Raw genomic sequence first — 57671 nt, 5'->3', positions numbered from 1 at the left:
TGCCACCCCCATCACCGTGTAGTCCCAACGCGTATTTTGTTTCAGCGCGGCTATCACCCCTGCGCTAACGCCAACGAGGACCGCCAGAATAAAGGCCGCAGCTCCCAGCTTCGCAGAAACCGGAAAGCTCGAGGCCACAAGGTCGTTTACCGTATAGTCTTTATATTTAAAAGATGGCCCAAAATCGCCATGCGCCAGCTGCTTGAGGTAGCTGAAGTACTGCGTCGAGATAGGATCGTTAAGATGATATTTCGCTTCGATATTAGCCAGTACCTCTGGCGGTAACGCGCGTTCCCCGGTGAATGGGCTTCCCGGCGCAAGGCGCATCATAAAGAATGAAATCGTAATAAGTATAAACAGCGTCGGAATCGCTTCCAGACAGCGACGTAATATAAATTTTAACATTGCCCGTACCTTCTGGCGTGTGCCTTTACACCTCTTCTACCCCGACGTTCAGGTAAAGCGGTGTTAATAGTTCGAAGAAAAAAGACACTGTGGGGCAAAATGATTGCCCCACGTCTTGCCATTAATGCTTGATAATATACAAGTCTTTAACGTGGATATTATCCATCGGGTCTTTACCGGAGTATCCGCCAACCCATGGTTTCACCAGGCGGGCGTTAACATAGTAATAAACCGGTACAATCGCAGAATCTTTATCCAACTGCTGTTCCGCTTTCGAATACAGTTCGCTGCGCTGCGCTTCATCAGTCACTTTCAGCGTATCCGCAATCAGCTTATCAAACGCCGGGCTCTTATAGTGGACGGTGTTGTTGGAGCTGTCAGACAGCACCATATTCAGGAAGGATGTTGGTTCGTTGTAATCCGCACACCAGCCTGCACGCGAAACATCATAGTTACCCTGATGGCGCGTATCGAGGAATGTTTTCCATTCCTGGTTTTCCAGCTTCACGTTGGCGCCCAGATTTTTCTTCCAGATAGATGCCGCAGCGATGGCCAGCTTTTTATGCAGATCTGAGGTGTTATACAGCAGGTCAAAGGTCAACGGTTTTTCAGCGGTATACCCGGCTTCAGCCAGCAGTTTTTTCGCTTCTTCATTGCGTTTTTCCTGAGACCATTTGAACCACTCTGGTTCAACCAGTTTCGCGCCATCGGTGTAAGGAGGGGTAAAGCTATACGCCGGCAGGTCCCCCTGGTTTTTAACTTTGTTGACGATAATGTCACGATCCAACGCCAGTTTCAGGGCGGTACGAACACGAACATCGTTGAACGGTGCTTTCTGGTTGTTGATTTCGTAATAATAGGTGCACAGATACGGGTCAACGTGAACTTCGTTCGGGATCTCTTTTTTCAGTTTCTGGAATAACTCGATCGGCATGTTGTTATAGGTCATGTCGATTTCGCCGCTACGATAGCGGTTAACGTCAGTCACTTCAGAAGAAATTGGCAGGTAGGTAACCTGGTTAATAACCGTTTTGGCGTTGTCCCAGTAGTTGGTGTTACGCTCAAGTACAATGCGCTCGTTGACCACCCAGTCTTTCAGCTTATAGGCGCCGTTGGTGACGATGTTAGCGGGCTGGGTCCATTTCTCACCGTATTTTTCAACCGCTGCTTTAGGAACCGGAGAAACGGATGAGTGCACAAGCAATTTGTAGAAATAAGGAACCGGCTCGCTCAGGGTGACTTCAAATGTATGATCGTCGAGAGCTTTGACACCGAGATCGGTGATCGGCTTTTTGCCGGCGATAATATCGTCAATATTGACAATGTGACCGTACTGTAAATAACTGGCGTACGGTGACGCGGTATTTGGATTAGCCAGGCGTTGCCAGCTATACACGAAATCTTGCGCGGTAACAGGCGTGCCGTCAGACCATTTAGCGTCTTTACGCAGATGGAATGTCCACACCTTAAAGTCTTTATTTTCCCACTTTTCAGCCACGCCAGGCGATGGTTTGCCATCGACATCGCTGATTAATAAACCTTCAAACAGGTCACGGTTGATATTGGATTCAGGTACACCTTCGATTTTATGTGGATCGAGTGACTGAACTTCCGAACCGTTATTACGCACCAGAGTCTGCTTTTCAGCAAGCTGCACACCTGCTGGCACAACTGCCGCCGTAGCAACATTCCCAGCGATTAGCGCAGTTAGGATCCCCGCAGCTACTAAACTTTTTTTAGTGATGTTAGTCATTGTGTTTGTACTCCCTCATTATTATGGCTGGTTTTTTAACCAGACTGTTAATCCTGTCAGGATCCCTGTACGGCACCGGAGATTTTCTGCCGTCAGGTAGTTTCTTGTTTTACTGCTTGCTATCACCGACTTTATTTATTTCTGGCGATTCGTATGACCGCCTTGCGTCGATTATCTACGTGCCTCCCCTGCCGGAAACACGCTATTACCCTGTTGAGAGAAACTAATTGAAAATGATTCTCATCAACGTGAATTCTTCTGCATAATACCTGGCCGGAAAGTATCAAATGCGTTTCTTAACCGCCAATACATTTTACAAATTTGTTAACCAATTCTCTTTTATTGGAAATAAATCTCACTAAAAAAGTCTTACGAATGAAAGGTTGTGACAATAAAACGATAAAAATCAATATATTGCATCACACGCAGTGTTAACCCCCAGTCCTGTGTCAACACCACGCCAAAATGCACATAAATTTAACAATTGGTTATTAATTAGCACATTCATCTAAAAAAAACGCTGAAATAACTAATAACATTTCGATAATCCTTCAGCAAGCCCCAGAGTATGATGTTAATAAAATAACAGTGACATCGGGATCCCTCTGGTGGACCATTGAGTGTTATATCCATAAAATCAATGAATAAATTAATGAATAACCATCAGATATTTTTATATTTCTATGCTGATTTTCAACTTTAGTGAGAAGTTTTACTAATAACGAAAGGAAACGGAGCCGAAAGAGGCTCCGTTGATGCCGAAGAGGAATATCAGGCAAGTAAACCGGGGAAAATGGACTTGATTCCAGTCACAATGAATTCGATCCCTAAGGCCATTAACAACAACCCCATAATACGCGTAATGACGTTGATACCGGTTTGGCCCAGCAGCCGTACCAGCCACGGTGCCATGCGGAACAGTCCCCAACAGCACAGGGCAAACAACGCAATCGCCACAAAAAAACCAAACAGGTTAATCGCACTGTGATAGCGCGTACCCCAAACGATAGTTGAGCTTATCGCCCCCGGCCCCGCCATAAGCGGCAATGCCAGCGGCACTACGCCGATACTTTCGCGGATTGCTGTTTCTGATTTTTCCTGTTTGTTTTGCTTATCTTCGCCCAGTTTTCCGCTAATCATCGACATCGCGATAGTCACCACCAGAATGCCGCCGGCAATCCTGAACGAATCTATCGAGATACCGAAGAGCTGCAGAATACCGTCACCAAGGAACAGCGAAGTCCACAGGATGATGGCAACCGACAGGTTTGCCGTAAGGTTGGTTTTATTTCGCGCAGCAGCCGTTTGATAGCTGGTCATACTGATAAAGACAGGGATGATCCCGACCGGGTTAACCAATGCGAATAACCCAATGAAAAACTTAAAATAGACAGGAAAATCAAATAGCGTTTGGATCACGGTTAGCTCCGAAGCGTTAGCCGGATAAAATGAGTCATTAAAATTGATAAAATCCGCGCTGAAGATACGCCTTTTGTCAGCATACTTCACCTTCTATCTGTGTATATCTACGTAAATACACTTCCAATACTTAGTGTTATTAATATGTATTAAATATGCTAATGTTAATGACATTCACCCCATCAATTTATTAACACTTACCGATAAACGCTAAAAGGGCCTGCTGAAAGGTGTCAGCTTTGCGAAATTTTGATCCAGATCACGCAATTACTACTCAGAAGTGAGTAATCTTGCTTACGCCACCTTGAGGTAGCGCGTTAGAATTAAGTGGCGCTAGCGTATAAGCTCTTTTAGTAAATCAAGGTAAAGTGGACGTTAATTAACCGTTTGATTTTCAAAACGTTACACAAATTTTCGTCGATCTGTCTATACTCTCGTATCGAGCAGATGATTTACTAAAAAAGTTTAACATTATCAGGAGAGCATTATGGCTGTTACTAATGTCGCTGAACTTAACGCACTTGTAGAGCGCGTAAAAAAAGCCCAGCGTGAATATGCCAGTTTCACTCAAGAACAGGTTGACAAAATCTTCCGTGCCGCCGCTCTGGCTGCCGCAGACGCTCGAATCCCTCTCGCGAAAATGGCCGTTGCCGAATCTGGCATGGGCATCGTCGAAGATAAAGTGATTAAAAACCACTTTGCTTCCGAATACATTTATAACGCATATAAAGACGAAAAAACCTGTGGTGTGCTGGCTGAAGACCACACTTTCGGTACCATTACCATCGCTGAACCGATTGGTATCATCTGCGGTATCGTTCCAACCACTAACCCGACTTCTACTGCAATCTTCAAATCACTGATCAGCCTGAAGACGCGTAACGCCATCATCTTCTCTCCGCATCCGCGTGCTAAAGATGCCACTAACAAAGCGGCTGATATCGTTCTGCAGGCAGCAATTGCTGCTGGCGCACCGAAAGATCTGATCGGCTGGATCGATCAACCTTCCGTAGAACTGTCAAACGCGCTGATGCACCACCCGGACATCAACCTGATCCTTGCGACCGGTGGTCCAGGCATGGTTAAAGCAGCATACAGCTCCGGTAAACCGGCAATCGGTGTAGGCGCAGGTAACACCCCTGTGGTTATCGATGAAACCGCTGATATCAAGCGTGCTGTTGCATCTGTTCTGATGTCTAAAACTTTCGATAACGGCGTGATTTGTGCTTCTGAACAGTCCGTTGTCGTTGTTGACTCTGTATACGACGCAGTACGTGAGCGTTTCGCGACTCACGGCGGCTACATGCTGCAAGGCAAAGAGCTGAAAGCCGTTCAGGACGTTATCCTGAAAAATGGCGCACTGAACGCGGCTATCGTTGGTCAGCCGGCATACAAAATTGCTGAACTGGCAGGCTTCTCCGTACCAGAAACCACTAAGATTCTGATCGGTGAAGTGACAGTTGTTGACGAAAGCGAACCGTTCGCTCACGAAAAATTGTCTCCAACGCTGGCAATGTACCGTGCGAAAGACTTCGAAGACGCCGTTATTAAAGCTGAAAAACTGGTTGCGATGGGCGGTATCGGTCATACCTCTTGCCTGTACACCGACCAGGACAACCAGCCAGAACGTGTTGCTTACTTCGGTCAGATGATGAAAACCGCACGTATCCTGATTAACACCCCAGCTTCTCAGGGTGGTATCGGTGACCTGTACAACTTCAAACTCGCGCCTTCCCTGACTCTGGGTTGTGGTTCCTGGGGTGGTAACTCCATCTCTGAAAACGTTGGTCCTAAGCACCTGATCAACAAGAAAACCGTTGCTAAGCGAGCTGAAAACATGTTGTGGCACAAACTTCCGAAATCTATCTACTTCCGTCGTGGCTCTCTGCCAATCGCACTGGATGAAGTGATTACCGATGGTCACAAACGTGCGCTGATCGTGACCGACCGCTTCCTGTTTAACAATGGCTATGCTGACCAGATCACCTCCGTGCTGAAAGCTGCTGGCGTTGAAACCGAAGTGTTCTTTGAAGTGGAAGCTGACCCAACTCTGACCGTTGTACGCAAAGGTGCTGAGCTGGCTAACTCCTTTAAACCAGACGTGATCATCGCGCTGGGTGGCGGTTCCCCGATGGATGCCGCGAAAATCATGTGGGTTATGTACGAACACCCAGAAACCCACTTCGAAGAACTGGCACTGCGCTTTATGGACATCCGTAAACGTATCTACAAGTTCCCGAAAATGGGCGTAAAAGCGAAGATGGTTGCCGTCACTACCACTTCCGGTACTGGTTCTGAAGTTACTCCGTTTGCGGTTGTTACTGACGATGCAACTGGTCAGAAATACCCGCTGGCAGACTATGCGCTGACTCCGGATATGGCGATTGTTGACGCCAACTTGGTGATGGATATGCCTAAGTCCCTGTGTGCGTTCGGTGGTCTGGATGCCGTCACTCACGCCCTGGAAGCTTACGTATCCGTGCTGGCTTCTGAGTTCTCCGACGGTCAGGCTCTGCAAGCGCTGAAACTGCTGAAAGAAAACCTGCCAGCGTCCTACCACGAAGGTTCTAAGAACCCGGTAGCGCGTGAGCGTGTACACAGTGCAGCAACCATCGCCGGTATTGCGTTTGCTAACGCCTTCCTGGGTGTATGTCACTCAATGGCGCACAAGCTGGGTTCTCAGTTCCACATTCCTCACGGTCTGGCGAACGCCCTGCTGATCAGCAACGTTATTCGTTATAACGCGAACGACAACCCGACTAAACAGACTGCATTCAGCCAGTACGACCGTCCACAGGCTCGTCGTCGCTACGCTGAAATCGCAGACCATCTGGGTCTGAGCGCACCGGGCGACCGTACTGCTGCAAAAATCCAGAAACTGCTGGGCTGGCTGGAAGAAATCAAAGCTGAACTGGGTATTCCTAAGTCTATCCGTGAAGCTGGCGTTCAGGAAGCTGACTTCCTGGCACACGTGGACAAACTGTCTGAAGATGCGTTTGATGACCAGTGTACTGGTGCTAACCCGCGTTACCCGCTGATTTCTGAACTGAAACAGATCCTGATGGATACCTACTACGGTCGTGAATACAGCGAAGATCAAACCGCCGTTAAGACTGAAGCAGTAGCAGCCCCGAAAGCTGAGAAAAAAGCGAAGAAATCCGCTTAATTCAACCAGATAAGTTTTAGTCTCACCATAAACGGTCCCAATTTGGGGCCGTTTTTTTTACTTCTTACGTTATCAGAATCGATACATGACCAATTCAGCGACGTGTAAAGGATGGACCTGTAAAAGGATGCTTAGGAGGATGCGAGAATAGCGTCAGGCGAGTGTCTGACAGGGTAGCGAACATTAGCGAATGTCGCAGCCTACCCTGTGCTAATAAGCGCCCAGAAGCGCGTAGAGTTAATCGTGGTTGTGTCGTTCTTGTATCGCCGTCAAAGAGCCCTCAGACTGTGCTTGCTTATAATGCTTACGGCATACCGATACATAGCGTTCGTTCCCGCCAATCACCACCTGTTCGCCCTCGTTATAAGGTCGTCCTGCCTGATCAAGACGCAACACCATGCTGGCCTTACGCCCACAGAAACAAATGGTTTTTAATTCAACCAGTTTATCTGACCATGCCAACAGGTATTCGCTGCCGCCAAATAACTCACCACGAAAATCGGTACGCAAGCCGTAGCACAACACGGGAATGTCCAGCTGATCGACAACTTCAGATAATTCATAAACCTGCTGTCGAGTCAGAAACTGCGACTCATCAACCAGTACACAGTGAATTCTTTGCTGCTCATTCTCAGCCCGAATCTCTTCGAACAATGATGAATTTTGGTTAAACAATTTTGCAGGTGACGACAGACCTATACGTGAACTTACTTTTCCAGCACCAAAGCGGTCATCAATTTCCGCTGTATATACCACGGCACGCATCCCACGTTCCTGATAATTGTACGAAGATTGCAGCAATGCAGTCGACTTACCGGCATTCATTGCAGAATAGTAAAAATATAGCTGTGCCATTGACCGTAGGCCCTCACCCGGGGAAATAAATATGGGCAGGATTGTACCATATTTCACGAACGTGTCGGTGTAGCGTTGCCGGCATAGGCGTATAAATAGGCGTACAGACTCGCTCAGTGTCGCCTAAATAACCGATCCTCTAAGTGACATGGGAGCGTGAGTACACTCCAGCCATGGCCCAGGCAGCCTGAAACTGGACGGATATATACACACTCTTTCACAAATAGTGCTCATGAAATTTATCCATACCTCTTATCTTCTTACGGCAATAAAGAACCCCTTCCCTTATTGTTATTGAATCTACCCACTGTCGTCATGTATTAGCGAATTCATGTAAGCAAAACTAATACAAAAGGTTGAAATCACTGCAAAGAGATACTATTTGCACACCATAAAATGTGACCTGAATCTTGAATTTTTACTCTCAGCCGCTGAGAAGCCCCCTCACCAATAAGCCTTTTTTATGCCCAACGTCGCGGAGAATTTAAGACAGATGAATTAATTCTGATACTAAATAAAGCGCAATTTTGAATTCCTTACATTCCTGGCTATTGCACAACTGAATTTATCGCTCTATTATTAGCTCAACAAACCACCCCCAATATAAGTTTGAGATTACTACAATGAGCGAAGCACTTAAAATTCTGAACAACATCCGTACTCTTCGTGCGCAGGCAAGAGAATGTACTCTGGAAACGCTTGAAGAAATGCTGGAAAAATTAGAAGTTGTTGTTAGCGAGCGCCGTGAAGAAGAAAGCGCTGCAGCTGCTGAAGTTGAAGAACGTACTCGTAAACTGCAACAATATCGTGAAATGCTGATCGCTGACGGCATTGACCCGAACGAACTGCTGAATAGCATGGCTGCTGTTAAATCTGGCACCAAAGCTAAACGCGCTGCACGTCCGGCTAAATATAGCTATGTTGACGAAAACGGTGAAACTAAAACCTGGACTGGTCAGGGTCGTACACCGGCAGTGATCAAAAAAGCGATGGAAGAACAAGGTAAACAACTGGACGATTTCTTAATCAAAGAATAATTCAGAAATAGTTTGCTTAAAATCCCGCCAGTGGCGGGATTTTTTTTTACCTGTACTTCGCACAGTCCCTACCCAGTTCAGGTATAAAAAAACGGTGCTGGATTAACAGCACCGTTCAGACCTGAGAATACCAGCTGGTTACTTCTTAATACCCATCTCATCTTCCAGCCAGGCTTTAAATTCAGCGCCGAGAGTATTATGGCGAATACCATATTCAACGAACGCCTGCATATAGCCAAGCTTATTACCACAGTCATGGCTTTTGCCCTTCATGTGATAAGCTTCAACCGTTTCTTTTTCAATCAGCATATCGATAGCATCAGTCAGCTGAATTTCGTCACCGGCTCCCGGAGGCGTTTTTGCCAGCAGAGGCCAGATATCCGCGCTAAGGACGTAACGCCCCACGACGGCCAGATTAGATGGCGCCACATTCGCTTTCGGCTTTTCAACAACGCCAACCATCGGTACGCTTTCGCCCGGCGCTAATTCAACACCTTTACAATCAACAACACCATAAGCGGTAACATCTTCTACCGGCTCAACCATAATCTGGCTGCTGCCTGTTTCATCGAAACGATGAATCATTTCGGCAAGGTTGTCGCGTGATAAATCAGATTCGTATTCGTCAAGAATGACGTCCGGCAAGATAACCGCAACGGGCTCATCGCCAACCACCGGGTGCGCGCACAATACCGCGTGGCCCAGACCTTTGGCCAGTCCCTGACGCACCTGCATAATAGTGACATGTGGCGGACAAATAGATTGCACTTCTTCCAGAAGCTGGCGTTTTACACGTTTTTCCAGCATAGCTTCAAGTTCAAAGCTGGTATCGAAGTGGTTTTCAATCGAATTTTTAGACGAGTGAGTTACAAGTACAATTTCAGTGATGCCCGCAGCAATACATTCGTTTACGACGTACTGAATTAATGGCTTATCAACCAACGGTAGCATCTCTTTCGGGATTGCTTTCGTAGCCGGTAACATCCTGGTTCCTAATCCCGCAACCGGGATAACGGCCTTTTTGACTTTTGAATTAAGGGCAGCCATTTAAAACTCTCCTGGACTGTTCATGTATTGAACGTGTTCATCAATCTGTATCGCATCCAAGTATATCAGTACCGCGACAAGCTTCTGGTCTGAAAAGGACGCGCGTCGGTATAATTAAGATAAATACGAATAAATCTGGCGCTGATAGTAGCACTCACAGCATGAGTGGAGTGAGTCAATTTCATTCTCACTCCACTCGGTTGTTCATTCTGCAGACAACATCAGGCGCAGCCGACCACCGGCCCCCCAAATTTGGCATTGCCAGGATTCGCAACGTTGGCTCAGTTGATTAAGATACGCATTCCCTAAGGTTCCCAACGGAACGCCATTGCTGATTTGTACATTGTGGGAACCTGTATTTAATGTCGCATTCAGCCCTGCTGATACCAGAATCAGGTTTTTTAATCCGCTGTGGTAATAACCCACCAGCAAAGGGAATTGTCCGGGCAAATTAGCCTGGCGCAATAAATGGTTAACCTGTTTCAATAACGCACCGAGCTCCGGCAATCGTTGATTTTGATGCGCGAGCTGTTCCTGCAGCAAACCGTTAAATAGCGCCCGCAGTAACAATGCTGCCAGAACGCCATTATCCCCTGCCCGCGTCACATCCAGACAATAAAACGCAAGGTCATGGTCCGATAGCGGTGCAATATCCAGTACCAGCCCCGGCTGATCGGCAGCCACCAATTGACGATAGTTGATCCGACATCGTGAAATAACTTGCGACACAGGAGGCTGTAATTCTTGCAACAGCTTCGCTGCAGCGGCGGGATCACCAACCATCGCATCCCAGTCGCGAAACAGCCGCTCTTCTTCTTCCACGCGTGAATTAAACATATTCGGATACAGACACGCAAAGACGGTTTCGCGCAGGCGGTTCAGGTCCTTTACCGGCTTTAGCAGCACATCATCCACACCCAATCGCAGTGCTTTGGCTATATCAGACATGTTTTCCGTCGCTGATATCACCAGGATTGGGGTCTGATCGCCACGATTACGCAGATACTCTACTAGCTTAAGGCCGTTCATTCGTGGCATAGCCAGGTCGCAGATAATCAGGTCGGGGTTAAAGTGCCCGAGTAATTCAAGTGCTTCAAGTCCATCGCCAGCTACCGCCGTTGTCGCTCCCAAAGAGGAAAACCATGAGTCCATGAGTGAGCGAAATACCGGCTCATCCTCAACGATAAGAATCTGTTTTCCGACCAATGGCTGCGTCATATTCTCCCCCCTGACTGGCTTTAGTAAATAGTGGCATGCTATTGCTACTCACGCCTGTCAGAATTTGCTTAAGTGTTGATAAAAAATGCGTTAGATGTTGGTTTTCACCAGGGGTAGAAGTTCATCCATTTTCTTCTCGACCGCCAGTTGTCCAGCAGCAATTGCTGCGCTGGCGCGGTGAAAATCCAGCGTGGATATTTGCGGACAAAACGGCTGAATCAGGATGTCTGGCGGGTCACCGGCCATGCGGTTACGTTTCAGACGGTTTTCCAGAACCTGAATAGAAGTCGTCATGATCTCCATCGCCGTCGGCGCGGTTACCGCACGCCTGGCCGTTATGTTGCTCAAGCGCTCTTTCAGTCGGGCACGCCATGAAAGCGCGTCGACATCATCACCCGTTTCGGCATCACTGCTGACGTTAAAGGAGAGTAAATCTTGCTGCATAAGATGCGCATCGTGTTGCAGATCGACGGCAATAACGATGTCAGCGCCCAGCGCGCGAGTTAAGGATACAGGAACGGGATTCACCACCGCGCCATCGACCAGCCAGTAACCATTATGCGCTACAGGGGACATCAGACCAGGAATACTGCAGGAGGCCCGAACAGCCAGGTGCAAATCACCTTCCGTGAACCAGAGCTCCCGACCCGTACTCAGATTAGTAGCCACAGTTGCGAAACGGCGAGTGCATTGCTCAATTGCTTCTACCGGCATGACATTACGGTACTGATTGAATACCCGTTCACCACGCAGTAATCCGCCCCTGCGCCACGAGAGATCCATCAGACGTAAGACATCCCAATAGCTGAAAGAACAAACCCATTGTTCGAGAGCAGGTAACTTATTGCATGCGTAGGCTGCACCAACCAGCGAACCAATGGAACACCCTGCCACAATATCAACATCAATGCCCATATGCTTTAGGGCCTTAATAACGCCAATATGCGACCAACCTCGCGCCGCGCCGGAACCTAGCGCCAGCCCAATTTTTATTTTTCTCATTGTACGTACAAACTTCCCCTGGCTTGCAGACGTAGCAACATCGCTACCGCTCAGTTAACATAGTGCTACCTTGGCGTTTTTACGCCGTTTTTTTATTCCAGGGAGTACTTTGTGTCTCAGCTTTGTCCCTGTGGTAGCGCTGTCGAGTATAGCCTATGTTGCTACCGTTATGTGTCCGGCGCGCAAGTAGCACCTACGCCGTCACATCTCATGCGTTCTCGTTACTGTGCTTTTGTGATGAAAGACGCAGATTACCTTATCAAGACCTGGCATCCGGACTGTCATGCAGCCGAGTTTCGCGACGACATTATCGCAGGATTTAGCCACACCGAATGGCTCGGGCTGACCGTTTTTGAACAACAAACGGCAGACACAGAAAATATCGGCTATGTCAGCTTTGTTGCGCGATTTTCTGAACAAGGTAAAACAGGTGCAATTATCGAGCGCTCTCGTTTTTTAAAAGAAAACGGTCAGTGGTACTATATAGACGGTACACGCCCTCAAATTGGACGAAACGATACCTGCCCTTGTGGCTCCGGTAAAAAATTTAAAAAGTGCTGCGGCTAATCAACGCCCGACAGTATCAATTTTGCAAACATTCTCAACAGGATCACCGCTGCAAATGCATTCATTACAACGAAAAGTGCTGCGTACTATTTGCCCGGACCAAAAAGGTCTGATCGCGCGCATTACGAATATCTGTTACAAGCATGAACTGAACATCGTGCAGAACAATGAGTTCGTGGACCACCGTACCGGGCGCTTTTTTATGCGTACCGAACTGGAGGGTATTTTTAACGACGTCACGCTGCTTGCCGATCTGGATAGTGCCCTTCCAGATGGCTCCATTCGAGAATTAACGCCAGCAGGACGCCGCCGTATCGTCATTTTGGTCACCAAAGAAGCACATTGTCTGGGTGATCTGTTAATGAAGGCCAATTATGGCGGGCTGGATGTTGAAATCGCCGCTGTGATCGGCAACCACGAGACGCTGCGACCTTTGGTTGAACGGTTTGATATCCCGTTTGAGCTGGTCAGCCACGAAGGTTTAACGCGTGACGAACATGACCTGAAAATGGCCGACGCTATCGACGCGCACCAACCTGACTATGTCGTGCTGGCAAAATACATGCGCGTTCTGACACCAACATTTGTTTCACGCTTCCCGAATAAGATTATCAATATTCACCATTCATTCCTGCCAGCGTTTATTGGCGCTCGCCCTTACCATCAGGCTTATGAGCGCGGCGTGAAGATCATCGGTGCGACAGCCCACTACGTGAATGATAACCTCGATGAAGGCCCAATCATTATGCAGGACGTAATTCATGTGGATCACACCTACACCGCGGAAGACATGATGCGTGCGGGTCGCGACGTTGAGAAAAATGTATTAAGCCGCGCGCTGTATCAGGTTCTGGCTCAACGCGTCTTTGTTTACGGTAACCGAACGATTATTCTGTAATCGATTGATAATTGAATTGGTTACCTTTACATCTTTACGCGTAAAAATCAGGCAACCAGTTCTTTTTTATCAACGGAATACTTTACAGGGGCGCATCATTTGATATGATGCGCCCCGCTTCCAACGGAAGCAGGCCAGTAACTAGCATTACCCCGTGGTGGGGTTCCCGAGCGGCCAAAGGGAGCAGACTGTAAATCTGCCGTCATCGACTTCGAAGGTTCGAATCCTTCCCCCACCACCATTCATTCCGATTGATTCATAAAATTAGTATACCCCTGGTGGGGTTCCCGAGCGGCCAAAGGGAGCAGACTGTAAATCTGCCGTCATCGACTTCGAAGGTTCGAATCCTTCCCCCACCACCATCACTTCATAAAGCACCTGTATCAAATCCATCTGTTATGCCTCATATTCTGCCCAGACGGGAAGGATGAGAAGCTTCGACTAAGGTTCGATTCGAGCGTTAGCGAGAAAGCGTTGCCGCAGGCAACGACCCGAAGGGCGAAGCGCACCGCGCTGAGTAATCCTTCCCCCACCACCATCACTTCATAACGCACCAGCATCCAATCCATCTGTTATGTCTCATATTCTGCCCAGACGGGAAGGATGAGAAGCTTCGACTAAGGTTCGATACGAGCGTTAGCGAGAAAGCGTTGCCGCAGGCAACGACCCGAAGGGCGAAGCGCACCGCGCTGAGTAATCCTTCCCCCACCACCATCACCTCATAACGCACCAGCATCCAATCCCTCTGTAATGCCCCATACCTTGCCCTCGATCAAGCCTCAATTCGGGTCGGCAATTTGCCTGATGCGCTATGCTTATCCGGCAATTAGTCGTAAAAAAACCCCGCCGGAGCGGGGTTTTGTCTTACACAGATAACCGATTAATGACGCGCACGAACAATCTGGTATTTGCGCGTCAGATATTCGACCGGAACGCTCCAGATGTGCACCAGACGCGAGAACGGGAACAACAGGAACAGCGTCATACCCAGCACCAGGTGCATACGGAAAATGAACGCGACACCATCCAGATATTGAGACGCCCCCCCCTGGAAGGTCACCACTGTCTGCGCCCAGTTCACCAGCTTCATCATCTCGCTGCCGTCCATATGCTGGGCGGAGAACGGAATGGTCAGCAGGCCCAGCGCGCACTGGATCACCAGCAGGGAGAGGATCAGAATGTCCGCTCCGGTAGTGGTCGCCCGCACACGTGGGCTGAACAGGCGGCGTTTCAGCAGCAGGACGCCGCCAATCAAACACATCACACCACTGGCACCACCCGCGAACATCGCCATCTTTTGTTTCACTTCAAGCGGCAGCCACGCTTCATACATCCAGTGTGGTGTCAGCATGCCAAGGAAGTGCCCGGCAAAAATCCCCAGGATCCCGATGTGGAACAGGTTTGACGCCAGGTTCATCCCTTTGCGATCCAGCATCTGACTGGAAGCCGCGCGCCAGGTATACTGCCCATAGTCATAACGCAGCCAACTGCCAATCAGAAAGACAGAACCCGCGATGTACGGATAGATGTCAAAGAAGAACGTATTCAGGAAGTGCATTATTGCTGTCCTCCGGTGGTGATATTCAGATACTGCGGCGCAACGGCCCCGGCAAAACGACGCTGGTGAGCGGAAATTTCCGACTCACCGCACCCCTGATCGGCGAAGAATTTCACCTGCTCTTCTTCCCAGACCGCATCCAGCGCTTGTGGGGTATCGTCACGCGCTTCATCTGCAATTTTTTCAGCCACTTTATCGCTGTCGATAACGGTATTCGCCAGTTTTAACAGCAGATCGAACAGCACCGCATAACGGCTTTCACGCTGTTGCAAGCGAGCGCTGAGCAGCGCCAGAATCGGCGCGATATCCTGTAACCCCCCTAATGCTTCGCTTTTCGGCAACTGCGCAAGGTATTCCAGATACAGCGGCAGATGATCGGGAAGTTCGCGGCTGTCGAGCTGCAGACCGTGCTGTTCATACTGCGCCATCAGGTCAACCATAGCCTGACCACGATCGCGGGACTCGCCGTGTACATGTTCAAACAGCAACAACGAGGTGGCGCGGCCACGGTCAAACAGTTCACTATAGCTTGCCTGCACATCCAGCATGTCCTGCGCGGTGAGATCGCGCAGGAAAATGCCCAGAGTCTGGGCATCCTCTTTATCCAGGTTCTCAGATGACGCGAGTGCATCGAAAAGTTCCTGCTGATGCTGCCACAAGGCAGCATCCGGGTACTCGAGCAGACGCGAAACAATGACAAGTTCAATCATTGGTGCGGCTCCGTTTTGCTGGTCACATCGACAGCGTCGATGCGGCGGCTGTTGAACAGATTGAATTTAGTATCAGAACCGTGGCAACCGTCACCGAAGGTAAAGCCACAACCGCTTTTCTCCGGGAACGCGTCACGCGCCAGTTCACGATGGCTGCTCGGTACCACGAAACGATCTTCGTAGTTAGCAATCGCCAGATAACGATACATTTCCTGTGCCTGCGCTTCGCTTAAGCCCACCTCTTCCAGCGCACGGGTATCAACTTTACCGTCAACGGTTTCCGCACGTTTGTAGTGACGCATCGCCAGCATACGTTTCAGCGCCAACAGTACCGGCTGAGTGTCGCCTGCGGTCAGCAGGTTCGCCAGGTACTGAACCGGGATACGCAGACTGTCAACGTCCGGCAGAATACCGTTGCTGCCCAGCTCGCCCGCATCGGCGGCAGACTGGATCGGTGACAAAGGCGGCACGTACCAGACCATCGGTAGCGTGCGGTATTCCGGATGCAGCGGCAGCGCCAGCTTCCAGTCCATCGCCATTTTGTAAACCGGCGACTGCTGTGCAGCATCAATGACGCTCAACGGAATACCATCTTTCAGCGCTTGTTCAATAACAGCCGGATCGTTTGGATCGAGGAACACGTCCAGTTGACGCTGATACAGATCTTTCTCGTGCTCCGTGCTTGCCGCACTTTCAATCGCATCTGCGTCATACAGCAGTACGCCGAGGTAACGAATACGGCCTACGCAGGTTTCGGAACAAACGGTCGGCTGACCGGCTTCGATACGCGGGTAGCAGAAAATGCACTTCTCAGATTTCCCGCTCTTCCAGTTGAAGTAGATCTTCTTATACGGGCAGCCAGTGATACACATACGCCAGCCGCGGCATTTGTCCTGGTCGATCAGCACGATGCCATCTTCTTCACGCTTGTAGATAGCGCCACTTGGGCAGGTCGCCACGCACGCCGGGTTAAGGCAATGCTCACACAAACGCGGCAGATACATCATGAAGGTATTTTCGAACTGACCGTACATCGCCTTCTGCATGTTTTCGAAGTTCTGGTCTTTGGCGCGTTTTTCGAACTCGCCCCCCAGAATTTCTTCCCAGTTCGGACCGCTGGTGATTTTATCCATCCGCTGACCGGTGATCAGCGAACGCGGACGGGCAATCGGCTGCGCCTTACTGTCTGCTGGGGCGTTGTGCAACGTTTGGTAGTCAAAATCAAACGGCTCATAGTAATCATCCATGCCCGGCAGATGCGGGTTAGCAAAGATTTTACCCAGCAGCAGTGCTTTGTTACCCATGCGCGGCTGCAGCTTGCCATTGATTTTACGGATCCAACCGCCCTTCCATTTTTCCTGGTTTTCCCAGTCGTTCGGGAAGCCAACGCCAGGCTTACTTTCGACGTTATTGAACCAGGCGTACTCCATACCTTCACGGCTGGTCCAGACGTTTTTGCAGGTCACTGAACAGGTGTGGCAGCCGATGCACTTATCGAGATTCAGCACCATGCCGACTTGTGAACGAATTTTCATTTTACGCTCTCCTGTACCTGGTCATTGCCTTCGCCATCCAACCAGTTAATGTTCTTCATCTTACGTACAACTACGAACTCATCGCGGTTTGAACCGACGGTACCGTAGTAGTTAAAGCCGTATGCCAGTTGCGCATAACCACCGATCATGTGAGTTGGTTTCGGCGTAATACGGGTTACCGAGTTGTGGATCCCGCCGCGCTGCTGGGTGATTTCAGAACCCGGCAGGTTAACAATACGTTCCTGCGCGTGGTACATCATGGTCATCCCGGCCGGCACACGCTGGCTGACAACTGCACGCGCCGTCAGCGCCCCGTTGCTGTTGAAGACTTCGATCCAGTCGTTATCTTCGATACCAAGATCCTTCGCATCAACTTCACTCATCCACACAATCGGACCACCGCGAGACAGCGTCAGCATCAGCAGGTTGTCGCTGTAGGTGGAGTGGATACCCCATTTCTGGTGCGGCGTCAGGAAGTTGAGCGCTTTTTCCGGGTTACCGTTAGACTTCTCGCCGATCACCGCTTTCACCGAACGGGTGTCGATTGGCGGACGATACACCAGCAGGCTCTCACCGAAGTCACGCATCCACTGGTGATCCTGATACAACTGCTGGCGACCAGACAGCGTACGCCATGGGATCAGCTCATGAACGTTGGTATAACCGGCGTTATAAGACACATGTTCATCTTCCAGACCTGACCAGGTCGGACTGGAGATAATTTTGCGCGGCTGCGCCTGGATGTCGCGGAAACGAATTTTTTCGTCTTCTTTATTCAGCGCCAGATGCGTATGGTCACGACCGGTAAATTCACTCAGCGCCGCCCAGGCTTTAACGGCAACCTGACCGTTAGTTTCCGGAGCCAGCGTCAGAATCATCTCAGCAGCATCAATTGCGGTATCCAGCATCGGTTGGCCTTTCGCCGGACCGTCAGCCTTGGTGTAGTTGAGCTTACGCAGCAGATCCATTTCGCTCTGGGTGTTCCAGGCAATCCCTTTACCGCCGTTACCGATTTTTTCCATCAGCGGACCGATGGAGGTGAAACGCTCGTACGTTGCCGGATAATCACGCTCAACGGTCATGATGTGCGGTGCCGTAACACCTGGAATCAGGTCGCATTCCCCTTTTTTCCAGTCCTTCACGTCCAGCGGCTGCGCCAGTTCAGCGGCGGAGTCGTGCTGAATCGGCAGCGTAACGACGTCGGTTTCTTTACCGAGGTGGCCCACACAAACTTCAGAGAATTTCTTGGCGATGGCTTTATAGATTTCCCAGTCGCTCTTCGATTCCCAGGCCGGGTCAACGGCCGCAGACAGAGGATGAATAAACGGATGCATATCCGAGGTATTCATGTCGTCTTTTTCATACCAGGTAGCGGTCGGCAGCACGATATCGGAATACAGACAGGTACTCGACAGGCGGAAGTCCAGCGTAACGACCAGATCCAGTTTGCCGTCCAGTCCGTTATCCTGCCATTCCACTTCTTCTGGCTTCACGCCGCTCTGCTGGCCGAGATCTTTGCCCTGAATACCATGTTCAGTACCCAGCAGATACTTGAGCATGTACTCGTGGCCTTTACCGGAAGAACCGAGCAGGTTTGAACGCCAGATAAACAGGTTACGCGGATGGTTTCTACCGTTTTCCGGCTGCTCTGCTGCAAAACGAATAGAGCCTTCTTTCAGGGATTTAACGGTGTAGTCCACCGGCGTCATACCTGCTTTCTGCGCTTCTTTCGCGATATACAGCGGGTTAGTCCCTAACTGCGGCGCCGACGGTAACCAGCCCATACGTTCAGCGCGAACGTTAAAGTCAATCAAATGACCGCTATAGCGGGATTTGTCTGCCATTGGGGACAGCAGTTCCTGCGCAGTCACCGTCTCATAGCGCCATTGGCTGGAGTGGTTATAGAAGTAGGAGGTACTGTTCATATGACGAGGCGGACGCTGCCAGTCAAGAGCAAACGCCAGCGGCTGCCAGCCGGTTTGCGGACGCAGTTTTTCCTGCCCTACGTAGTGGGCCCAGCCGCCGCCGCTCTGGCCGATACAGCCACAGAACACCAGCATATTGATCAGGCCACGATAGTTCATATCGAGGTGGTACCAGTGGTTCAAACCGGCGCCGACGATAATCATCGAACGACCGTGCGTTTTATCTGCGTTATCCGCAAATTCACGGGCGATGCGTACAATCTGAGAACGTGATACGCCTGTAATTTTTTCTGCCCACGCTGGCGTGTACGCTTTCACGTCATCGTAACTGGTCGCGCAGTTTTCATCGTTCAGACCACGTTCCAGGCCGTAGTTGGCCATAGTCAGATCGTAAACGGTGGTCACCAGCGCCGTAGAGCCATCGGCCAGTTGCAGGCGTTTAACGGGCAATTTATGCAGCAGAATGTTTTCCAGTTCGACTTTACTGAAGTGCTCGGTGCCTTCGCCACCAAAGTATGGGAAGCCCACTTCAGCGATATCATCCTGGCTACCCAGCAGGCTGAGCTGCAGTTCGGTTTCATCACCGGACGTGCCATCGCGCTGCTCAAGATTCCATTTGCCTTTTTCGCCCCAACGGAAACCAATTGAACCGTTTGGCGCAACCATTTCGCCGTTGCTGTTGATAGCGACAGTTTTCCATTCCGGGTTATTTTCCTGGCCCAGAGAGTCAACCAGATCCGCAGCACGCAGCATACGACCAGCAGCATAGTAGCCGTCGCGCTCTTCGAGCATCACCAGCATTGGCATGTCGGTATAACGACGAACGTAGTCGGTGAAATATTGGCTCGGGTTATCGAGGTGGAACTCGCGCAGCATGACATGACCCATCGCCATTGCCATCGCCGCATCGGTTCCCTGCTTCGGAGCCAGCCACAGGTCGCACAGTTTGGCGATTTCTGCGTAGTCCGGGGTAATTGCTACTGTTTTGGTGCCTTTGTAACGAACTTCAGTAAAGAAGTGCGCATCCGGAGTACGGGTCTGCGGTACGTTAGAGCCCCATGCCAGAATGTAGCTGGAGTTATACCAGTCGGCAGATTCCGGTACGTCGGTCTGCTCGCCCCAGGTTTGCGGGGAAGCTGGCGGCAGGTCACAGTACCAGTCATAGAAGCTCAGGCAGGTCCCGCCAATCAGCGACATATAACGTGCGCCGGACGCATAAGAAACCATCGACATCGCCGGGATCGGCGAGAAGCCTGCGACGCGGTCAGGACCATAGGTTTTGATGGTGTAAACGTTAGATGCGGCAATCAGCTCATTCACTTCCTGCCAGGAAGAACGAACGAATCCACCACGACCACGCGCTTGTTTGAAGCTTTTTGCTTTATCGGCGTCTTCGATAATGGATGCCCATGCATCTACCGGATCGCTGTGCAGTCTTTTTGCTTCACGCCACATCTTCATCAGACGTTTGCGCATCAGCGGGTATTTCAGACGGTTAGCACTGTAGAGATACCATGAATAGCTTGCACCACGCGGGCAGCCGCGAGGCTCGTGGTTGGGCATATCTGGACGAGTGCGTGGGTAGTCAGTTTGCTGGGTTTCCCAGGTCACCAGACCATTTTTCACATAGATTTTCCAGCTGCATGAGCCGGTGCAGTTTACACCGTGGGTTGAACGCACGATTTTGTCATGCTGCCAACGCTGGCGGTATCCATCCTCCCAGTCCCTGTTGGTATTGAGAAGCTGGCCATGCCCATCGGCAAAGGTTTCGCCCTTCTGCTTGAAGTAGCGAAACCGGTCCAGGAATTTACTCATCGGTTTTCTCCTGTAGGAGCCTGACGGCTCTCTGATAAATCGACATTGCTTGATTGAGAGCGAAGGTAACGCTCTGAAAGGGCGTGAGAATTGATAACGATCAAGGCAGGCAGGGATGAAAATTGAGGGCCGATTTTGACATACCCCCTTAGTGGGATATCGATAAATCAATCAACATATTGAATTTTATTGATTTTTTTTAAACTCACTTATCATACAAATGTTAAATTCTTTATAAGTGGGTATTAAGGGGTATCCCCCCTGTTTAGCATATTACGAGCGCCGTTCTAACAGGCTGTTGTCGCGTCATAATATAAAAGTATGTTGTAACTAATTGTGAGCAAAAAAAAGCGCGGTCTAACACCGCGCAATGGATAATCAACAGTTACTACTTTTTTACTTTTTAGAATGACGTCCGTACACCGCCCAGGTGATAACCACACAGGCGACATAGAAGATCAGAAATACTTTCATCGCATCGACCGGAGAGCCAGTTAATGCCAGGGACGTACCGAATGCTTTCGGGATAAAGAAGCCGCCGATCGCACCAATAGCTGAGATAAAGCCCAGCGCTGCCGCGGTGTCGGTCGCCGCCTCGCGCATCGCTTTCTCTTCTGAACCGCCTTCAGCTTTCACTCTGTCCATCGTCAGCTTGCGAAAGATAACGGAAATCATCTGGAAGGTTGAACCACTCCCCAGACCAGCCGTCAGGAACAGCGCCAGGAACACCGCAAAGAAGGCGATGAAGTTGCCACCGACACCGTTTGATGGCAGCGTCAGGAACAGTAAGGCACTGAAAATAGCCATCAGCACGAAGTTCACCAGCGTTACACGGGTCCCCCCCAGTCGGTCAGAGATTGCGCCGCCTGCTGAACGAGCCAAAGCGCCAATCAACGGTCCAAAGAAGGCGTAATGCAGGATCTGTACCTCAGGAAACTGCGTTTTTGACAGCATCGCGAAACCGGCAGAGAAACCGATAAATGAACCGAAGGTTGCCAGATACAGCAGGCTCATAATCCACAGGTGCCCGCGTTTCAGCACCGGCAATTGCTCTTTCAGCGAAGCTTTTGAGGTTGCCAGTTCATTCATACCAAACCATGCGGCCAGCGTTAAAACAGCCAGGAACGGGACCCAAATCCATGCAGCGTTTGCCAGATACAGCTGCGTACCATCCGGTTGTTCAACACCCTGGCTGCCAAATGCGGCAAAGATTGACAGTGAAACCACCAGCGGAGCGACCAACTGCATCACGCTGACGCCCATGTTACCCAGACCACCGTTCAGACCCAGCGCGCCGCCCTGCTTCTGTTTTGGAAAGAAGAAGCTGATGTTTGCCATGCTGGAGGCAAAGTTCGCACCGGCAAAACCGCACAACAGGGAGATAATGATAAAGGTACTAAATGGCGTGGAGGTATCCTGCACCGCAAAACCTAACCATACGCAAGGAATGATCAGGATACCGGTGCTGAACGCCGTCCAGCGACGTCCACCAAACAGGGGGACCATAAAGGAGTACGGTACACGCAGCAGCGCGCCGGACACCGAAGGTAATGCCGTCAGCATGAACAGTTGTTCAGTGGTGAAATCAAATCCGACTTTCGGTAAGTTCACCGCCACGGCGCTAAATAACATCCACACGCAAAACGCCAGCAGCAAGCAAGGGACGGAAATCCACAGGTTACGGCTGGCGATTCGATGACCACGCTGCTGCCAGAAGGCGGGATCTTCCGGCCGCCATTCGGTAATTACAGCTCCAGATGCCCTTTCCGGGGCAGATGAGTGACTCATAGACACCTCTGATACTTGTTTCGATGCCTGCCACATTAGGGTTTACAGCTGGAGGTAAGTTGATATAAATCAAAGGAAAAGGTGTCATTATTGATGACTGAAATTTATCATCATCCTAAATGAGTACATAACTTCGGTAAAAAAGATGTGGTTTTTCACGCTTCTGTCGTCCCCTACTCCCCCTCGTTTAGGATCTCTCCCTCTGGCGGCAATTAAGGGGTAGCCCGTTTGAGGTATGGGTATACTCCAGTGTATCGCCGAGAATAACGCCACTGCCTGCAGCAGAATCGTCATTCAATAAGGTTTTCGGTTTTACGAAAACCCGAAGGAACAAGTCACCATGTTTAAACGTTGTCTTTCCCCGCTTACGCTGGTCAACCAGGTGGCGCTGATTGTTTTATTGTCTACTGCCATCGGCGTGGCGGGTATGGCAGTCTCTGGCTGGCTGGTTCAGGGCGTTCAGGGTAGCGCGCATGCAATCAACAAAGCGGGATCGCTGCGCATGCAAAGCTATCGCCTGCTGGCGGCCATACCGCTGGACGCCAACGATCAACCACTACTGGATGAAATGGAGCAAACGGCGTTTAGCCCGGAATTGACGCGTGCCGCGCAGCGTGACGGACAACAGGCGCAGTTAAAAGCCTTACAGGATTACTGGCACACCAAACTGGCACCGGGGCTTGCGCATGCGCAAACGCCTGATACGGTAGCGCAGGATGTCAGGCGCTTTGTGGGCGGACTGGATAAGCTGGTCACCGCCTTTGACCATACAACCGAATTACGCATTGAACGCGTCGTCTTGCTGCATCGCCTGATGGCCGTATTTATGGCGTTGCTGCTGGTCTTCACCATTATCTGGCTACGCGTGCGCCTGTTACAGCCGTGGAAACAACTGCTGGCGATGGCGCGAGCCGTCAGTCAACGTGATTTTACCCAACGCGCACATATCAGTGGGCGTAATGAGATGGCAGCGCTGGGCTCGGCGCTGAATAATATGTCGGAAGAACTGGCCGAAAGTTACGCGGTGCTGGAACAGCGGGTACAGGAGAAAACGGCGGGTCTGGAGCACAAAAATCAGATCCTCTCTTTCCTGTGGCAAGCCAACCGCCGCCTGCACTCTCAGGTGCCGTTGTGCGAACGCCTCTCTCCGGTACTGAACGGCCTGCAAAATTTGACCCTGCTGCATGATATTGAACTGCGGGTCTATGATCTGGAAGATGAAGATAATCATCAGGAATTTACCTGCCAGTCCAATGTTAGCTGTGATGAGAAAGGCTGCCATTTGTGTCCGCGCGGTACGCTACCCGCCATTGACGGCGGTATCACACTGAAATGGCGGCTAACCGACGCCCATACCCAGTATGGTATCCTGCTCGCGACTTTGCCGTACGGACGCCATCTCAGCCACGATCAGCAGCAACTGGTTGATACCCTGGTTGAGCAACTGACCGCAACGCTTGCACTCGACAGGCATCAGGAGCGTCAGCAGCAGTTGATCGTGATGGAAGAGCGTGCCACCATTGCGCGCGAACTTCATGATTCTATTGCACAATCGCTCTCCTGTATGAAGATGCAGGTGAGCTGTTTGCAGATGCAGGGCGATGCGCTTTCAGATAACTGCCGCGAGCTGCTCAGTCAGATTCGTAACGAGTTGAACGCCTCCTGGGCGCAACTGCGCGAGCTGTTAACGACATTCCGTTTACAGCTGACGGAACCTGGATTAAGACCGGCGCTGGAAGCCAGCTGTCAGGAATACAGCGCGCGTTTTGGTTTTACGGTTAAGCTGGATTATCAGCTGCCACCGCGTCTGGTCCCTTCGCATCAGGCGATTCACCTGCTACAAATTGCGCGCGAAGCCCTGAGCAACGCCCTCAAACACTCTCAGGCCGATGAAGTAGTCGTGACGGTGGTGCAAAATGGTAAGCAGGTCAAACTTACAGTGCAAGATAACGGCTGCGGCGTACCGGAAAACGCCGAACGCAGTAACCACTACGGCATGATAATCATGCGCGACCGTGCGCAAAGCTTGCGCGGCGATTGCCGTGTACGCCGTCGCGAGACAGGCGGTACTGAAGTTGCTGTCACTTTTATTCCCGAAACAAACTTCACAGAAGTCCAAGGAGATACCCATGAGTAATCTGGAACCGGCAACCATCCTGTTGATCGACGATCATCCGATGCTGCGAACCGGTGTAAAACAGCTTGTCAGCATGGCGCCCGATATCACCGTTGTCGGCGAAGCCAGCAATGGTGAGCAGGGTATCGAGCTGGCAGAATCCCTTGATCCCGATCTGATCCTTCTTGATCTCAACATGCCCGGCATGAACGGTCTGGAAACACTCGACAAGCTGCGTGAGAAATCACTGTCAGGCCGTATCGTCGTGTTTAGCGTATCCAATCATGAAGAAGACGTGGTTACTGCACTGAAGCGCGGTGCCGACGGTTATCTGCTGAAAGATATGGAGCCGGAAGATTTGCTGAAAGCATTGCAGCAAGCGGCTGCCGGTGAAATGGTGCTGAGCGAAGCCTTAACGCCGGTTCTGGCCGCCAGCCTACGCGCCAATCGCGCAACGTCCGACCGTGATGTTACCCAACTGACGCCGCGCGAACGCGATATTCTTAAGCTCATCGCCCAGGGCCTGCCTAACAAGATGATCGCCCGCCGCCTGGACATCACCGAAAGCACGGTAAAAGTTCACGTGAAGCATATGCTGAAGAAAATGAAGCTCAAATCACGTGTTGAAGCCGCGGTATGGGTGCACCAGGAACGTATTTTCTGATAACGCGCGCATGCGTCATTGTTAACGAGGATCATTTTCCGAAACGGTAGTAAACGGTTCGGTCAGTGATAGCGTGATCTCATTGGAAGAGACACGCTGGCCCTGCTCATCTTCTACCACCACAGACAACCGCCAGCGGTTCGTCGCACCTTCTCTGCTGTCCCACTTCGGCATAATAATCGTCCAGCCCTGCGCGCTTCGGTTATTGCTGCCAGCCGTTAAGCTCAACGCCTGAGTATCGCCCTGCCACGTCAGGTGGCGGATCCCATGCAAACTACGCACCTGCAGCTTCAACGCCACCGTCTCTCCCGGTTTGAGATCCCAGGGCGGCGTGGCCAAAAATACCGACAGCGTTTTACGCTGGCGATACTCCAGCGTCGGCAAATTGTTACGCTGCGGATCGTCATAACGACTGCCGCGCAGTGAACGGCTGTTCGCCACCTCACTGACCATCAACTGTTTTTTTAACGGCACGCCAAAACGGTAACTAAGGGTTAAGCCGAGGTTATTCTGGCTGATGCCGCTTTCCCCCTGCTTATGCTGCGCTGTCACCGTGATCAGCGGCACCGGTGTATAGCTCAGCCCGAGGTTCACCGCCACCGGATTGTGATACCCGGTTCCCGAATTAAATAGATCCACCCGGTCGCCAAAATACTGTTCCACGCTGACGCTGGTATTGAGGTGTTGATAGAACGGCATCCGCATTTGCGCGGTCAGATCGTAGCCGCGGGCCATCCGTTGTTGCTGGGTTGCAAAACGCTCCTGCCAGGAAGACAACGGTTGATAATAGTTAGCGGATAAGCGCAAATATTCGCCCCACGCCTCCGCGCCGAGGCCTCCGCGGGGCAGATTTTCATCCAGTAAGTTGTCATAAAAGGTGTTGTAACCCAGTAACCAACCGTCGCGTACCCAACGTTGCCCAATCCCCGCATTACTGACTAAGCCGTCTTCCTGTTGCGTCACTCCTAGCTGGCTCCAGGTAAGATAACGTTGATTGTCCTGCCACGGCACAAACCAGCTTCCCCGACTCCCGGTAAAACTGCCTTCGTTATCAACTTGCAACCCGATGCTGGCGTTTCCCCAGGGAGAGAGCCAGGATTCCAGTTGCTGATTCACCTGTTCGCTGACCGTATCTCGCACCTGGCCAAACGCGAACTGCTTCGCCTGTTCACCGGTATCAAGCCCGTTATCAGTCATGCTGGCTTCACCAAACGCTTTGACCATTTCGGCAAAATGCTTTTCGCCTGCCCGCGACTCCGGGGCCATACCAAGATCGGGCAAGCCATCACTATTGTTATCGAAAGGGTTTTCAGCCTGGTGCACAAAGGACGACTGCGCGTTAGCAGTACCGCCTGCCAGCGGCAAGAGTGCGAATACAGCAAGAGAAGAACAGATAATACGGCTCAAATCGTTAGTGGTTTCTTACATCAATTAGCCACAGTGGCATACTTATCTTAAACCATAACGTTTTCAGCGTTGATTTTCAGCCCCTCCCCCTTTTTTCGGCATTATCCTGGCATTGAGAAATAGGTGTAACATACGTGTCGGTTATTAACGCTCACATGCAGTAACAGGAGTAAAAATGCAAAAGATAGTGATCGTCGCGAACGGAGCGGCTTATGGAAGCGAATCGTTATTTAACAGCCTGCGTCTGGCTATCGCCCTACGCGAACAGGAAGCCGGTCTCGACCTGCGTCTGTTTTTAATGTCTGATGCCGTAACCGCAGGATTACGTGGTCAGAAACCCGCGGAGGGCTACAATATTCAGCAAATGCTGGAGATCCTGACTGCGCAAAATGTTCCGGTAAAACTGTGCAAAACCTGCACCGATGGTCGTGGGATCACGGCGCTGCCGTTAATTGACGGAGTGGCCGTCGGCACGCTGGTAGAACTGGCTCAATGGACGCTGGCTGCAGATAAAGTGTTGACCTTCTGATATACCGTTTTCAGGCAAGCGCACTGAAAGTGTCGATAATTTCCGGATTTAATATTTGATGGGCGCGGTTTCGTTGAACGTTAGCACGCCCGTTCAACCCTTTTGAGGTGTTTTGTCACTTTTGTTTAATCGTTATGCCATTTTTTGATCAAAATCAGCATCCTGTTGCTCCCCCTTTGGTGTTATGCAATGAGTGAAATGTGAACAACATCACGCAGCACTTTCGACAGAAAGTACGTTGTTTTCAAGAACGGGGTGAAAAATGGCATTAGTGAAGGCAAGTTTAAAGTTATTTGGTGGCGATACGGTGGTTGTGCGCTGTTCCGAGCGCTGTCACATCCATCTGATGAGCGAAAAAAATCACGTCAAAGACACGCAGTCCGACATCTTAAGCGTGCAGGATCGTGATAACGCATGGTTGACCGTGCCCTATACCGGCGTCTGGAACGTGCTGATCGACAGCCACAGTCAGTCGCTTGAGCATTCGATAAGTTATATTGCAGCCTAAGCGTGACATGCCCGAAAAGCACCTGGCTTTCGGGCATACAATTCCACGCCGGGTTCAGGCAAACCCTGGCCGCATAACGCCTTCCGGCAGGTTCTCTCCCAACAATCGTTTGACCGTGATCACCAGATCATTAAGACAATCATCCTGCATCCCCAGCTTGACCAGCTCTTGTTCCAGCGAGAACAGATACTGGGCATTAGTGCCTAAAGGTCCTCTGGCCGCGGCAATAAGCGGCGCGATCACCTGCGCGCGCGTGTCTGACTCAAACAACGGATGGCGCGGATCCATAATAAACACCAGCGCGTTCACCGTACGGCCGTCATCAAGCGCCAGCTGGCACCAGGTCGGCAGATAGCATCCGGTGATCATTTCTCGCTTCCACAACAGAGAAAGCTCTTGTTCCAGCGACGCGTCCGGCAAGCGGTAGGCCACACCGGTGGTACGTCCGCCCTCTTTCAGGGCCAGCATGCGGCCTGGCTGACACGCCGTTCCTCGCCCCGCCGTCAGGCGCAGACAAAATGCACGGTGCCAGCCGACTAATGTGCCGGTACAGGACTCTTCAAACTCTAAGGCCGGGTTCCACATCAACGATCCATAACCGAAGATCCACACAGGTCCATCATCTGGTCGACAAGCGAGCGTGGCGGCCAGTGAGGCTGCACGTTGTTCCGCTGACCAGAGTAGTGATTCTTCAATAGCACCAAATGCCGTCTTACAGTCGGCATTCAATAAAAAATCACGCGTTAACACCTTACACCTCCGCCACTGCTGCTTCCCTGCGACAACTTTTTTGACGCCTTCCGGGCTTTTTTACTGCTCATTTTGAAACCAATAGCTGGACAATAGGCAATTCACCGCTCGCTTGCAAGCCAGTAACCGCGCGGCGTAGCACGATTCGCTAACGCCTGATGCAAGCGAGTTTATAAAGGCATTATAATTGATACTGTTACGTCTTTTTATGCCATTTACCATCATCACCTTTTTGGTAATCATTTTTAACCGCGGCCCACGCCACCTTATGTGCAGTCTCTTCTCGGGTGGCATCGTCACGTCGGTCAGATTTGTCTTTATACTGTTCCCAGGCGCTGTTGAAAGCTTCTTTATAAATGTCCTGAGCATGGGCTGGCAGAACGTGCTGCACGCTGTCAGGCAGATCGCTTTTAGATTTATAGGGCATTGTGAACTCCTCTTTTTAGGCTAAACCTTAAGTGTGGTTAACAATGCGGCGAGACGCCAATAATGGACATTTTTAGAAATTTTCTTTACCTAACCCTCTGTTAATTAAACAGTCTATAAACAAGAAATTGGTTTTTGGCCGCTTTGAGAGGGAAAACAGGTGATGTAGTAAAATTTCGTAAAATGTCACCTACAAAACCACGTTTTCTGTTATTTTTTACATTCTTTAATACTTTTTATAATTATAAATACCTGCAGAGATGGAGAATTAATGCAATGACACAAGCACATGAGGCGGTAAAAACCCGCCACAAGGAGACCTCTCTCGTCTTCCCGATTTTGGCGCTGGTAGTACTGTTCTTCTGGGGGAGCAGTCAGTCACTACCAGTGGTCATCGGTATTAATGCGCTGGCCCTTATTGGTATATTAAGCAGCGCATTCAGCGTTGTCCGTCATGCGGACGTATTAGCCCATCGACTTGGCGAACCCTACGGGTCGCTGATCCTCAGTTTGTCCGTTGTTATTCTTGAAGTCAGCTTAATCTCCGCATTAATGGCAACCGGCGATGCCGCACCTACGCTCATGCGCGATACGCTGTATTCAATCATTATGATCGTAACCGGGGGTCTGGTCGGTTTTTCATTACTATTAGGTGGCCGTAAATTTGCCACTCAGTATATGAACCTATTTGGTATTAAGCAGTATTTAATCGCCCTGTTCCCACTGGCCATTATTGTACTGGTATTCCCGATGGCGTTGCCGGGGGCAAATTTCACTACCGCGCAGGCGCTGTTGGTGGCGTTAATTTCTGCGGCGATGTACGGCGTATTTTTGCTGATTCAAACTAAAACGCACCAAAGTCTGTTCATTTACGAGCATGAAGACGAGGGTGACGACGATGACCCGCATCACGGTAAGCCGTCAGCGCACAGCAATCTGTGGCACGCCGCCTGGCTTATCATTCATCTGATCGCTGTTATCGCCGTGACCAAGATGAACGCCAGCCCGCTTGAGACCTTGCTGACTGAACTGAATGCGCCAGTCGCATTTACGGGTTTCCTGGTCGCGTTACTGATCCTCTCGCCTGAAGGACTGGGCGCACTGAAAGCGGTTCTGAGCAATCAGGTACAGCGGGCAATGAATTTATTCTTCGGTTCGGTGTTAGCCACAATTTCGCTGACCGTACCGGTGGTGACGCTGATTGCATGGGCAACCGGGAATGATTTGATGTTTGCGCTGGGTGCGCCAGAGATGATTGTGATGGTTTCATCACTGGTTCTGTGTCAGATCTCTTTCTCCACCGGACGCACCAATGTGCTTAACGGTGCAGCGCATCTGGCACTGTTTATCGCTTATCTGATGACAATATTTGCCTGAGTATTATTTTAGACGTACCCCACGGTCCTCTTCAGGGCCGTTTTCTTTTCTGCCGATATAACACAATCGATGGCGCGTCTGGTGCCTGACGGCGACCTTTATACCCTTTTCAAATAGCAGGCCGGAGGGAAATTCCGGCCTGTCACAATCTCTTAGTTCTCGGTATCCAGCTCGTCGAAGCTTTTCACCAGGTCATCAATCGCTTTAATCTGCGTCAGGAACTGTTCCAGCTTCGCCAGTGGCAGCGCGGATGGACCATCGCATTTCGCATTGGCTGGATCCGGATGCGCTTCAATAAACAGACCTGCCAGACCAACCGCCATACCGGCACGCGCCAGTTCGGTAACCTGCGCACGACGACCGCCGCTTGCTGCGCCAAACGGATCGCGGCACTGCAGCGCATGGGTAACGTCAAAAATCACCGGTGAGTTGCCGGAGACTTTCTTCATCACGCTGAAGCCCAGCATGTCCACAACCAGGTTGTCATAACCAAAGTTCGCACCACGGTCGCACAGAATAACCTTATCGTTGCCGCCTTCATGGAATTTATCCACGATGTTGCCCATCTGAGCCGGGCTGATGAACTGCGGTTTCTTCACGTTGATAACGGCACCGGTTTTCGCCATTGCTTCCACCAGATCGGTCTGACGAGCAAGGAATGCCGGAAGCTGAATCACATCCACCACATCAGCAACAGGCTGTGCCTGGCTGGCTTCGTGAACGTCGGTGATCACTTTTACGCCAAAAGTCTGTTTCAGTTCCTGGAAGATTTTCATCCCTTCTTCAAGGCCCGGTCCACGGTAAGAGTGGATGGAAGAACGGTTGGCTTTATCAAAGGAGGCTTTAAACACGTAAGGGATACCCAGCTTTTGAGTAACGGTTACGTAGTGCTCACAAATGCGCATCGCCAGATCGCGGGATTCCAGCACGTTCATTCCGCCAAACAGCACGAACGGCAGGTCATTTGCCACGTTGATGTCGCCAATGCTAACCACTTTTTGTTTCATAGGATCGCCTTAAACGGTAGGTAAAGTGTGATTAATCAATGCAATACAATTTGTTTGTGCGAAATAGTATTAATTTGCGCACGAATCATTTCGCTGATCGGGTCTTCCGGACACTGTTCAACGAAATAACTTAAATCTGTCAGCGCAACATGTTCGCACTCGAGTTGCGCGTATATTAAACCACGATCGCGAATTTCATACGGATCTTCAGGATTAAACTGCAATAGTGCTTCACTGGCACGCAGCGCCAGCTCCATTTGCCGCTCTTCCATCAGTGATGATTTCAGCGTGTCGAGCAGTTTGCGGATCACTTCCGCGTTATCCGCCTCATCCAGGTCTTCGTTAAACAGCTCCGCGACCGGGCTGATGTTCCCCTTCAACCACACTTCCAGCGTGTGCTCATTTAACGTTTCGCCATTGAATGGATTGATTAGCCACATTTCACCATCGAGCGACTCAATACGAAGGATCAGTTGCGTCGGGAAAATCACCGGTACCAGCGGCAGCTCCAGTCTGTTGGCAATCCACAATAAGATCGCCCCCAGAGACACGGCGCTGCCCTGCCGATTTTTCAGTACCTGGTCAAGCCAGAGTGCATCAGAAAGACGATAGACGCCGTGGGTATCCGTAAATCCCCATTCGCCGTAAAAAAGTGCCAGCAGTTTTTCCAGTTGCTCATCCTGAGACAGGAGCTGGCTAATTTCTTCTTGCGCCAGACTGACCAGACGTTCCAGTTCGTCGTAGACAGTTTGTGTTGGAAAATCCAGACGGATAGACTCCGACGCCAGGATCATCCCATCACACAATGGCGCTTTATTAAATTCGAAATCAGCTAACGACCTCATGCTTACCCCAGTAACGGTATTTTTGTGGTGGCGAGTTTAATGATGATGTACAGCACCACCAGCGCCAGCGGAAATGCGACTAATCGCGCCTGCTGACTGCGCGCCCGACGATAATCGAGCGCAATAAAACCCAAAACGATGTAAATGATAACCCCAAACAGCTTTTCAGTCAGCCATGTCCCGTGCTCAGTGAATGGCAGGATGTGCGCTTTAACCATTAGCGCCACGCCGCTGAGTAATAAAACGGTATCCACGACCGGTGGCACAATGCGCGTCCAGCGTGCGCAGGCAAGACGCGAGTCGGTGTAACGCCACCAAAAACGCAGCGTCAGCAAGCCAACGGAAAGCGCAATACTGATGAGATGAATGTTGAGTAACACACTGAAGGTACTCATGATGGGATGCGTCCAAGCGTAATTCGTTCGTTGCCGCCATAATCACGGCAGGTTTCAACCGTCTGGTAACCCGCACGAGTAAAGACGTCCCGGACGGCCTGCCCCTGCTGCCAGCCATGTTCCAGCAACAGATAGCCGCCGGGCGTTAACACGCGCTGAGACTGGTCAATGATATGCACGATATCCGCCAGTCCTCGATCGCCCGCCACCAGTGCCGACAGAGGTTCAAAGCGTACATCGCCTTGCGCCAGGTGCGGATCCTGTTCGTCGATATACGGCGGATTGCTGACAATCATGTCAAACTGCTGTCCCTGCAAAGCGCTGAACCAGTTGCTTTGCAGCACGCAAACATTGTCGATGCCCAGATGCTGTTTGTTGCGAGTGGCCAGCGCAACAGCATCCGGCATGCGGTCAACCGCCGTTACTGCGCAATCCGGACGCTCGGTTGCCAGCGCCAGCGCAATGGCGCCCGTGCCAGTTCCCAAATCGAGAATGCGGCACGCTGACGCCGGCAGGCGAGCCAGCGCCTGTTCCACCAGACACTCAGTATCCGGACGAGGGATAAGCGTAGCCGGAGACACAAACAGCGGCAGCGACCAGAACTCCCGCACGCCGGTTAAATGCGCCACCGGCTCACCCCGCTGACGGCGCTCCAGTAATGTGTCGAGCTGTTGACGCTGCGCCTCGGTTAATACCGTTTCACCGAAAGCCAAAATAAAGGTGCGTCCCTTACCGGTAACAAACTCGAGCAAAATCTCGGCGTCACGGCGCGGGCTTTCACTTGCCTGTAATTGGCTTATCGCTTCACGCAGCCAGTGCTGATAATCCATTAATCCTGCTCGGACAACGCCGCCAGTTGGTCGGCCTGGTATTCCTGGACAATTGGCTCAATGAGCATATCCAGTTTGCCTTCCATCGCTTCATCCAGACGGTAGAGCGTCAGGTTAATGCGGTGATCGGTCACGCGACCCTGCGGGAAGTTATAGGTACGGTTGCGATCGCTGCGATCGCCACTGCCCAACAGATTGCGACGCTCAGAGGCTTCTGCCTGTTGACGTCTTGCCACTTCGGCGGCACGAATTCGCGCCCCCAGCACCGACATCGCTTTCGCTTTGTTTTTATGCTGCGAACGTTCGTCCTGGCATTCCACTACGATACCGGTCGGCAAGTGGGTAATACGGATTGCGGAGTCGGTGGTGTTAACGTGCTGCCCCCCTGCGCCTGATGAGCGGAAGGTATCAATACGCAGATCGGCCGGGTTGATGTCCGGCAGTTCGGCATCCGGCAGTTCCGGCATGACCGCGACCGTACAGGCAGAAGTGTGAATACGGCCCTGTGACTCCGTCGCAGGTACGCGCTGCACACGATGCCCACCGGACTCAAATTTCAGTCGACCGTACACGCCTTCGCCGCTAATTTTGGCAATGACTTCTTTAAACCCGCCATGTTCGCCTTCGCTGGCGCTCATGATCTCTACCCGCCAGCGACGCGATTCAGCGTAACGGCTGTACATGCGGAACAGATCGCCGGCAAACAGCGCGGCCTCATCACCACCGGTTCCCGCACGCACTTCGAGGAAGGCGTTACGTTCGTCATCAGGATCTTTAGGCAACAGCAGAACCTGCAGATGTTGCTCCAGCTGCTCGCATTTATCTTTTGCTTCACGCAGTTCATCCTGCGCCATTTCACGCATTTCAGGATCGTCGAGCATCATCTGAGCCGTCTCGATATCTTCCTGAACCTGTTGCCAGTCCGTAAAACAGCGAGATACATCGCTTAATTGCGAATATTCGCGCGACAGTGCACGAAAGCGTTCCTGGTCTGCGATAGTCCCCGCATCCCCGAGCAGCGCCTGAACTTCTTCATGGCGTTCATGCAGGGCTTCCAGTTTGGCAACGATAGAAGGCTTCATAGGCGTAAATGCACCCTGTAAAAAATAAGATTGGTGTGCTGCTACTCCAGCCCGAGGCTGTCGCGCAGAATATTCAGGCGTTCACTATCCCCGTCACGGGCGGCCTGTTGAAGTGATTTGGTTGGTGCATGGATCAAGCGGTTGGTCAGTTTCCAGGCCAGATCCTGCATAATGGCTTGCGCATCACCACCCTGTTGAAGAGCGGCCAACGCTTTGGCAGTCAGTTCATCACGAATCTGTTCTGACTGACTGCGATACTCGCGGATAGTTTCACTTGCGCCCTGAGCGCGTAGCCAGGCCATAAATTCGCTGGTTTCCTGCGCCACAATGGTTTCGGCTTCCACGGCCGCCGCTTTGCGCTGGGCCAGGTTATGCGAAATGATGCTTTGCAGGTCGTCAACGCTGTACAGATAGGCGTTGGACAACTTACCCACTTCCGGCTCGACATCGCGCGGTACGGCGATATCCACCAGCAGCATAGGTTGATTACGGCGATTTTTAAGCGCGCGCTCCACCATTCCTTTGCCGATAATTGGCAGCGGGCTGGCGGTAGAACTGATAATAATATCGGCATCCTGTAAACGCGCGTCGATATCACTCAGCGAAATCACTTCGGCGCCGACTTCATCCGCCAGCACTTGCGCCCGCTCGCGGGTACGGTTGGCGATGATCATCTTCTTCACTTGATGCTCACGCAGGTGTCGCGCCACCAGCTCAATGGTTTCGCCTGCGCCCACTAACAGCACGGTCACCGTGGAGAGCGATTCAAATATTTGCCGCGCCAGCGTACAGGCGGCAAAAGCCACGGACACGGCGCTGGCACCGATGTCTGTTTCTGTACGTACACGTTTAGCGACAGAGAATGATTTCTGGAACATGCGCTCCAGCGCACTGGCGTTCAGGTGACCTTTTTGCGAATCCGCAAAAGCTTTTTTCACCTGCCCCAGAATCTGCGGTTCACCAAGCACCAGCGAATCCAGACCGCTGGCAACACGCATCAAATGACTGACGGCGTCGTTGTCCTGGTGCCAGTACAGGCTATTGCGCAAGTCTTCTTCATTAAGATTATGGTAATCGCACAGCCAGCGAACCAGCGCTTCTTGCAGGTTATCCTGCTCTTCAACGCTGAGATACAGTTCCGTACGGTTACACGTCGACAGCACCACCCCGCCCTGCACCATTGGCTGCGCAAGCAGGCTGTCCAGCGCCTGATCGAGCGTATCCGGCGAAAACGTTACGCGTTCTCGCAGCGATACAGGTGCCGTTTTATGGTTAATACCAAGCGCTAAAAGGGTCATGTGTGCGGGAATAGTACCAGCGTTGATAAGGTTAGACTGGGTGCATCATACAGGATGCGTGCGGTCAATAAAAGAGACAGCCCCCTTTTGGAGTAATAGCTTAGTGCACAAATTTGAGCGATTTAAGATAACTTGAACGTAGACGATGTATGATGGCGGCGCTAGCATTAAGAGTTATAACTGCAACGTATCTCAAGGATTTGTCATCATTATGACCCTGCCTGATTTTCGCCTGATTCGCCTGCTGCCGTTGGCGGCCCTGGCTCTTACCGCCTGTACGCTCAACGCGCCGAAAGGTCCCGGCAAAAGCCCTGACTCTCCACAGTGGCGCCAGCACCAGCAGGAAGTACGCGCCCTGAACCAATATCAGACGCGCGGTGCGTTTGCGTATATTTCCGATCAACAGAAAGTCTATGCCCGCTTTTTCTGGCAACAAACCGGACAGGATCGCTACCGTCTCCTGCTGACCAATCCCCTGGGCAGCACTGAACTGGAACTCAATGCCCAGCCGGGCAACGTCGAACTTGTCGATAACAAAGGCAAGCACTACACCGCTGACGACGCCGAAGAGATGATTGGTAAGTTGACCGGCATGCCTATTCCATTGAACAGCCTGCGCCAGTGGATCCTTGGCCTGCCGGGAGACGCCAGCGATTACAAACTCGACGACCAGTATCGTCTGAGTGAAGTGAACTACAGCAAAGACGGTAAAAACTGGAAAGTGGTCTATAGCGCCTACGACAGCAAAATTAAGCCTGCGATGCCGGCAAACATGGAACTGTCCGACGGCGATCAGCGTATTAAGCTGAAAATGGATAACTGGATTGTGAAATGATGACCCACTGGCCCTCTCCGGCAAAACTGAATCTGTTTTTATACATCACCGGGCAGCGTGCGGACGGTTATCACACTTTGCAAACGCTATTCCAGTTTCTTGATTATGGCGACACGTTAGGTATTGCGCTGCGTGGCGACGGCGAAATCCGCCTGTTAACGCCGGTGGAAGGCGTTGCACATGAAGACAATCTCATTGTCCGTGCGGCGCGCTTGCTGATAAAGGCGGCGTCTGAAAGCGATCGCCTTCCCAAAGGGAGCGGCGCCGACATCAGTATCGAAAAACGCCTGCCGATGGGCGGCGGTCTTGGCGGAGGTTCGTCTAATGCAGCTACCGTCCTGGTGGCGCTGAATCACCTTTGGCAGTGCGGACTTTCGGTTGATGAACTGGCAGGACTCGGCTTAACGCTGGGGGCGGACGTTCCCGTATTCGTGCGCGGCCATGCGGCCTTTGCTGAAGGCGTAGGTGAAATTCTGACCCCGGTCGAGCCAGAGGAAAAATGGTATCTGGTCGCCCACCCGGGAGTCAGTATTCCGACGCCAGTGATTTTTAAAGATCCCGACCTCCCGCGCAACACGCCAAAAAGGTCAATAAAAACGTTACTAAAATGTGAATTCAGCAATGATTGCGAGGTTATCGCAAGAAAACGTTTTCGCGAGGTTGATGCGGCGCTTTCCTGGCTGTTAGAATACGCGCCGTCGCGCCTGACTGGTACAGGGGCTTGTGTCTTTGCTGAATTTGACACTGAGTCTCGTGCTCGCCAGGTGCTTGAGCAAGCCCCGGAATGGCTCAAAGGCTTTGTGGCGAAAGGTGTCAACCTCTCCCCATTGCACAGAGCGTTACTCTAAATCGTTCGGGTTTCAGGAAGATGGCGAAATATGCCAGCACACATGAAACGTGAAAGATGACGAGTAAGCCGGGCAAGCTGAGTTGCGGTGACAACGTCACCCTGTTCCAGACGTTGCATCGCGCTCTTTAATACACCGCATGGAGAGGATACTGCCTGGCCCGCACAGTTTTCGGCAGATTCTTTCCACCAATGGACGCATGCCTGAGGTTCTTCTCGTGCCTGATATGAAGCTTTTTGCTGGTAACGCCACCCCGGAACTAGCACAACGTATTGCCAACCGCCTGTACACTTCACTCGGCGACGCCGCTGTAGGTCGCTTTAGCGACGGCGAAGTCAGCGTACAAATTAATGAAAATGTACGCGGTGGTGATATTTTCATCATCCAGTCCACTTGTGCCCCTACTAACGACAACCTGATGGAATTGGTCGTTATGGTTGATGCGCTGCGCCGTGCTTCCGCAGGCCGTATCACCGCCGTTATTCCTTACTTCGGCTATGCACGTCAGGATCGTCGCGTACGTTCCGCTCGTGTACCGATTACTGCTAAAGTCGTCGCTGATTTCCTGTCCAGCGTTGGCGTTGACCGCGTCCTCACCGTTGACCTGCATGCTGAACAGATCCAGGGCTTCTTTGACGTACCGGTTGATAACGTATTCGGTAGCCCGATCCTGTTAGAAGACATGCTGCAGCTGAATCTGGACAATCCGATTGTGGTTTCTCCGGACATCGGTGGCGTCGTGCGTGCCCGCGCTATCGCTAAACTGCTGAACGATACCGACATGGCTATCATCGACAAACGACGCCCGCGCGCGAACGTTTCTCAGGTGATGCACATTATTGGTGACGTTGCAGGTCGTGACTGCGTGCTGGTTGATGATATGATCGATACCGGCGGTACGCTGTGTAAAGCAGCAGAAGCACTGAAAGAACGTGGTGCAAAACGCGTATTTGCTTACGCTACCCACCCGATCTTCTCAGGTAATGCGGCAAACAACCTGCGCAATTCAGTGATTGATGAAGTCGTTGTCTGTGACACTATTCCACTGACTGACGAAATCAAAGCACTGCCAAACGTGCGTACATTGACCCTGTCGGGTATGCTGGCCGAAGCGATTCGTCGTATCAGCAACGAAGAATCCATCTCTGCTATGTTCGAGCATTAATCGAGCCCGGCTCAAAAACCCGCTGCGGCGGGTTTTTTTATCTGCGACATCTATTTGTATGACTTATGCCTCCTTCACCTGCCATTTAGTTGACAGATGATGCGCTCATGGATGAAACATTATTGTGAACAGATTATTTTCCTCACATGTGATGCCTTTCCGCGCCCTCATCGACGCTTGTTGGAAAGAAAAATATACCGCTTCTCGCTTTACCCGCGACCTGATCGCCGGGATAACCGTTGGGATCATTGCCATTCCGCTGGCGATGGCCCTGGCAATAGGCAGTGGCGTGGCACCGCAGTACGGCTTGTATACCTCAGCCGTGGCTGGGATTGTTATCGCCCTTACCGGGGGGTCACGTTTTAGCGTATCTGGCCCAACCGCCGCCTTCGTGGTGATTCTGTATCCGGTGTCGCAACAGTTTGGGCTGGCAGGCCTGCTGGTCGCAACGCTAATGTCCGGGATATTCCTGATCCTTTTCGGCCTCGCCCGTTTTGGTCGCCTGATCGAATATATCCCGGTATCCGTTACGTTAGGTTTTACATCGGGTATTGGTATCACCATCGGTACCATGCAGATTAAAGATTTTCTCGGTCTGCAAATGGCCCATGTCCCGGAGCACTACCTGCAAAAGGTCGGCGCGCTGTTTATGGCCCTGCCAACCCTCAACGTTGGCGATGCCGCAATTGGCGTGGTGACGCTGGGGATCCTGATTTTCTGGCCGCGTCTGGGGATCCGACTGCCGGGCCACCTTCCTGCGCTGCTGGCAGGCTGTGCGGTAATGGGGATTGTGAACCTGACCGGCGGCCATGTCGCCACCATCGGTTCTCAGTTCCACTACATTCTGGCTGATGGCTCGCAGGGTAACGGTATCCCGCAGTTGCTGCCGCAACTGGTATTACCGTGGGACATGCCGGAGTCAAACTTTACCCTGAGCTGGAGTTCGTTACAGGCGCTGTTACCGGCCGCCTTCTCCATGGCGATGCTCGGGGCGATTGAATCTCTACTGTGCGCCGTCGTGCTCGATGGGATGACCGGCACCAAGCATAAAGCCAACAGTGAGCTGATTGGCCAGGGCCTGGGTAACATCGTGGCACCGTTCTTCGGTGGTATCACCGCCACGGCGGCAATTGCCCGTTCTGCGGCAAACGTCCGCGCCGGGGCGACCTCACCAATTTCAGCGGTCATCCACGCGATTCTGGTGATCCTTGCCCTGCTGGTGCTTGCGCCGCTGCTTTCCTGGTTACCGCTTTCCGCCATGGCCGCCCTGCTGCTGATGGTGGCATGGAACATGAGTGAAGCGCATAAAGTGGTGGATCTGCTGCGTCATGCGCCAAAAGACGACATCATCGTCATGCTTATGTGTATGTCGCTGACGGTGCTATTCGACATGGTGATCGCCATCAGTGTCGGTATCGTTCTCGCCTCCCTGCTGTTTATGCGTCGTATCGCGCGCATGACGCGTCTGGCGCCGGTCAACGTAGATGTACCTGACGATGTGCTGGTGCTGCGCGTTATTGGCCCACTTTTCTTTGCCGCTGCGGAGGGATTATTTACCGATCTCGAATCGCGTATTGCAGGTAAACGTATTGTGGTCTTAAAGTGGGACGCGGTCCCGGTACTGGATGCCGGTGGTCTGGACGCTTTCCAGCGTTTTGTAAAACGCCTCCCGGAAGGGTGTGAACTGCGGATCAGTAATCTGGAATTCCAGCCGTTACGAACCATGGCGCGCGCGGGCATTCAGCCGATTGCCGGACGCCTGACGTTCTTCCCGAATAAAGACGCCGCGCTGGCAGATATCAGCTGACGTGTAGCCCAGCCAGGCGAAGCGCCGCCGGACTACAAATGACAGGCAAAAAAATGGCTCCCGTGTGTGGGAGCCATTTTTATAATCAGCTTATTGCTTACGCGTTCAGCAGTTGCTCAGCTGTCGCTTTCACGCTTGCCAGCAGGACTTTGACATCCTCCAGACACACCGTGGGGTTCAGCAGCGTCAGCTTCAGGCAGGTTACGCCATCTGCTTCGGTCACGCCAACGTTGGCGCTACCAGAAGCCAGCAGAACGTCGCCAATACGCTGGTTCAACAGCGCAACGAACGCCATGTCGTCACTGTGCGGACGGAAACGGAACAGCACGCTTGCCAGCTGCGGCTCCATCACCAGTTCCAGGTGTGGCTGAGTTTTCACAAACGCAGCCACATCACGCGCCAGCGTTACGCCGTTATCAATGATTTCGGCATACTGCTTTTTGCCCAGCGCTTCGAGACCCATCCACAGCTTCAGCGCGTCAAAACGGCGCGTGGTCTGCAGCGATTTCGACACCAGATTCGGTACGCCCGCCTCTTCATCAAAATCAGAGTTCAGGTACGCCGCCTGGTAACGCATCAGCTCGTAATGACGCGCGTCTTTCAGCAGGAACGCGCCGCAGCTGATGGTCTGGAAGAACTGTTTGTGGAAGTCCAGCGTCACAGAATCCGCCAGTTCAAGGCCGTTCAGGAAGTGACGATACTGCTCAGAAAGCAGTAACGCCCCGCCCCATGCTGCATCCACATGCATCCAGATCTGGTGTTCTGCCGCCAGCGCCGCAATGTCCGCTAACGGGTCGATCGCACCCGCATCGGTAGTACCCGCAGTGGCGACAATCGCCATCACCTGTTCGCCGTTGGCTTTCGCCTGGGCCAGCTTGTCTTTCAGGTCAGCCAGATCCATGCGTGAGAACGCATCAGTCTTCACCTGGGTGACGGAACGGTAACCCAGCCCCATCAGCGCCATGTTCTTCTGCACAGAGAAGTGCGCGCTTTCAGAGCAAAATACTTTGATTTTGCTCAGGTCGCCGGTCAGACCATTCTGCTGAATGGAATGCCCCTGGCGGGCAAAGAAGGCGTCGCGCGCCAGCATCAGGCCCATCAGGTTGCTTTGGGTGCCGCCGCTAGTGAACACGCCCGCGTCGCCTGCCGCATAGCCCACCTGCTCACGCAACCATTCGATCAGTTTGATCTCAATGATGGTCGCCGACGGGCTCTGATCCCAGGAGTCCATACTCTGGTTGGTGGCGTTGATCAACACTTCTGCCGCCTGGCTAATCACCAGGCTCGGGCAGTGCAGGTGCGCCACGCACTGCGCATGGTGAACCAACAAGCTGTCTTTCAGAAAGTATTCAACCGCACGCTCAATAGCGGCCTGGTTGCCCAGGCCCTGAGACGTAAAATTCAGGTTGATACGTTCGCGCAGTTGCTCAACGGTTTTGCCCTGATACATCTCAGGTTGCTTCAACCATTCAACGACCGCTTGCGTACTCTGCTCGATAGCGTCCTGGTAGGCAGCAATGCTTTGTGCCGAGCCGGACAGAATCGGATTTACGTCTGACATTCGATCCAACTCCGTTTAAACCGGCTTCACGCCAGCGCCCAGTAGGGCATTTTCGAATTTATCGAGGAAAATCTCCAGCTCTGCGTTGGTGATCAACAGAGACGGCAGCAGACGCAGTACGCAACCGTTACGGCCGCCACGCTCAAGAATCAGGCCGTTTTCGAAACATTTTTTCTGCAGCAGCGCGGAAAGCTCGCCATCGGCCGGGTAGCAGCCCATGTGATCCTGCGCTTCGTTCGGCTTAACGATTTCCAGACCAATCATCAGGCCCAGACCACGTACCTGGCCGATAACCGGGTAACGTTTCTGCAGGTCAGTCAGTTTGCCTTTCAGCCACTCGCCCTGCGCAGCAACTTTATCGGCAATCTTGTCGTCTTTGAGGATTTTCAGCGTTGTCAGACCGGTCGCCATCGCCAGTTGGTTGCCGCGGAAGGTGCCAGTGTGATGGCCCGGAGCCCACGCATCGAACTGCTTTTTAATGCCCAGTACCGCCAGTGGCAGACCGCCGCCAACCGCTTTGGACATCACGATGATATCCGGCTCAATACCGGCGTGTTCGAAGGCGAACAGTTTACCCGTGCGCGCGAAGCCAGCCTGAACTTCATCGATAATCAGCAGAATGCCGTGTTCCTGGGTCACTTTACGAATACGCTGCAGCCACTCGATCGGAGCCGGGTTTACCCCGCCTTCGCCCTGCACCGCTTCGAGGATCACGGCAGCCGGTTTACGCACGCCGCTCTCAACGTCGTTGATCAGGTTTTCGAAGTAGTAGGTCAATGCTTTGACGCCAGCGTCGCCGCCGATACCCAGCGGGCAACGGTACTGATGCGGATACGGCATAAACTGCACTTCCGCCATCATGTTGCTGACGGCTTCTTTCGGCGACAGGTTGCCGGTCACGGACAGCGCGCCGTGGGTCATCCCGTGGTAGCCACCGGAGAAGCTGATGATGCTGGAACGGCCGGTAACTTTCTTCGCCAGCTTCAGCGCCGCTTCAACGGCATCGGCACCGGACGGCCCGGTGAACTGCAGGCAATACTCTTTGCCCTGGCCCGGTAATAAAGAAAGTAAATACGATGAGAATTCATCTTTTAACGGTGTGGTAAGGTCAAGCGTATGTAACGGTAAGCCGCTTGTGATGACACTTTGAATGCTCTGCAGCACTTCAGGATGATTATGACCAAGCGCCAGGGTTCCGGCACCTGCCAGGCAATCAAGATATTGATTATTTTCTACGTCAGTAATCCAGACGCCCTGCGCTTTAGCAATCGCTAATGGCAGTTTACGTGGATAGCTGCGGACATTAGATTCAAACTCAGCCTGTCTTGCTAAAAAGGTATCATTGCTCTGTGGTAATGAATTAGCACTTAAAGTATCAATACGGACTTTATCCGTCATCATATCACTCCTACAACCAGGTGTAGATTAACGCCTGATTGAATAAATGGTTATAAGGGTTACCTGTAAAAAAGCGCGGCTAATATATGTTGTTTTAGCCCTGGACTCAATCATTTATTTTTCAACACATTTAGCGGGTGTTTTTTCTTTATAATTCAAAGTGTAACAGCCACCCTTCATTACGAAATCCTAAAGAAATATATCTATTTAATTAACAATTACCGTAGCCAATTGCAACGCATACGATGTTATAAAAACCATGTAATTTTCATGTTTTTATTATTTTTTTACACGTTTTTACCATTAATAATGTACGCGTTTTCTTGTTACGACATGATTTTTCACTTATTTGTCGATAAATCGAATAAAAAAGTCGATCCCTAAATATAAATCACTTAGTATGGCGCGCTTATTTGCAGGCTATGTAAATAAAATTAATGCGCAGCACCCGGTAACGCGTACAGGCGACACGCGTTTTCGACAACAGGAATTCCCTGGGTTGTCAGCAGAAATGTTCGCGGGCGGACATTTCGTAAGGCGAACACCGTTTCCCCTTATGCCGAGAATGAAAATTTTCTAGCCATACTTTTATGGCGCCCTGATATGAGATTGTTATGACTCGCATTTATCCACCATCCGTCGTTGCCAAATTTGGCGGCACCAGCGTCGCTGATTTTGATGCGATGAACCGAAGCGCCAGCATTGTCCTTGCTGATCAAGATGTCCGTTTAGTCGTACTGTCTGCTTCAGCAGGCGTTACAAACTTACTGGTCGAGCTTTCTGAAGGTCTGGAAACGCATCAACAATTAGATAAGCTTGAGACCTTACGCGCCATCCAATACAACATTATTTCCCGCCTGAAGCAGCCGTCCGTTATCAGCACGGAAATCGATAATCTTCTCAACAACATCCGCCATCTTGCACAAACGGCGACCGTTTCACCGTCTGATGCGCTAAGCGATGAATTGGTCAGTCACGGCGAGCTGATGTCCTCTTTACTGTTTACTGAAGTCTTACGTGAACGGCATGCCGAGGCCGGGTGGTTTGACGCCCGCAGCGTGATGCGTACCAACTCCAGTTTCGGCTGCGCCGAACCCGAACTCGGTACCTTGCACCACCTGGTGGAGACTCACCTGCGCCCTCGTCTTGAGCAAGCGATTATGGTGACCCAGGGGTTTATCGGCCGGGATGCCGCAGGGCATACCACTACGCTGGGACGCGGTGGTAGTGATTACACGGCGACGCTTCTCGGTGAGGCGCTTCACGCCGCACGCGTGGACATCTGGACCGATGTCGCAGGGATCTACACCACCGATCCGCGTATTGCGCCGCGGGCCAAACGGATTGACCACATCTCATTTTCCGAGGCCAGCGATATGGCCGCCTTTGGTGCGAAGGTCCTCCACCCGGCTACGCTGCTTCCGGCAATGCGTAAAAGCATTCCGGTCTTTGTTGGCTCAAGTAAGGATACGGCTGCCGGTGGTACGCTGGTGCATAACACCACCGACAACCCACCTCGCTATCGTGCGCTTGCCGTGCGCCGTAAACAGACGCTGTTGCGATTACATAGTCTGGAGACACAACCGTCCGGTTCTTTCCTGGCGCAGTCCTTCGCCATTTTAGCTCGCCACGCGGTCACGGTGGATTTGGTTACAACCTCAGAAAACAGTATTGCGCTGGCGCTGGACGCGACTCACGCAACCTCAGGTGAAAATCATATACTGACCAGCGCATTGTTTACCGCATTATCCTCCCACTGTAGTGTGGAAGTGGAAACCGGACTGGCATTGGTGACTTTGGTGGGGAATCGACTGACTCAGGCGGCGGGTGTTTGCAAAGACGTTTTTGCCTGGCTTGAAGAGCATACGGTGCGAATGATTTGCCACGGCGCGTCAAATGACAACCTGTGTTTCCTGTTGCCCGCTGAAGACGCGGATAGCGCGGTTAAAACGTTACATTATCGGTTATTCGAATAACGTTTCTTATATTCCGTAGCGAATATAAAAGTGCGTTCTATGCAAGGATAATGAACAAGCAGAGTCCTGGTTTTTCAACCAGGACTTTGTATTCAAACCGCAGCCCTCTCTACCGGGAAACGATTTAGTTATGACGATGAGTGGTATCACCGCGACGACAGCGTTTGTCATAATGGCGTACCCACCAGTAACGGTCACTGATTTGCTCGTGCCCGCCCACTCTGGCTCCCGCCAACCACAGAACACCACCTACAAAAATACTGAGCACGGCACCATGTGCGAAAAACTGTGGCAGATTAAATTGCGGCAATTGGTTTAAAATAGAGTAACCAACCCCCCCCACCATCACCACCAACCCTAAAGCCATGAGCACGTTACCGAGTAACGAAGCGTTTTTGCGTTTCATGTGTCACCTCCGGAACTTTGGGTTGCTACAGGGAATACCCCTAATCCTTATGTGTAAAGTATAGACAACACTGCCGTTCGCAAGTGCGGGAGCGATCACAATTACAAACACTCGCGCAACAAAACTTTACAAATAAGCTACTGAACATACTCAATTTCTAATAGTCCATTTGTGCAATTATTCAGTTTTTGGCGATTAGAACGCAGTTTTTTGTCAAGAGCAGCGTCAGACAGTAAACTACACGTCGTTTATGGAAACACTCAGGACAAAACACGTGACGATTAAATTGATTGTCGGCCTGGCGAACCCCGGCGCAGAGTATGCGGCAACGCGACATAACGCAGGCGCATGGTATGTCGATTTACTGGCAGAGAGATTACGCGCGCCCCTGCGTGATGAGCCGAAATTCTTCGGCTACACCTCCAGAGTAACGCTCGAAGGGGAAGATGTCCGTTTGCTGGTACCGACCACATTTATGAATCTCAGCGGCAAGGCAGTGAGTGCGATGGCCAGTTTTTATCGTATCAACCCCGATGAAATTTTGGTCGCGCACGACGAATTAGACCTGCCGCCTGGCGTGGCAAAATTTAAGCTCGGTGGCGGTCATGGCGGACATAATGGCCTGAAAGACATCATCAGCAAGTTGGGCAATAACCCCAACTTTCATCGTTTACGCGTGGGAATTGGTCATCCGGGTGATAAAAACAAAGTTGTCGGATTTGTTTTAGGCAAACCGCCTGTTTCAGAACAGAAGTTAATTGATGAAGCAATTGACGAAGCGGCACGTTGTACCGAGATTTTATTCAAAGATGGCCTGACCAAGGCAACGAGCCGGTTACACACCTTTAAAGCGCAATAAGCAGCGATGTGCGGCATTTTTCTCGCGTGCTGTGTATAATAGGCAGAGTTATTTACTTTTCTACAATCTGTTTTCCATAACAGGTTGAATATCAAAAGATTAAGGTGATTTAAACATGGGATTCAAATGCGGTATCGTCGGTTTGCCAAACGTAGGCAAATCCACCCTGTTCAACGCGCTCACAAAAGCGGGTATTGAAGCGGCAAACTTCCCGTTCTGTACTATCGAGCCGAACACAGGTGTTGTCCCGATGCCCGATCCGCGTCTGGATCAGTTGGCCGAAATCGTCAAACCGCAGCGTATCCTGCCAACAACGATGGAATTCGTCGACATTGCCGGTCTGGTAAAAGGCGCGTCCAAAGGCGAAGGTCTGGGTAACCAGTTCCTGACTAACATCCGTGAAACCGAAGCTATCGGCCACGTGGTTCGCTGCTTTGAAAACGACAACATCATCCACGTTAATAACAAAGTGGATCCGGCTGACGACATTGAGGTTATCAATACCGAACTGGCGCTGTCTGACCTGGATACCTGTGAGCGCGCTATCCATCGCGTACAGAAGAAGGCTAAAGGCGGCGATAAAGACGCTAAAGCGGAACTGGCTGCACTGGAAAAATGCCTGCCACAGCTGGAAAACGCTGGCATGCTGCGTGCGTTGAAAACGCTGACCGATGAAGACAAAGCGGCTATCAAATACCTGAGCTTCCTGACGTTGAAGCCAACGATGTATATCGCCAACGTCAACGAAGACGGTTTTGAAAACAACCCATACCTCGATAAAGTGCGTGAAATCGCCGCAGCTGAAGGCTCCGTGGTTGTTGCAGTTTGCGCTGCCGTTGAAGCTGACATCGCAGAACTCGATGATGCTGACCGTGAAGAATTCATGGCTGAAATGGGTCTGGAAGAACCTGGTCTGAACCGCGTTATCCGCGCTGGTTACGAACTGCTGAACCTGCAGACCTACTTCACCGCTGGCGTGAAAGAAGTTCGTGCATGGACCATTCCTGTTGGCGCAACGGCTCCGCAGGCGGCGGGTAAAATTCATACTGACTTCGAGAAAGGCTTTATCCGCGCACAAACCATCGCGTTTGAAGATTTCATCACCTATAAAGGTGAACAAGGCGCGAAAGAAGCCGGTAAGATGCGTGCAGAAGGTAAAGATTACATCGTTAAAGATGGTGATGTGATGAACTTCCTGTTCAACGTCTAAATAAAACTTCTCGTCTCATGAGGTTTCATCAAATCTCATGAATATCGAAAAAGTCTATAAAATCCACGCAATTGCGTGGATTTTCTCATTTCATAGAGTGTAAATCCATCTCGTAACGACACAGTCAAAAATGAGTACGTGGATGAGCACAACATTCTGCCATCTTCATTTTTAGTGGGTACGATAACGGTATAATTAATAAACAAGGCTCGTTAGGTTCACTGATACGCACTGCCAAGCCGAAAGAAAAACTCTATCGTCTCAATGACTTCAACGGTCTCTACCTCGAAGTGAAACCCAATGGCAAAAAGGCATGGTGCTATCGGTTTAGACTCAACGGTAAATCCAGCATGTTTGCGCTGGGTGAGAACCCGACAGTCAAACTTGCCGAAGCCCACGAGAAATGCGAGCAAGCGCGAAAGCAGGTCGCGGATGGAGTTAGCCCAACACAGGCTCGTCAGTTAGATAAGATTCGCAAGGTCAACGACGCATCCAACACCTTTGAGCTAATCGCAAAAGAGTGGTTGCAGATGAAAGACTGGGCCGAAATCACCAAAACGCGCCGACTTGATATGCTTAAACGAGTAGTTTTTCCCGCAACCGGTAAGCTCCCAGTCAGAGAGATCACTCCACACCACATCCTTAAAATTCTTCAGGAAACGGCTAAGCGCGGCGCTCCGACCGTTGCCGCTGAAGCTCGTCGAACCATTTCATCAGTTTTCGAGTTAGCAGTCGCGACACTTAGAGCTGATAGTGATCCTGTCTGGCCTGTGCGCAAGGCCCTCCCCGCCAATAAGACACAGCACAAACAGGCACTGAATCCGCAGCAAATCGGGAAGCTATTAAGCTGTTTTGACAACAGTCGTGGCTCATATCAGGTTAACTATTGCATGTGGCTTATGTGGTGGACGCTGGCGCGACCAGCCGAAGTAACTGAGGCAGAATGGACAGAATTCGATCTCGATAACGCACTGTGGACTATTCCGTCAACGCGAATGAAAGCCCGCAGAGAACACGTTATTCCCCTTCCCTCCCAGGCTGTCAACATGCTCAGAACGCTACAGGGATTAACCGGGCATCGACAGCACCTTTTTCTGGGCAGGGATAATCCGAAAGGTCCAATGACATCACACTCCCTTCGCCAGCTACTTAAAAGCCTAGGCTGGAGTGGCATTTATAGCCCCCATGCTACCAGAACTACAGGAAGTACGCGTTTAAACGAAATGGGCTATCGACCTGATGCTATTGAAGCTCAACTTGCTCATGCTGACATCAACAATGTTCGTCGCACATACAACCATGCAACTTATCTTGATGAGCGTAAAGTGATGATGCAGGAATGGGCTGATATGTTGGACAAATGGGTAGCAGGATTCGAGTAGAGCTTGCTGTACTTAGTGAACCACGAGGATAGAACTCATTCCTCAGGGTCCACTTTGTGCCCGGAGCGGACCTTGTTGTTGAGTGAGTATGGATTTTAAAGAGTTCAGGTATCCGACTACTTGCCCCGTAAACGGAGCTAAAGCGGCGCAACATTCTCCATAAAATGCTGGAAAACGTAGAGATCGGAAAGTAGTTCAAATTTTTCGACATTCGTGTAAGCCATCGCTGCCAGTCACATATCTTTCATTCAGCGTATGAGTGACAGCGTCATCACTGATGGACAGAATCACCTGAACTTCCAACACAGATCATTGTTATCCACTATCTACTTTGCTACGTTCATCTATAACAGAAAGCCGTATGCAAACGCTAGCGGCCAACACAACAAGAGGTAGATAAAAATGGCAAAGGGTGTTCGTATTTTACCCGAAACACAGGGTTCTCGCTTCAGGAAAGAGATGCGTGCTTTAAACAAAGCGGAGAAAAAAGGTATTACCGAGAAAGAACTTGCAAACGAAATGACCAAGGATATGGCTAACCCAGACTCAGCGGAAACACTGATTCAAGCAGCAACGGTGATCCGCTATATGAAAGGGGTTAAACAAGGTGAAACTCCTCTGGCTAATGCTATGGACAGACTTACTAACCCTGGAACTAACCCAGGCGGCGCAGGTGAACCAGAACCTGCATAATTTTGTTTCGGAGGGGCTTTAATGCCCCTTCTTTTAGACAGAATCACCTGACTGACTTGGTTGACCCTGACCCAAGATCCTATTCCATTCAGAAACAGAGTTCCGGCATGATGACTACTCCCATGAGCGGAGGTCGTGCCGATGAAAAAGTCACGATTTACCGAAGAGCAGATTGCCTTTGCCCTGAAACAGGCCGAACTGGGTACGAGCGTGCCCGAAGTCTGCTGTAAGCTGGATATCTCTGATGCCACATTTTACACTTGGCGCAAAAAATACGGCGGGATTTCCCCTTCTGAGCTGAAGCACATACGGCAGCTTGAGGAAGAGAATCTCAGGCTGAAGAAGCTGGTTGCCGACCTCCGCCTCGACAAAGCCATGCTGCAGAAAGTACTGGCAAAAAAGAACTGGCGCTGGCGCGCCTGCGCGAATGGATCCGTGACCTGCAGACACATTACGGGGCCAGCAAGAGGCAGGTCTGTTTGCACTACAGGTCAGCCGCAGCTCTTTCCGCTACCGCTCTGTTGCGGTAGACGACAGTGCACTCCGCTTACGAATCAGGGGTATAACCGAAATCCGGATCCATTATGGCTACCGCAGAGTTCACGCCATGCTCAGGCGGGAGACTGGCGGGATAATCACAAACGCATTTACCAGCTCTATCGCGAACAGGCTCTGTCTCTGCGTCTGAAACGCCCACGGCGGAACAAATCGGCGCAGCGGCGACAACCGCAGCCTCAGGGGCTGTATTCGAATCATGTCTGGGCATGGGTTTTGTCTCTGACGCCTTATTTTACGTGTGTCGGTTACGTCTGCTGACAGTCATTGGTCTCTACACGCGTGAATGTCCGGGGATTTGCGTGGGTCAGAATCAGTGCTCAACGGAGGTTGCAGAGATGCTGAACGCCATTGCGCTCAGACGTCCCTTACCACAATTGCTGAAAACTGATAACGGACTACCGTTTGAATCAACAGTTTTTGCGCACAAGGATCCTGCCATCTAATACAAAGGCGATGGTTCATTTTTGTATCCGATATCGCTCATCTCCTTTCGGCTTATAAATATGCTTACCATGACATACAAGGGTCCGAATGGCCCGACAGGACTTAACACAGCATTTTGGGAAACCATGGGCGTTGAGCATTATCTAATGGTCGCGATGCGCCTTACGGCCCGTTGAATCACGTCCCATGGCTTATTTCATAATACCCTTTGTAATCAATATCCTGCTTTACTATTGCATGCGCCACTCTGGCGACTTTTGTTGCTACAGCCGTCATGGCTTTTCTTTTCTGATCTGGCTTATCTCCATTTTCCCGAATATAACGTTCATATTTGTAGCGGAAGCTGTTTTCTCTCGTTCTTACGGCTACGGTGGCGGCAAGCCAGAAGGCATATCTTAATCGCGCATTTCCACGTTTCGACAATCTGTAACCACTGTGCTTTTGCCCGCTCTGGCTGGCGGAAAGATTAAAACCGCAAAAGTTGAGGTACTGCCGGTAATGAGCGAAACGTGTTAGATCACCGCTTTCAGCAATTATCATAAGGGCAATGATAGCGCCAATACCGGGGATCGTACGTAAGTGTCTGTAGTCACTCCGTTCCTGTAAATAATTTTCTGCCTGCTTTTCAAGCTGCAATCGCTGTGCCGAAAGCCCGACATAACGATGAAGTTGTAATCTGAACGTGGTCACTGCCAGAGAATCTTCTGACAACGGTAATGCAATGGAATCCGCAGCAACATCATAGAGATGTTCAAGAAACTGCTTTTTATACTGTTTCCTGCCAACAACATCCCATGACTGTTTTACAAACAAATCCCGGTTCAATGATGTAATACAAGACGGTGTAGGGAATTGAAGTAAAAACTGACAGAACCACTCTGCCCGGGACATATGCAGAAATTGCTCAGCCTCAGGGAAATAAAGGGTCAGATAGTGGTTAACCAGGCTGTTCAGGCATCGGGTTCGAGCCAGAGTAACCTGATGGTATGTGTTTGATATCTCCTGTATATCGATAATGCCATTCGCCAGAGGATCATAAAATGGTGAAGATAATCCCTGTTCGAGCAAATACATAATGACACTGGCATCTTTGCGATCATTTTTATCCCATGTCTTAAACAGCATCTCACGAGCTCGCGCACATCTGACAGATGAAACAAGATGGCATTTTACTCCCTGCTTATGTAACCACCATGCAATGTTGCGGTGATAATCAGCTGTAGGTTCAAAGGCCGCGATAATATCATCATGGGGGGAAGCGGTGAGCGCAAGCAATCGGTTGAACCCTTCCAGTGTATTTTCAATACGCAGGTAAGATGTTCGTCCATCCGGGTGTCTAATTTTTGCATCATGATGTTTTTTAGCGATATCCAGGGCAATCAGTGTCCCCGACAGGCTGGTGTTACTGACAAGAGTATTCATTGATTTTCTCCACTTGCGACAGGCATTACAAGTTGTAGAAAATGGCTGGGTAAAACGCGAACTGGATGCATTCAATAGGTATCACGGTTCTGAATTTGCAGGGAAAATGCTAGACAAATGGGTGTACGCAAGAGGGATCCGAATAGACTTCTCACGACCGGGAACACCAACGGATAATGCTACAGTGGAGTCATTCAATGGCAGGTTGCGACAGGAGTCGCCTGAACGAAAACTGGTTCATGTCGCTGGAGGATGCACAGTGCAAAATCGAAGCCTGGCGCATACACTATAACCAGAGACACCATCATTCTTCGCTGGGCTGGATGACCCCGTCCGAATTTGCTGAAACGTCTGCCGGTTGCCAGAACATGCAACCAACATGAAGCCGGTTATTCCTGATTATGACTGGAGCATATTCAGGGTCAGGGTCAGGAGAGTAAGCATAGGCCAAGAAAGCCTTGAATATCAGCAGGAAAAATGTATTATTAATAGTTAATATTCCTCATAGTTATCATGTTCTTTTAAGGAAAGTGCGGTAGCTTTCCATTTGCATAATTCACTGCTGGTCAGCATAAAATGAAAATAAAATTATTCGACGCTGGTAATGGGGATGCAATTCTGCTTGAAAGTGGAGAAACTGTACTACTTTTCGACGGCGGAACTACAGCATCTTATAAGAAATGGAAATGTAAGCTCGAATTGGGTGATGCTGCCAACTTACTGATTTAGTGTATGATGGTGTTTTTGAGGTGCTCCAGTGGCTTCTGTTTCTATCAGTTGTCCCTCCTGCTCAGCTACTGAAGGCGTAGTGCGTAACGGTAAAAGTACTGCCGGACATCAGCGCTATCTCTGCTCTCACTGCCGTAAAACATGGCAGCTACAGTTCACTTACACCGCCTCTCAGCCCGGTACACACCAGAAAATCATTGATATGGCCATGAATGGCGTCGGATGCCGCGCCAGTGCACGAATTATGGGCATTGGCCTCAACACGATTTTACGACACTTAAAAAACTCAGGCCGCAGTCGGTAAACTCACGTATACAACCGGGCAGTGACGTCATTGTTTGCGCGGAAATGGACGAACAGTGGGGTTACGTCGGCGCTAAATCCCGCCAGCGCTGGTTGTTTTACGCGTATGACAGGATACGGAGGACGGTTGTGGCGCACGTATTCGGTGAACGCACGTTGGCCACGCTGGAGCGTCTTCTTGGCCTGCTGTCGGCCTTTGAGGTCGTGGTATGGATGACGGATGGCTGGCCGCTTTATGAATCACGCCTGAAGGGAGAACTGCACGTTATCAGCAAGCGATATACGCAGCGCATTGAGCGGCATAACCTGAATCTGAGGCAGCATCTGGCAAGGCTGGGCAGGAAGTCACTGTCGTTCTCAAAATCGGTGGAGCTGCATGACAAAGTCATCGGGCATTATCTGAACATAAAACACTATCAATAAGTTGGAGTCATTACCCGATAATCGTGTTCACAAATTGGATCTGCTGACTGTCAAAGCGGGTTTCATCAAGATAATCAGACCCAAAAATGGACTCTTGCACACCAACGCTACGTAGTATTGCTTGTCTCTCGCCCTTAGTTTCAAGTTTGTCGAGACGTCTGATGAACAACAGACAGGTGAACTGTTCAATTACCGAAACGGGATTAGCGATTCCGCCGGTCCAAAAGTTGGCCCAGATCTCATCGATCTGATCACGTAGCTTACCTGTTAACATATGATTCCCTGTTACTTTGACTTCCCTGACTGTCATATCAGGGATAGCAAATAGGGGGCTGGACATGGCCAGCGAATGTTGAGCTATTGTACCAACGAAAAGAGTTTCTTTGGTGGTTTTTCCCACCATGACCTCGAGTTAGATGAAAAAATGAGCAAAGAAAAAACTGAAAACTCAGAGTCATGTATTAGCAAAAGTACTTTGGCTAAAAGATGATATCGAATATTATTGTGAAGATATACGAAAGCAGCGACAGCAACAAGAAAGATGAGTATAGAAGTGAGTACATAATTAAAATCAAATAATATAAACACCATAAAATCAGTCATATATCAAACTAATCATCGTTCAACGTCTAAACAAAACTTCTCGTCTCATGAGGTTTCATCAAATCTCATGAATATTGAAAAAGTCTATAAAATCCACGCAATTGCGTGGATTTTTCATTTCATAGAGTGTAAATCCATCTCGTAACGAGACAGTACAAACAAGGACTCGTTATGCTCACCGGCACTCAATGCCGTAATGCTAAACCTAAAGTTGACCTGTACCACGAAGTAAAACCTTACAGGCAAAAAATAATCCTCAGATGTCGCTGCCGTTTTATGAATTTCATTCATAGCGGCTATTTAATGTGCGTAATTATCTTTCCTCCCGACTTCGTTAGTCTTGGTCACATGCGGACACACTCATTATGTCCTGATATGACCAGCCTGAGTGGCTGGCCAAAGGTATCGTCTGATAGGGGTTAAATACTCTTATCGAAGAAGACGTCCAGCTTTTGCAAAGCCTTGTCGACGTACTCAGGAACCCAATACGTCTCGATATGGGTAGCGCCATCGATCAGGAAGAGTTCTTTGTCTTTTGTACCGGTGGCTTTCGCAAACGCATCTTCCGTCATATAGAGCGTATCCGCTTTTGTGCCAGCAATCATCAGCAGCGGTTTATTGATGAGATTGATATGGTCCGTAACGTCAAAACTCATCAAATCTAACAGGCTGCTTGTCGGTAAGCGTCGTCTGAGTACCGTCTGGTCCCGAATCCAGGATCCTGTAACTTAAGCACCCACTTATTTTGCAGGTGGACACCTCATGCGCGCTAAAGAAAGACTTCCCCGGAAACACTATTCCCCTGAATTCAAAATGGAACTGGTCAGGCTGGCTCTTGAAGAAGAAGGCAGTATTGCCGCACTGGCCCGGAAACATGACGTCAATGATAACCTGCTCTTTAAATGGATAAGGCTCTGGCAGCGTGAAGGGCGGGTCTGTCGGCCCCGAAAAAACTCATCGTCGCTTCCTGCCCTGATACCCGTGCAGCTTCAGGCGGGCTCTTCTCTCCCAACCTTCGAACTACCATCCTGCTCTCCTCCCGCTACCTGCCACATAAAATGTCGGGGAGGAGAAATAACACTGACTCATCCCTCTGCTGAACTCATGAGCACTGTCCTGCGCGAACTGATGCGGGGGCCGGTATGATAAATCTTCCCGCAGGCACAAAAATCTGGCTGGTTGCCGGTATCACCGATATGCGCAACGGCTTCAATGGCCTCGCCGCAAAGGTGCAGACCGCGCTGAAAGATGACCCGATGTCCGGCCACGTCTTCATCTTCCGGGGACGCAGCGGCAGTCAGGTAAAACTGCTCTGGTCCACCGGCGATGGTCTGTGCCTGCTGACAAAGCGACTGGAACGTGGTCGCTTCGCCTGGCCCTCAGCCCGCGATGGCAAAGTGTTCCTGACGCCGGCGCAACTGGCGATGCTGATGGAAGGTATCGACTGGCGACAGCCAAAGCGGTTACTGACATCCCTGACCATGTTGTAGCGCTCTTTATCCTGGTTGTCGCAGAATAAGCCTGGTAAAATACAGGCTTATGAACGACACCTCTTCTGACGACATCCTTCTGCTGAAACAGCGCCTGGCCGAACAGGAAGCGTTGATCCACGCCCTGCAGGAAAAGCTGAGCAACCGGGAACGCGAAATAGACCATCTGCAGGCGCAACTGGATAAGCTGCGCCGGATGAACTTCGGCAGTCGTTCCGAAAAGGTATCCCGCCGTATCGCGCAAATGGAAGCTGACCTGAACCTGCTGCAGCAGGAAAGCGATACGCTGACCGGCCGGGTGGATGACCCGGCAGTGCAGCGCCCGCTGCGTCAGACCCGCACCCGCAAACCGTTCCCTGAGTCACTCCCACGGGATGAGAAGCGGCTGCTGCCGACTGAGCCGTGTTGCCCGGAGTGCGGTGGTTCGCTGAGTTACCTGGGTGAGGATGCCGCCGAACAGCTGGAGCTGATGCGCAGCGCCTTCCGGGTTATCCGGACAGTCCGTGAAAAGCATGCCTGCCGTCGGTGCGATCGCATCGTTCAGGCCCCGGCTCCTTCGCGCCCCATCGAACGGGGGATCGCCGGACCGGGGCTGCTGGCCCGAGTGCTGACCTCAAAGTATGCAGAGCACACACCGCTGTATCGCCAGTCGGAGATCTATGCCCGCCAGGGTGTAGTGTTGAGTCGTTCTGTACTGTCGGGCTGGGTGGATGCGTGTTGTCGTCTGCTGGCACCGCTGGATGAAGCCCTTCAGCACTATGTCCTGACCGACGGCAAACTCCATGCTGACGATACGCCTGTCCCGGTGCTGTTGCCGGGCAATAAGAAGACGAAGACCGGGCGCTTATGGACGTACGTTCGAGACGACCGCAACGCCGGATCAGCGCTGGCCCCCGCAGTGTGGTTCGCTTACAGCCCGGACAGAAAAGGTATCCACCCTCAGACCCATCTTGCAGGCTTCAGTGGCGTACTGCAGGCTGATGCCTACGCCGGGTTCAACGAGCTCTACCGCGACGGCCATATAAAGGAAGCCGCGTGCTGGGCCCATGCCCGCCGAAAAATCCACGATGTTCACGTCCGTACCCCGTCAGCCCTGACGGAGGAGGCGCTGAAACGGATCGGCGAGCTGTATGCCATCGAGTCGGAGCTCAGAGGTAAAAGAGCAGAGGAACGGCAGGCAGTCCGGCACCAAAAAGTGCTGCCGCTGCTGGCGTCACTGGAGGGGTGGCTGCGGGAGAAACAGAAAACCCTCTCAAGGCACTCAGAACTGGCGAAGGCGTTCGGGTATGCGCTGAACCAGTGGCCGGCGCTGATCCGCTATGCAGAAGATGGCTGGGTGGAGGTGGATAATAACATTGCCGAAAACGCCCTACGACGGGTCAGTCTGGGGAGAAAAAACTGGCTGTTCTTCGGCTCGGATCATGGTGGTGAGCGCGGTGCGTCACTGTACAGTCTTATCGGGACGTGCAAATTAAACGGCGTGGATCCGGAACGCTATCTGCATTATGTACTTGATGTCATCGCCGACTGGCCTGTGAACCGGGTGGGTGCTCTGCTCCCGTGGCGGGTTACTCTGCCTGCCTGACCAGCTTCACTTCGTCAATACGGTTCTCACTGCACGCTTACC

The 57671-nt window shown here is 51.1% G+C and carries 48 protein-coding genes, 2 tRNA genes, 2 other RNA genes and 3 pseudogenes (2 of these 55 only partly in view); 28 read left to right on the top strand and 27 right to left on the bottom strand.

Annotated elements, in window-relative coordinates; all coding sequences use genetic code 11:
* The 3 genes from oppB to ychE form a co-directional block, all read right to left on the bottom strand.
* On the bottom strand, positions 1–405 hold the 5' end (the start) of the coding sequence (oppB, locus tag HV229_RS11355) for an oligopeptide ABC transporter permease OppB (protein WP_003020708.1). Its footprint begins 516 nt before the window's first position; only the first 405 of its 921 coding nucleotides appear in the window; the start codon lies at positions 403–405; its stop codon lies off the left edge, out of view.
* A 121-nt stretch (positions 406–526) separates the two neighbouring features.
* Positions 527–2158 (bottom strand): oligopeptide ABC transporter substrate-binding protein OppA, encoded by a 1632-nt coding sequence (gene oppA / locus HV229_RS11350; protein ID WP_016153271.1) that lies wholly within the window; start codon positions 2156–2158, stop codon positions 527–529.
* 771 nt (positions 2159–2929) lie between these two features.
* Entirely contained in the window at positions 2930–3577 is a 648-nt protein-coding gene (gene ychE, locus HV229_RS11345) for an NAAT family transporter YchE (RefSeq protein ID WP_003020714.1), read from the bottom strand.
* 487 nt (positions 3578–4064) lie between these two features.
* Between ychE and adhE the strand changes: the two genes are divergently transcribed.
* A complete protein-coding gene (adhE, locus tag HV229_RS11340; RefSeq protein WP_053388567.1) occupies positions 4065–6743 on the top strand; it encodes a bifunctional acetaldehyde-CoA/alcohol dehydrogenase in 2679 nt (892 codons plus the stop codon).
* Positions 6744–6980: 237 nt separating this feature from the next.
* Here adhE and tdk read toward each other — a convergent pair whose 3' ends face one another.
* Positions 6981–7598 carry a thymidine kinase gene (gene tdk, locus HV229_RS11335; protein WP_019076935.1) on the bottom strand — a complete coding sequence of 206 codons (618 nt, stop codon included), beginning with the start codon at positions 7596–7598 and terminating at the stop codon, positions 6981–6983.
* Between the two features lie 623 nt (positions 7599–8221).
* On the opposite strand from tdk, the gene hns reads away from it, so the two are divergent.
* Positions 8222–8635, top strand: a complete 414-nt coding sequence (gene hns, locus HV229_RS11330; protein WP_003020723.1) for a histone-like nucleoid-structuring protein H-NS — start codon at positions 8222–8224, stop codon at positions 8633–8635.
* Positions 8636–8773: 138 nt separating this feature from the next.
* Here the strand turns inward: hns and galU are convergent, their stop codons facing one another.
* From galU to rssA, 3 genes are all read right to left on the bottom strand, one after another.
* Entirely contained in the window at positions 8774–9682 is a 909-nt protein-coding gene (gene galU, locus HV229_RS11325) for a UTP--glucose-1-phosphate uridylyltransferase GalU (protein ID WP_016153274.1), read from the bottom strand.
* 204 nt (positions 9683–9886) lie between these two features.
* On the bottom strand, positions 9887–10900 hold the full coding sequence (rssB, locus tag HV229_RS11320) for a two-component system response regulator RssB (RefSeq protein ID WP_016153275.1): 1014 nt from the start codon (positions 10898–10900) through the stop codon (positions 9887–9889).
* Positions 10901–10990: 90 nt separating this feature from the next.
* A complete protein-coding gene (rssA, locus tag HV229_RS11315; protein WP_016156731.1) occupies positions 10991–11902 on the bottom strand; it encodes a patatin-like phospholipase RssA in 912 nt (303 codons plus the stop codon).
* Between the two features lie 111 nt (positions 11903–12013).
* On the opposite strand from rssA, the gene HV229_RS11310 reads away from it, so the two are divergent.
* From HV229_RS11310 to HV229_RS11285, 6 genes are all read left to right on the top strand, one after another.
* Complete coding sequence (locus HV229_RS11310) at positions 12014–12469, top strand: YchJ family protein (protein WP_029139563.1); 456 nt, start codon at positions 12014–12016, stop codon at positions 12467–12469.
* Between the two features lie 55 nt (positions 12470–12524).
* The gene (purU, locus tag HV229_RS11305) at positions 12525–13367 is read left to right on the top strand and encodes a formyltetrahydrofolate deformylase (RefSeq protein ID WP_016153278.1); all 843 of its coding nucleotides are present in this window, start codon (positions 12525–12527) and stop codon (positions 13365–13367) included.
* Between the two features lie 156 nt (positions 13368–13523).
* A tRNA-Tyr gene (locus HV229_RS11300) sits at positions 13524–13608 on the top strand.
* Between the two features lie 36 nt (positions 13609–13644).
* Positions 13645–13729: transfer RNA gene (locus HV229_RS11295), tRNA-Tyr, on the top strand.
* Positions 13730–13773: 44 nt separating this feature from the next.
* A non-coding RNA gene (locus tag HV229_RS11290) (RtT sRNA) lies at positions 13774–13905 on the top strand.
* A gap of 44 nt (positions 13906–13949) precedes the next feature.
* Positions 13950–14081: non-coding RNA, RtT sRNA (locus HV229_RS11285), on the top strand.
* 166 nt (positions 14082–14247) lie between these two features.
* Here HV229_RS11285 and narI read toward each other — a convergent pair.
* From narI to HV229_RS11260, 5 genes are all read right to left on the bottom strand, one after another.
* A complete protein-coding gene (gene narI, locus HV229_RS11280; RefSeq protein WP_016153281.1) occupies positions 14248–14925 on the bottom strand; it encodes a respiratory nitrate reductase subunit gamma in 678 nt (225 codons plus the stop codon).
* On the bottom strand, positions 14925–15635 hold the full coding sequence (narJ, locus tag HV229_RS11275) for a nitrate reductase molybdenum cofactor assembly chaperone (RefSeq protein WP_016153282.1): 711 nt from the start codon (positions 15633–15635) through the stop codon (positions 14925–14927). Before narJ ends, narI begins: the two co-directional genes overlap by 1 nt.
* The gene (narH, locus tag HV229_RS11270) at positions 15632–17170 is read right to left on the bottom strand and encodes a nitrate reductase subunit beta (protein ID WP_003833388.1); all 1539 of its coding nucleotides are present in this window, start codon (positions 17168–17170) and stop codon (positions 15632–15634) included. The genes narJ and narH overlap by 4 nt, the downstream gene beginning before the upstream one ends.
* Positions 17167–20910 (bottom strand): nitrate reductase subunit alpha, encoded by a 3744-nt coding sequence (locus HV229_RS11265; protein ID WP_181547586.1) that lies wholly within the window; start codon positions 20908–20910, stop codon positions 17167–17169. Before HV229_RS11265 ends, narH begins: the two co-directional genes overlap by 4 nt.
* A 396-nt stretch (positions 20911–21306) precedes the next feature.
* On the bottom strand, positions 21307–22698 hold the full coding sequence (locus HV229_RS11260) for a NarK family nitrate/nitrite MFS transporter (protein ID WP_016153284.1): 1392 nt from the start codon (positions 22696–22698) through the stop codon (positions 21307–21309).
* 340 nt (positions 22699–23038) lie between these two features.
* On the opposite strand from HV229_RS11260, the gene narX reads away from it, so the two are divergent.
* Both narX and narL read left to right on the top strand, forming a co-directional pair.
* Entirely contained in the window at positions 23039–24835 is a 1797-nt protein-coding gene (gene narX / locus HV229_RS11255; RefSeq protein WP_181547584.1) for a nitrate/nitrite two-component system sensor histidine kinase NarX, read from the top strand.
* Positions 24828–25478: a two-component system response regulator NarL gene (narL, locus tag HV229_RS11250; RefSeq protein ID WP_003020756.1), complete on the top strand. Its 651-nt coding sequence runs from the start codon at positions 24828–24830 to the stop codon at positions 25476–25478. The genes narX and narL overlap by 8 nt, the downstream gene beginning before the upstream one ends.
* Before the next feature lie 21 nt (positions 25479–25499).
* On the opposite strand, the gene HV229_RS11245 is transcribed toward narL, so the two are convergent.
* Entirely contained in the window at positions 25500–26885 is a 1386-nt protein-coding gene (locus HV229_RS11245; RefSeq protein ID WP_181547582.1) for a YchO/YchP family invasin, read from the bottom strand.
* 175 nt (positions 26886–27060) lie between these two features.
* Here HV229_RS11245 and HV229_RS11240 point away from each other — a divergent pair, with 175 nt between their 5' ends.
* Positions 27061–27414, top strand: coding sequence for a DsrE/DsrF/TusD sulfur relay family protein (locus HV229_RS11240; RefSeq protein ID WP_016156736.1), 354 nt, complete (start codon positions 27061–27063; stop codon positions 27412–27414).
* Positions 27415–27676: 262 nt separating this feature from the next.
* On the top strand, positions 27677–27922 hold the full coding sequence (locus HV229_RS11235; protein ID WP_003833405.1) for a DUF1883 domain-containing protein: 246 nt from the start codon (positions 27677–27679) through the stop codon (positions 27920–27922).
* A 54-nt stretch (positions 27923–27976) separates the two neighbouring features.
* Here HV229_RS11235 and HV229_RS11230 read toward each other — a convergent pair whose 3' ends face one another.
* Together HV229_RS11230 and chaB are read right to left on the bottom strand one after the other, a co-directional pair.
* Positions 27977–28672: a gamma-glutamylcyclotransferase gene (locus HV229_RS11230; protein WP_080859807.1), complete on the bottom strand. Its 696-nt coding sequence runs from the start codon at positions 28670–28672 to the stop codon at positions 27977–27979.
* Positions 28673–28868: 196 nt separating this feature from the next.
* Positions 28869–29099, bottom strand: coding sequence for a putative cation transport regulator ChaB (chaB, locus tag HV229_RS11225; protein WP_016153288.1), 231 nt, complete (start codon positions 29097–29099; stop codon positions 28869–28871).
* A gap of 275 nt (positions 29100–29374) precedes the next feature.
* On the opposite strand from chaB, the gene chaA reads away from it, so the two are divergent.
* Positions 29375–30475 carry a sodium-potassium/proton antiporter ChaA gene (chaA, locus tag HV229_RS11220; RefSeq protein WP_016153289.1) on the top strand — a complete coding sequence of 367 codons (1101 nt, stop codon included), beginning with the start codon at positions 29375–29377 and terminating at the stop codon, positions 30473–30475.
* Positions 30476–30627: 152 nt separating this feature from the next.
* Here the strand turns inward: chaA and kdsA are convergent, their stop codons facing one another.
* The 6 genes from kdsA to hemA are packed head-to-tail and all read right to left on the bottom strand — an operon-like array spanning position 30628 to position 35932.
* Complete coding sequence (kdsA, locus tag HV229_RS11215; RefSeq protein ID WP_016156739.1) at positions 30628–31482, bottom strand: 3-deoxy-8-phosphooctulonate synthase; 855 nt, start codon at positions 31480–31482, stop codon at positions 30628–30630.
* Between the two features lie 35 nt (positions 31483–31517).
* Positions 31518–32327: an invasion regulator SirB1 gene (gene sirB1, locus HV229_RS11210; protein ID WP_003020775.1), complete on the bottom strand. Its 810-nt coding sequence runs from the start codon at positions 32325–32327 to the stop codon at positions 31518–31520.
* 2 nt (positions 32328–32329) lie between these two features.
* Positions 32330–32722, bottom strand: a complete 393-nt coding sequence (sirB2, locus tag HV229_RS11205; protein WP_016153291.1) for an invasion regulator SirB2 — start codon at positions 32720–32722, stop codon at positions 32330–32332.
* Entirely contained in the window at positions 32719–33552 is an 834-nt protein-coding gene (gene prmC, locus HV229_RS11200; protein WP_075848720.1) for a peptide chain release factor N(5)-glutamine methyltransferase, read from the bottom strand. Before prmC ends, sirB2 begins: the two co-directional genes overlap by 4 nt.
* Positions 33552–34634, bottom strand: coding sequence for a peptide chain release factor 1 (gene prfA, locus HV229_RS11195; protein ID WP_181547580.1), 1083 nt, complete (start codon positions 34632–34634; stop codon positions 33552–33554). The genes prmC and prfA overlap by 1 nt, the downstream gene beginning before the upstream one ends.
* A gap of 41 nt (positions 34635–34675) precedes the next feature.
* On the bottom strand, positions 34676–35932 hold the full coding sequence (hemA, locus tag HV229_RS11190; protein ID WP_016153294.1) for a glutamyl-tRNA reductase: 1257 nt from the start codon (positions 35930–35932) through the stop codon (positions 34676–34678).
* 211 nt (positions 35933–36143) lie between these two features.
* Between hemA and lolB the strand changes: the two genes are divergently transcribed.
* The 4 genes from lolB (at position 36144) to dauA (ending at position 40587) form a co-directional block, all read left to right on the top strand.
* Positions 36144–36767, top strand: coding sequence for a lipoprotein insertase outer membrane protein LolB (gene lolB, locus HV229_RS11185; RefSeq protein WP_047358971.1), 624 nt, complete (start codon positions 36144–36146; stop codon positions 36765–36767).
* Entirely contained in the window at positions 36764–37615 is an 852-nt protein-coding gene (ispE, locus tag HV229_RS11180) for a 4-(cytidine 5'-diphospho)-2-C-methyl-D-erythritol kinase (RefSeq protein WP_047358968.1), read from the top strand. The genes lolB and ispE overlap by 4 nt, the downstream gene beginning before the upstream one ends.
* Before the next feature lie 217 nt (positions 37616–37832).
* The gene (gene prs, locus HV229_RS11175; protein WP_001518537.1) at positions 37833–38780 is read left to right on the top strand and encodes a ribose-phosphate diphosphokinase; all 948 of its coding nucleotides are present in this window, start codon (positions 37833–37835) and stop codon (positions 38778–38780) included.
* Between the two features lie 151 nt (positions 38781–38931).
* The gene (dauA, locus tag HV229_RS11170) at positions 38932–40587 is read left to right on the top strand and encodes a C4-dicarboxylic acid transporter DauA (protein ID WP_016153297.1); all 1656 of its coding nucleotides are present in this window, start codon (positions 38932–38934) and stop codon (positions 40585–40587) included.
* Positions 40588–40684: 97 nt separating this feature from the next.
* On the opposite strand, the gene HV229_RS11165 is transcribed toward dauA, so the two are convergent.
* Positions 40685–42148, bottom strand: a complete 1464-nt coding sequence (locus HV229_RS11165; RefSeq protein WP_016156743.1) for an aspartate aminotransferase family protein — start codon at positions 42146–42148, stop codon at positions 40685–40687.
* A gap of 15 nt (positions 42149–42163) precedes the next feature.
* Positions 42164–43549, bottom strand: a complete 1386-nt coding sequence (locus tag HV229_RS11160) for a diaminobutyrate--2-oxoglutarate transaminase (RefSeq protein WP_019076946.1) — start codon at positions 43547–43549, stop codon at positions 42164–42166.
* A gap of 611 nt (positions 43550–44160) precedes the next feature.
* Between HV229_RS11160 and lysC the strand changes: the two genes are divergently transcribed.
* Positions 44161–45522 (top strand): lysine-sensitive aspartokinase 3, encoded by a 1362-nt coding sequence (lysC, locus tag HV229_RS11155; protein WP_181547578.1) that lies wholly within the window; start codon positions 44161–44163, stop codon positions 45520–45522.
* A gap of 124 nt (positions 45523–45646) precedes the next feature.
* Here the strand turns inward: lysC and ychH are convergent, their stop codons facing one another.
* Positions 45647–45928 carry a stress-induced protein YchH gene (ychH, locus tag HV229_RS11150; protein ID WP_016153301.1) on the bottom strand — a complete coding sequence of 94 codons (282 nt, stop codon included), beginning with the start codon at positions 45926–45928 and terminating at the stop codon, positions 45647–45649.
* 274 nt (positions 45929–46202) lie between these two features.
* On the opposite strand from ychH, the gene pth reads away from it, so the two are divergent.
* The 5 genes and pseudogenes from pth to HV229_RS11125 all read left to right on the top strand — a co-directional run.
* Positions 46203–46787 (top strand): aminoacyl-tRNA hydrolase, encoded by a 585-nt coding sequence (gene pth, locus HV229_RS11145; RefSeq protein WP_046275292.1) that lies wholly within the window; start codon positions 46203–46205, stop codon positions 46785–46787.
* Between the two features lie 115 nt (positions 46788–46902).
* Positions 46903–47997 carry a redox-regulated ATPase YchF gene (gene ychF / locus HV229_RS11140; RefSeq protein ID WP_016153303.1) on the top strand — a complete coding sequence of 365 codons (1095 nt, stop codon included), beginning with the start codon at positions 46903–46905 and terminating at the stop codon, positions 47995–47997.
* 221 nt (positions 47998–48218) lie between these two features.
* Positions 48219–49379, top strand: a complete 1161-nt coding sequence (locus tag HV229_RS11135; RefSeq protein WP_181547703.1) for a tyrosine-type recombinase/integrase — start codon at positions 48219–48221, stop codon at positions 49377–49379.
* A 402-nt stretch (positions 49380–49781) separates the two neighbouring features.
* Positions 49782–50072 carry a hypothetical protein gene (locus HV229_RS11130; protein WP_073464689.1) on the top strand — a complete coding sequence of 97 codons (291 nt, stop codon included), beginning with the start codon at positions 49782–49784 and terminating at the stop codon, positions 50070–50072.
* A 141-nt stretch (positions 50073–50213) separates the two neighbouring features.
* Positions 50214–51025: pseudogene (locus HV229_RS11125) on the top strand (transposase); the annotation flags it as partial.
* A 226-nt stretch (positions 51026–51251) separates the two neighbouring features.
* On the opposite strand, the gene HV229_RS11120 reads toward HV229_RS11125, so the two are convergent.
* Positions 51252–52496 (bottom strand): IS110 family transposase, encoded by a 1245-nt coding sequence (locus tag HV229_RS11120; protein WP_181547525.1) that lies wholly within the window; start codon positions 52494–52496, stop codon positions 51252–51254.
* 82 nt (positions 52497–52578) lie between these two features.
* On the opposite strand from HV229_RS11120, the pseudogene HV229_RS26285 reads away from it, so the two are divergent.
* Positions 52579–52879: pseudogene (locus tag HV229_RS26285) on the top strand (integrase core domain-containing protein); the annotation flags it as partial.
* A gap of 374 nt (positions 52880–53253) precedes the next feature.
* Positions 53254–53951 (top strand): IS1 family transposase gene (locus tag HV229_RS11105; RefSeq protein WP_249417763.1). Its coding sequence is split into 2 segments (ribosomal slippage): positions 53254–53503 and positions 53503–53951, totalling 699 coding nucleotides; the frame shifts between segments, so codons are not numbered across the junction.
* 10 nt (positions 53952–53961) lie between these two features.
* On the opposite strand, the gene HV229_RS11100 is transcribed toward HV229_RS11105, so the two are convergent.
* Both HV229_RS11100 and HV229_RS11095 read right to left on the bottom strand, forming a co-directional pair.
* Positions 53962–54354: a type I restriction-modification system subunit M N-terminal domain-containing protein gene (locus HV229_RS11100; protein ID WP_181547571.1), complete on the bottom strand. Its 393-nt coding sequence runs from the start codon at positions 54352–54354 to the stop codon at positions 53962–53964.
* 619 nt (positions 54355–54973) lie between these two features.
* A pseudogene (locus HV229_RS11095) lies at positions 54974–55231 on the bottom strand (alpha/beta hydrolase); the annotation flags it as partial.
* 465 nt (positions 55232–55696) lie between these two features.
* On the opposite strand from HV229_RS11095, the gene tnpB reads away from it, so the two are divergent.
* The 3 genes in view from tnpB to HV229_RS11075 are tightly spaced (at most 49 nt apart) and all read left to right on the top strand, a layout consistent with a single transcriptional unit that may run on beyond the window.
* Positions 55697–56044 carry an IS66 family insertion sequence element accessory protein TnpB gene (tnpB, locus tag HV229_RS11085; protein ID WP_000609174.1) on the top strand — a complete coding sequence of 116 codons (348 nt, stop codon included), beginning with the start codon at positions 55697–55699 and terminating at the stop codon, positions 56042–56044.
* A gap of 49 nt (positions 56045–56093) precedes the next feature.
* Positions 56094–57629 (top strand): IS66 family transposase, encoded by a 1536-nt coding sequence (locus tag HV229_RS11080; RefSeq protein ID WP_016239903.1) that lies wholly within the window; start codon positions 56094–56096, stop codon positions 57627–57629.
* Positions 57592–57671, top strand: partial view of an AMP-binding protein gene (locus HV229_RS11075; protein WP_181547569.1) — the beginning only. It continues 955 nt past the right edge of the window; only the first 80 of its 1035 coding nucleotides appear in the window; the start codon lies at positions 57592–57594; its stop codon lies off the right edge, out of view. Before HV229_RS11080 ends, HV229_RS11075 begins: the two co-directional genes overlap by 38 nt.

This window comes from Citrobacter sp. RHBSTW-00524 (genome assembly GCF_013747755.1).
Taxonomy (GTDB): domain Bacteria; phylum Pseudomonadota; class Gammaproteobacteria; order Enterobacterales; family Enterobacteriaceae; genus Citrobacter; species Citrobacter braakii.
The sequence above is the reverse complement of the archived record's forward strand: the minus strand, read 5'-3'. Positions and strand labels throughout refer to the sequence as shown.

Coding starts and splice junctions, on each gene's coding strand:
- ispE (WP_047358968.1), top strand. CDS start 36,764: ATGATGACCCACTGGCCCTCTCCGGCAAAACTGAATCTGTTTTTATAC.
- HV229_RS11160 (WP_019076946.1), bottom strand. CDS start 43,549: ATGATGACGGATAAAGTCCGTATTGATACTTTAAGTGCTAATTCATTA.
- dauA (WP_016153297.1), top strand. CDS start 38,932: ATGCCTTTCCGCGCCCTCATCGACGCTTGTTGGAAAGAAAAATATACC.
- adhE (WP_053388567.1), top strand. CDS start 4,065: ATGGCTGTTACTAATGTCGCTGAACTTAACGCACTTGTAGAGCGCGTA.
- prmC (WP_075848720.1), bottom strand. CDS start 33,552: ATGGATTATCAGCACTGGCTGCGTGAAGCGATAAGCCAATTACAGGCA.
- sirB2 (WP_016153291.1), bottom strand. CDS start 32,722: ATGAGTACCTTCAGTGTGTTACTCAACATTCATCTCATCAGTATTGCG.
- narJ (WP_016153282.1), bottom strand. CDS start 15,635: ATGATTGAACTTGTCATTGTTTCGCGTCTGCTCGAGTACCCGGATGCT.
- rssA (WP_016156731.1), bottom strand. CDS start 11,902: ATGAGAAAAATAAAAATTGGGCTGGCGCTAGGTTCCGGCGCGGCGCGA.
- narH (WP_003833388.1), bottom strand. CDS start 17,170: ATGAAAATTCGTTCACAAGTCGGCATGGTGCTGAATCTCGATAAGTGC.
- HV229_RS11260 (WP_016153284.1), bottom strand. CDS start 22,698: ATGAGTCACTCATCTGCCCCGGAAAGGGCATCTGGAGCTGTAATTACC.
- prfA (WP_181547580.1), bottom strand. CDS start 34,634: ATGAAGCCTTCTATCGTTGCCAAACTGGAAGCCCTGCATGAACGCCAT.
- rssB (WP_016153275.1), bottom strand. CDS start 10,900: ATGACGCAGCCATTGGTCGGAAAACAGATTCTTATCGTTGAGGATGAG.
- HV229_RS11235 (WP_003833405.1), top strand. CDS start 27,677: ATGGCATTAGTGAAGGCAAGTTTAAAGTTATTTGGTGGCGATACGGTG.
- oppA (WP_016153271.1), bottom strand. CDS start 2,158: ATGACTAACATCACTAAAAAAAGTTTAGTAGCTGCGGGGATCCTAACT.
- purU (WP_016153278.1), top strand. CDS start 12,525: ATGCATTCATTACAACGAAAAGTGCTGCGTACTATTTGCCCGGACCAA.
- HV229_RS11165 (WP_016156743.1), bottom strand. CDS start 42,148: ATGTCAGACGTAAATCCGATTCTGTCCGGCTCGGCACAAAGCATTGCT.
- HV229_RS11080 (WP_016239903.1), top strand. CDS start 56,094: ATGAACGACACCTCTTCTGACGACATCCTTCTGCTGAAACAGCGCCTG.
- chaB (WP_016153288.1), bottom strand. CDS start 29,099: ATGCCCTATAAATCTAAAAGCGATCTGCCTGACAGCGTGCAGCACGTT.
- ychH (WP_016153301.1), bottom strand. CDS start 45,928: ATGAAACGCAAAAACGCTTCGTTACTCGGTAACGTGCTCATGGCTTTA.
- HV229_RS11120 (WP_181547525.1), bottom strand. CDS start 52,496: ATGAATACTCTTGTCAGTAACACCAGCCTGTCGGGGACACTGATTGCC.
- HV229_RS11130 (WP_073464689.1), top strand. CDS start 49,782: ATGGCAAAGGGTGTTCGTATTTTACCCGAAACACAGGGTTCTCGCTTC.
- hemA (WP_016153294.1), bottom strand. CDS start 35,932: ATGACCCTTTTAGCGCTTGGTATTAACCATAAAACGGCACCTGTATCG.
- kdsA (WP_016156739.1), bottom strand. CDS start 31,482: ATGAAACAAAAAGTGGTTAGCATTGGCGACATCAACGTGGCAAATGAC.
- tnpB (WP_000609174.1), top strand. CDS start 55,697: ATGATAAATCTTCCCGCAGGCACAAAAATCTGGCTGGTTGCCGGTATC.
- hns (WP_003020723.1), top strand. CDS start 8,222: ATGAGCGAAGCACTTAAAATTCTGAACAACATCCGTACTCTTCGTGCG.
- lolB (WP_047358971.1), top strand. CDS start 36,144: ATGACCCTGCCTGATTTTCGCCTGATTCGCCTGCTGCCGTTGGCGGCC.
- tdk (WP_019076935.1), bottom strand. CDS start 7,598: ATGGCACAGCTATATTTTTACTATTCTGCAATGAATGCCGGTAAGTCG.
- lysC (WP_181547578.1), top strand. CDS start 44,161: ATGACTCGCATTTATCCACCATCCGTCGTTGCCAAATTTGGCGGCACC.
- HV229_RS11265 (WP_181547586.1), bottom strand. CDS start 20,910: ATGAGTAAATTCCTGGACCGGTTTCGCTACTTCAAGCAGAAGGGCGAA.
- chaA (WP_016153289.1), top strand. CDS start 29,375: ATGACACAAGCACATGAGGCGGTAAAAACCCGCCACAAGGAGACCTCT.
- narL (WP_003020756.1), top strand. CDS start 24,828: ATGAGTAATCTGGAACCGGCAACCATCCTGTTGATCGACGATCATCCG.
- sirB1 (WP_003020775.1), bottom strand. CDS start 32,327: ATGAGGTCGTTAGCTGATTTCGAATTTAATAAAGCGCCATTGTGTGAT.
- HV229_RS11240 (WP_016156736.1), top strand. CDS start 27,061: ATGCAAAAGATAGTGATCGTCGCGAACGGAGCGGCTTATGGAAGCGAA.
- narX (WP_181547584.1), top strand. CDS start 23,039: ATGTTTAAACGTTGTCTTTCCCCGCTTACGCTGGTCAACCAGGTGGCG.
- ychF (WP_016153303.1), top strand. CDS start 46,903: ATGGGATTCAAATGCGGTATCGTCGGTTTGCCAAACGTAGGCAAATCC.
- galU (WP_016153274.1), bottom strand. CDS start 9,682: ATGGCTGCCCTTAATTCAAAAGTCAAAAAGGCCGTTATCCCGGTTGCG.
- narI (WP_016153281.1), bottom strand. CDS start 14,925: ATGCACTTCCTGAATACGTTCTTCTTTGACATCTATCCGTACATCGCG.
- HV229_RS11100 (WP_181547571.1), bottom strand. CDS start 54,354: ATGGTGGGAAAAACCACCAAAGAAACTCTTTTCGTTGGTACAATAGCT.